This window comes from Microcystis aeruginosa NIES-4325, from assembly GCF_008974145.1.
In the GTDB taxonomy this organism is placed as follows: Bacteria; Cyanobacteriota; Cyanobacteriia; order Cyanobacteriales; family Microcystaceae; genus Microcystis; species Microcystis aeruginosa_G.
On record NZ_BJKP01000015.1, the window covers coordinates 1 to 56494 of the forward strand.

The following is a 56494-nucleotide window of genomic DNA, read 5'->3' on the forward strand; positions in this document are numbered from 1 at the left end:
TCACTCAATTTTGTCCCTCATTGACTTCTGGTACTTGTTCAATTTCTAAGTCTAAAGCTTGGGCAATTTCTCCTAGACTTAATCCTATTAATTTAACCATTGTTGCAAATCTTCTAAATCCGAAAAACCCAACAACGCAAGAGCTAAATTATCCAATTTATTAGGATTTAACTGTTTAATTTTTTGTTCTAGCTTTAAAGGAATAGAACCGAGTTTTAAGTTTAGCTGACGCAAAATTAGGCTTTTTTTAGCGGATAATTCCCCTTCCTCTCTGCCTTCCTCTCTGCCTTCCTCCAAAGCTTCTTGATAGACTTTAGTTTCTCTTAAATCACTTAAACTAAACATTTTTTCAATCTCCTTACGGTTTAATTTGGGCAATTTATAAATGAGAATTGTCTCAATTAATTCTAGAATGTCCTCTCTTTTTAAAGACTCCTGAAATTGTTGTCTAACCTGTTGAATCAGTTCTTTTCCTTGCGCTAAGGTATTTTGTTCCGATTCTACAATTAATTGTAACACTTTTACCCCCAGAGAATCCCCCTCATCTAACTGATTCAGATAATAACAGTTAACCCGGCCTGACTCAAAGAATTCTTGATAACGAGATTTGGGACTATTTTCAATTTCCCGATGGGGATAAATGATCACTCCTTGCCAATTGTTATTCCTCTCACTTTGATGAAAATAGAGAAATATTTCACTAAAAAAGCGTGAGTAAAACCGTTCATCTTTTTGAAATTGTACCTCGACAAAGTAAATCGGATCATTGAGGTTATCGGGAAGAAAAACCCCATCTAAACGAAAAGCCAGTTGTTTAACTTCTAGGGAGGAAAATTGATAATGATTGACGGTTTCTGGGGGAAGATTGAGCAAATCAAAGAAACTTTCGGGAAAAGTCTCAAAGAGACGATAGAAAATACTGTCCGTTTTCACTCAATTTTGTCCCTCATTGACTTCTGGTACTTGTTCAATTTCTAAGTCTAAAGCTTGGGCAATTTCTCCTAGACTTAATCCTATTAATTTAACCATTGTTGCAAATCTTCTAAATCCGAAAAATTCAATAAAGCAAGAGCTAAATTATCCAGTTGATTAGGATTTAACTGTTTAATTTTTTGTTCTAGCTTTAAAGGAATAGAACCGAGTTTTAAGTTTAGCTGACGCAAAATCAGGCTTTTTTTAGCGGATAATTCTCCTTCCTCCAAAGCTTCTTGATAGACTTTAGTTTCTCTTAAATCACTTAAACTAAACATTTTTTCTATCTCCTTACGGTTTAATTTGGGCAATTTATAAATGATAATTGTCTCAATTAATTCGAGAATATCCTGTCTTTTTGAAGACTCCTGAAATTGTTGTCTAACTTGTTGAATCAGTTCTTTGCCTTGGGCTAAGGTCTTTTGTTCCGATTCTACAATTAATTGTAACACTTTTACCCCCAGAGAATCCCCCTCATCTAACTGATTCAGATAATAACAGTTAACCCGTCCTGACTCAAAGAATTCTTGATAACGAGATTTGGGACTATTTTCAATTTCCCGATGGGGATAAATGATCACCCCTTGCCAATTCTGGCTTAACTCGCTTTGATGAAAATAGAGAAATATTTCACTAAAAAAGCGTGAGTAAAACCGTTCATCTTTTTGAAATTGTACCTCAACAAAGTAAATCGGATCATTGAGGTTATCGGGAAGAAAGACCCCATCTAAACGAAAAGCGAGTTGTTTAACTTCTAGGGAGGAAAATTGATAATGATTGACGGTTTCTGGGGGAAGATTGAGCAAATCAAAGAAACTTTGCGGAAAAGTCTGAAAGAGACGATAGAAAATACTGTCCGTTTTCACTCAATTGTGTCCCTCAATGACTTGTGGTACTTGTTCAATCTCTGAGTCTAAAGCTTGGGCAATTTGTTCTATAGTTAATCCTAAGACCGATAAACGGGGAACAGAAAAACCAGCAAAAAGCATTTTTAGGGCAATTTGTCAAGATTTCTCTTCTTTGCCCTTTTCCTCTCCTTGCTCTAAAATGTCTCGATTTAGAGGATTTTTTCTAAACCGTAAACGAGGGATTGCAGCTGAGTAACTTTGCGGATAGAGAGGAGAACCCCTGGCATATAACAAGAGCGATCGCTGGTATCATGACGAAGGGTATAGATTTCCCCGGTGGATCCGAAAATGACTTCCTGGTGGGCAATTAAACCGGGTAAACGCACGCTATGAATACGGATGTTCTCAGCAGTTAAACCGCCTCTAGCGCCGGGGATGGTTTCTTTTTCGGAAACTTGGGCAGGATTAAAGGTTTTACCTAATTCGGCCAGTAATTCGGCGGTTTTAATGGCTGTTCCACTGGGTGCGTCTGCTTTTTGATTGTGATGCAGTTCGATAATTTCCACATGATCAAAGTAGCGAGATGCTTGCATGGCAGCCTGTTGTAGTAAAACCATGCCAATGGAAAAATTGGGGATAACTAAACAGCCAGTGCTGGCTTTTTCGGCAAATTCGGCTAAATCTTGCAGTTGTGCCGCTGATAATCCCGTAGTTCCCACCACGGGACGCACTCCATAGGCGATCGCACTACGGGTATTGTCATAAACACCGTCGGGATGGGTAAAATCCACCATCACCCCTTGCACTTTTTCCTGAGTTGCCAGGACTAAAACACTCTGTAAATCGTCGAGAATCGGCACTTCTAGGGGTTCACAACCGGCCACTTCTCCCACATCCTGACCTCGAAAAGCGGGATTTCGATCCACTGCACCCACTAAGATCATATCGTCGGCACGAGCAACGGCTTTAATGACTTCCCGTCCCATTTTGCCGGCTGCACCGTTGACAACTACGGGAATCGGACCTCTATTTTCGGTCATAGTTAATTATTCTCCTTATATATGGGGTGGACTGTTGGGGTGGAGAGGTATTTCAGGGACAAAGGAAAAACCCCCACACCTAACCGCCTTTTGCCTGATCACTGAATTAATTATCCGTTTTCTCACGCACAACGATCGAGGGGAGGTGGTGAGAAAATCGTGATTATTGAGGGAAAATCTCGCTCGTTAACCCTCCATGTCATGCTTAAACTGTCATTTTCGGGGAATTGAGCACTCGATGGATAAATGTCTCTGTTGCAGTGTCTATCTGCCAGCATTACTAAAGGACTTTGGCTCTCTTATTCTTTGTGTGATAAGTTTAAATTATATAGGAGCGATCAATTTTTGTGTCCTTTGTGTCTTTGTGGTTCCTTCCACTCGGTCTCGCGTAGCGAGCGCGTTGCGACCGTCAGCAGGACTGTATTTTATAATACATTTTACCCACCAAACCCAAGAGAGCCAGACTTTTTACTAAAGGGAACCTTACTGAGATTTCCTATAACCAGTCTAGGAGAGCTCTCTTTGTTTTGATATTATGACAGTAATAGTATAATAAGGACGGGGCTACGTCTAGGCTTTAATTATTTTCTCTATTGCCTCTAAGACTTACACCATAGCTTTTTTCGATTTTAATCAAAACCAGTACCCTACTAACAGCCAAAAGCTATAGCGTTTCCTAAGCTAGTGAGGTACACCTATTTTTCTTCCCTTTTGCCTTTTGCCTAAAACCCAGAACTTTTGTACCTCAGCAGACTGAAAAACGCTATATTTTTAAGCTTGCACAGCCTTAATTCGATGGGAACGACCGCGCCACCAAGCTAGTAGGGTACTAGCGATAAAAATACTCGAATAGGCCCCCGCTACGAAACCGATAATTAAAGCTAGGGCAAAATATTTTAAAGTGCTGCCACCAAAGAGAAAAATCGCCACCAGAGGCAATAAAGTGGTCAGGGTGGTATTAATCGAACGAGTTAGGGTTTGACTCACCGCATTATCGACAATTTCATCCACGGACAATTCGGGGGTATTGACAAAATTTTCCCGCACACGATCATAAATTACCACTGTGTCATTAACAGAAAAGCCCACAATTGTCAAGAGGGAAACCAAAAATAAACTATCCACTTCTACCCCCGCAATTAAGCCTAAAACCGCAAAGACCCCTAAAGTGATCAAAACGTCGTGCAGCAGGGCGACAATGGCAAAAAAAGCGTAATCACGTTGAAAACGGAAGCTTAGATAGGCAGCAATGCCGAAGAATGACACTAATAAAGCTAAAAATCCCGACCTAAATAATTCCTGACCGATGGTCGGCCCGACCGTATCGATTTGACCAGTTTCGGGGTCAAAGGTGCCAATTTTCTGGTTTAAGGTGTCGAGTAATTTCGTTCTCTGTTCTTCTACGAGGGTTTTAGTCCGCACCGATAAAGTATATTTATCCAACACCTGCACACTACTGTTACCCAATCCCTCCTCGTCTAAAATCCCTTGCACTTCGGCAGTAGTTAAGGGTTTCTCACAGTTATTCTTTTTGGCACAGGCTAATTCTATCTGAATTCTCGTGCCACCAACAAAATCTAAACTCGGTCGTAAAGGTGCTTGAATAGTGAACCAAGAAATCACCATGGCCAAAATACTGCCAATCGTCAGCAGGGCCGAGACTGTCCACCAAAAATTACGCTGTTTTGTGACGCTAAATGCCATATTGATTAAGTAAAAAGGAAAAAAGGGATTTGGGGAGTGGGGAGTGGGTTATGACAATCGGTGGGTTACGGCGAATCAGAAATTATTGGTCAACAGCATAACTTATCGTCGCCCAACCCACCCTACACCTGACTCCTGATAACTGATTATTGGTTTACCGGTAAATTGGGGCAGAAAAGTTGCGGTTTTTGACGAACGCTGGGGACGTTTAACACGGTGATTAACAGGAGAGTACGACTACAGGTTAAAGCGGTAAACATACTCACAGCTACCCCAATGGCTAAAGTTAAAGCAAAACCCTTGACTAATCCCGAACCCAACCAAAATAATGCTCCACAGGCGATTAAAGTAGTGACATTACTATCGAGAATACTGGAAAAAGCCCGATAAAATCCCGACTCCACTGCCCGAAATAGGGATTTTCCGGCCCTTAATTCCTCCCGGGTACGCTCAAAAATCAGTACATTTGCATCAACTGCCATACCGATACTGAGGATAAATCCAGCAATACCGGGTAACGTCATGGTGACTCCCACTAGGGCAAAAGCCCCCAGAGAGAGAATAGTATAGATAATCAGGGAAATATCGGCAATAATACCGGGTAAACGGTAATAAACCGCCATGAAGATTAAAACTAACAGTAAACCCACTAAACCAGCGTAGATACTGCGACGGATGCTATCCTGTCCTAAAGTTGCCCCAACGGTGCGAATTTCTTCCACTTTAACGGGGAAAGGTAGGGAACCACCGCGCAATTGAATCGCTAGATCGTTGGCAGTTTCGGCGGTAAAATTACCAGTAATCACGGCCCGGCCTCCCGTGATTCCCGTTTGGGCAAACTCTACACCAACCACAGGAGCACTAATTAATTCATTATCGAGGAAAATGCCAATACTGCGACCCGTACCAGCGATCGCTTTAGTCAGTTCGGCGAATTTATTGCCCCCTTCCGAGTCGAAAGTAATGGCCACTTCCCAGTTAGTGCCTTGGGTGGAACTAATAGTGGCATTTTGCAGATTTTTTCCGGTTAAGTCCACCGATTCAAATAGCTTTAAAATTGCCTCTTTAGATTTTTGCAGAGATTGTTCCAGTTCGGCAATTTTAGCGGCATTTTCGGGTTTATTCTCGGCTTTGAGGGCGGCTAATTCCGCTTTTTTTTGTTGAAAAATCGAGTATTCAGCCCGAAATTCTCCTTCTGTACCTTGTTTTTGCTGACGAAATTCTAATTGGGCCTGAACATTTAGGTTTCTTTCAGCTTCTTTGGGATCTGTGACCCCCGGTAGTTGCACGATTACCTGATTTTTACTGTCCACAGTCTGCACTAATGATTCAGAAACACCGAGGGCATTAACGCGATTTTCAATCACATTTTGTACGGCCTTTAAATCATTAGGTTGAATGGTTGTCACGGTTTCAGTGGGTTTAACCTGAATGGTTAATTGACTACCACCGCGCAGGTCCAAACCTAATTGTAGGGGTAACTTAATCAGGATAAAGATCGAGGCAACAACTAGGCCGATGATCAGTAACAATAACCAATTTTGTCTCTGCATAACTTCAGTATCAAAAGGAGAATTTGTTAAATGCGATCGCCGACCATTTTTTGGACAGCTTCGACAATTTGATTAGGTTGAATAATCGTCAATCTTTCTAGATTACCGTTATAAGGTGTGGGGATATCTTGGGAAGATAATCTTAACACTGGGGCATCCAATTCATCGAATAACTGCTCGTTAATTAAAGCAATTAACTCGGAAGCAATTCCCGCAGTTTTCATACATTCTTCCACGATAATCACCCTGTGAGTCTTGCGAATCGAAGCGGCAATCGTCTCCATATCAAAGGGTTTCAGGGAAATTAAATCGATAATTTCTGGATCATAGCCATCTTTTTCTAACTGTTTTAATGCCTGTAAACAGTGATGACGCATCCGCGAATAGGTGAGAATAGTTATATCTTCTCCCTTGCGAACGATTTCCGCTTTATCGAGGGGTAAAAGATACTCGCTATCAGGTAAATTTTCCTTGAGATTATAGAGAAGAACGTGTTCAAAGAAAAGCACGGGGTTATTATCTCTAATCGCCGATTTTAATAAACCTTTGGCATTATAGGGAGTGGAACAAGCGACAATTTTTAGGCCGGGTACCGCATGAAAATAGGCCTCTAAACGTTGGGAATGTTCCGCACCTAATTGTCTCCCCACACCCCCCGGACCGCGGATAACCATGGGTATCTTAAAATTACCACCGGAGGTATAACGTAACATCCCAGCATTGTTGGCAATTTGGTTAAAGGCAAGCAGAAGAAAACCCATATTCATGCCTTCAATAATCGGACGCAATCCCGTCATGGCTGCCCCCACTGCCATGCCCGTAAAACTATTTTCAGCGATGGGAGTATCTAAAACCCTTAAATCGCCATATTTTTTGTAGAGATCTTTGGTAACTTTGTAGGAACCACCGTAATGACCCACATCTTCACCCAAAACAAATACTGTCTGGTCGCGGCCCATTTCTTCATCGATCGCCTGTCGCAAAGCATTAAATAATAGGGTTTCTGCCATATCAAGTCCCCGCTTACAATTCGGTCATCTTATCACTAAACTTATTATCTTACCCCTTTTCTGGCCCGAAGGAAGTGGGGAATTGGGGAAGTGGGGAGAAGGGAGAATAAATAAAAAGCTGTCCCCTGATCCCTGAATACGTCTGCATCTCACATTTGCAGGAATACCGACAATCAGCAATTGTCAGTGACTCTTAGATGACGACAAATGTATCAGCAGCTGCGTGTAAGCATCCCATCGAAAAACTAATGCGCTCTGGGGTTTGGGGGGTAGAACCCCCCAAAAGCTGGGATTGAGCGATAAAATCGCAAGTAAAGCCCAATTTGGGCAGAGAGTTTCCCTTTAAAAATCCCAACTTAGTAGATTTACAGAAATTGGCTGATGAATAAAAACAATTATGACTATAGATAATAGTCTATTCTGGTTCCCGACAATCGGCCGACAAAGAACTAAGATCAAGATCAAGGAATCCCCTACCGTTAAAGCTGATGAAATTACCCCGTCTTGCCACTTTAATCATTGGTCTGAGCTTTATTTTCGGATTAATGTTGTGGTTAGTCAACTCTATCTATCGTCTTTACATCCAGATCGCCTTTACCGCTCCTATCTTAGCTAATATTCTGCTTTTACTCATTATCGGACTGCTGGGATTGCTGATCTACGTTCTTATGTACTACTTTTATCTGCTGCCCCAGCGCCAAAAAAGTCGCCGCGGGTTGCGTTCTTCCTCCCGTCCACCCCTAAAATTACCAGTAGAAAAAACTGAGGCCGCCGGGGAAACCTTAAAAGCTATCCGGCAACAAGTGGAGCAAATTCAAGATAAAGTAACCCAACAGGTTTTTATTAAGCGTTCCCAAGAAATTGAGCGAAGTTTAGTTAGAAAAGAAGTTAAAATCATTGTTTTCGGCACGGGATCGGCGGGAAAAACCTCCCTAATTAACGCCCTCATCGGTCAAATGGTGGGCAATGTGGAGGCAACCATGGGAACCACGGAAAAAGGGGAAACCTATAGTTTAAAAATGAAAGGTGTGAATCGGGAAATTCAAATTACCGATACTCCCGGCATTCTCGAAATTGGTGCAGCCGGAGGTCAAAGGGAACAGTTAGCGCGACAATTAGCCACGGAAGCAGATTTACTTTTATTTGTCATTGATAACGATATTCGACAATCGGAATACGGCCCTTTATTGCGTTTAATTGATATTGGTAAACGCTCTCTCTTAGTCTTTAATAAAATCGATCTCTATAGCGACGAAGATCGAGATATTATTTTAAAACAATTACGAGAACGTCTAAAAGGAGTGATTCTTTCCGCTGATATTATTGCCGTCGCCGCTAATCCCCAACCAGTACGTTTAACTGGTGGACAAATCATCACACCAGAACCAGATATTTTAGCTTTAATTAAACGTTTAGCTTCAGTTTTACGGGCTGAAGGGGAGGATTTAGTGGCGGATAATATCCTCTTACAATCCCAAAGATTGGGGGAAGAAGCTAGGAAAATTATTGATCGCCAACGTCGTCGCCAAGCTGATAAAATTATCGATCGCTATCAGTGGATCGGCGCGGGAGTGATTGCAGTGACTCCCTTACCAGTGTTCGATCTGTTAGCAACGGCGGCGGTTAATGCTCAAATGGTCAGAGAAATTGGTCAAGTTTATGGCTGTGAAATTAACAGTGATCGAGGCAAAGAATTGGCTCTATCTTTAGGCAAAACTCTAGTTAGTTTGGGAGTGGTGAAAGGAGCAGTAGAATTATTAGCCAGAATCCTACAATTAAATTTTACTACCTATATAGTCGGTAAGGCAATTCAAGGGGTCAGTGCCGCCTATTTAACCCGCATTGCCGGCAAAAGTTTTATTGAATATTTCCGTCAGGATCAAGACTGGGGTGACGGTGGTATGACGGAAGTGGTACAAAGACAATTTCAACTCAGTCGCAAGGAAGAATTTATTAAGTCTTTTGTGGCCGATGCGATCGGTAAAGTGGTACAACCTTTTCAGGATGATTGGCAGCAAGAAGAAGTTTTAGAAGCTAGTTGCGACGATGATTGGTAAAGATCGAACCTCGGAGCGATAGGCAAAATTGTATAGTAATTGTTACAATTGTTTTGGGGTTCCACAAGGGCAAAAAAAAGATGCGACAGCAAGTTATCGACTGGTTAAAAGAAAACGTCAACGAACACCGTCTGCGCCATATTCTCGGTGTCGAGACCATGTGTATTGATTTAGCTCGTCATCACGATCTCGATCCCGTCCAAGCTGGGCAAGCTGGGTTAATGCACGATCTAGCCAAATTTTTCAAGCCCAAAAAACTGCTAAAAATGGCGGAATCGGCGGGAATAGACGTGGATAATATCTGTGCATCCCATCCCCACTTACTCCACGCCGATGTGAGTGCAATTGTCGCCCAAAAAGAATTTAAAGTTACCGATGAGGAAATTCTCGAAGCAATTCGCAATCATACCCTCGGTAAACCCAATATGAGCGATCTTAGCTGTATAGTCTTTATTGCCGATGCCTTGGAACCCAATCGCGGCGATACACCCGAATTAAACGCCCTACGACAACTCAGCTATCAAAATCTCCATAAAAGCGTTCAACAAACCTGCGATTATTCCCTAAAATATCTTTTAAGTAGCCATTGTCCCATTCATCCCCGCACCGTGCTAACCCGCAACTGGGCGTTACAAATTGTTAAAGAACAACTAACAGAAACTAAAACCATTGATTAACATAATCTCAAGACTCTCTTAAAACCACCTCAGCCAAAGGATAACCACAACCTGAATGACCAATCCCACTGGAATTATTACCCCCATCGCCGAAAATCTCAAGACCGAACAATTTCTAGAGACAATTGTTACCGCTGCCGAGGACAAGAAAGCAGGGGACATCGCCATCCTGAAAGTCGCCGATATCTGTTATTTAACCGATTATTTTCTGATTATTACTGGCTATTCTACCACCCAAGTGCGAGCGATCGAGGACGCGATCGAAGCCGCTATGGAACTAGAATGGCAACAATCCCCCCGACAAGTGGAAGGAAAAAGCGAAGGTAGCTGGATCCTGATGGATTATGGCGATATCATTGTCCATATCTTTTTACCAAAAGAGCGGGAATTTTATAATTTAGAAGCATTTTGGGGTCATGCCCAACGGATTCCTCTACCTAGCGACCATTTGGAGGAGTAGAATCCATGAAATCCTCCCTTGATTTCTGTCCCGTTCCGGAAGAACAGCAACCGGTTAACGAGTACGAACAATTAAAAGAATCTTGGTTTTTCCGTTGGGCGACGCTAGATGTAGCCTCTTATACAAAAAAAATTGTCTGGTTATGGTTATGGACATGGTTAATTGTCGGACCGATTGCCGCCGCTAGTTTTCCCCTCAAAAAAGCCCCTTTTCTCTTCTTCTGTGCGGGGATTTTTGGCTCGACAATTTTGGTAGGATTGGTGTTATTGCGCTTGTATCTAGGCTGGATCTACGTTTACGATCGCTTGCAATCAGAGAAAGTATTTTATGAAGAGTCGGGCTGGTATGATGGCCAAATCTGGACCAAAACCGCCGCCATTTTAACCCGCGATCGTTTAATCGTCTCCTATCAAATCCAGCCCATTCTCCAGCGTTTACAAAAAACCGCCCTGATTCTAGGGGCAATTGTCGCTATCAGTGGTCTTTTCTGGCTATTTTTCACTCACTAACTGCAACCAATCTGAATGAATAGGGTAAAACGTACACCAACCCACCGCTTAGAAATTCATCTCCTCCGGGAAGGTATTATTGAATCGGTTCATCATGTCGAGGCCGCTATTTGCGATGACCGCGGCCGGGTATTATCCACCGCCGGCAGCGCCGAAACTAGCGCCTTTATTCGTTCGGCCCTGAAACCTTTTCAAGCACTGGCTGTCATCAGTACCGGCACCCTCGAACGCTACGATCTCAACGATAAGGATCTAGCCATTATCTGTAGTTCTCACCAAGGCACAGTAGAACACGCCCGTCAAGTCTTTAATATTCTCTGGCGCGCCGATATCGATCCCAATGCCCTGCAATGTCCCCTCCCCGAAGGTAAACGCAGTCGTCTCCAGTACAATTGCTCTGGTAAACACGCCGGGATGTTAGCGGTGTGTCAACAGCGCGGCTGGCCGTTAAATACCTATCTCCGGCGTTCTAGTCAGATACAGAAGCTGATTTTAAGCAAAATTGCCGAATTATTGGGAATGCCGGGAGATGAATTAATCAGCGCCCACGATGACTGCGGTGCGCCCACCTATTCAATGCAGTTGGGGCAAATGGCCCATCTCTACGCCCAGTTAGCCTCTGGCAACCGTTTAGACTTAGAAAGAATCGTCCGGGCGATGACCTATCATCCCCGCATGGTAGCAGGAGAAGGGGCTTTTGATACGGAATTAATGCAGGTTAGCCAAGGGGAAATCGTCAGTAAAGCTGGGGCCGAAGGTATTCAATGTATCGGGCGCGTCGGTGAAGGTCTAGGATTAGCAATTAAAGCCCTGGATGGTTCCAAACGGGCTAAATATGCCGCCGCTTTGCAAATTCTCAAACAGTTAGGCTGGATTACTCCCAATGTGGCCGAATCTCTCTCGGAAAAATTCCTCAAAATCGGCAGTTATACCCGCTTGGAAGTGGTGGGAGAAATGGCTTTGTTATAAACAGTGGGTTGGCAAAGCGTAAATTCGATCTTGACGGATCAATGGGTCTATGGTAGAGTGTGAAGGGTGTGTCGCGAAAGGTGCGGCAGTTAACAACAATACCAATAGTAGCCTATGAGTTTGAGCGATAGGAAAACTTGTTTCGTCACCCTAGCTGTCGGGAAGAAATATCGAGATCACGCCCTTACCCTCGCCGAGTATATTCGTACTATAACTGATAATACTCCTTTTGTAGTTCTCACTGATCGCCCTGAAGTTTTTCCCAAATCCGATTCGCTCATCCCAATCCCCCACCGCATCCAATCGGTCGGCGTTTATCACGATAAACTAGACTGTATAGCGGCATCATTCCGATTAGGGTTCGACGATTGTATCTTTCTTGACGCAGACTGTCGGATTCTCCAAAACGCAACAATATCGAGGCAGTGGAAAATCAGACTGACTGCAAAAAGTTGTTACGATCTGCATAAAAATCTTCTGAGAAGAGAATCCAGAGAAACGGGAATCGGCGATTTTTTGGAAAAAATCGCCTGTCGCTACGGTATCCAGATCGAAGGGTGTAAGTTTATTAACGAGTGGATTTTCGTAGTTTGTAGGGATGGGAACGAGGACATATTCCCGCAATCTTGGCGAGAGATTCGCAACATTTTAGAGCGGAAAAGAACTTTCGCTGGGGAAGGAGCAGCTGCGATCAGTATGGCAGTGCGGATCGCGGGTTGGTCGGTTTATCATTACGATACTGGTTATCCGGAGGAGGCGATCCGTCATCGGCAAATCGATATTTACAAAGATAAAATGTTTATTAGACCAGAATCGATACCCGGTTCTTTTCAAGAAAAGTACCAAGAGTTAGAACTACAGAGAAAAGCGATCTAGGAGAGGAGCAGAATCCTTTGCTTCGAAAAATCCACAAAATCACAAATTTGTCCGGCAGAGAAATTCGATACACGGGATTAAAATTCAAAAACTCAATCGATTCGTTGTAGAATGGGGAGTGTCGGGAAGTGCTAGAAAATTATATTACCTCGCTGGTTCAATCAATTTTTCACAGCGAGATGCAATGCTACGGCGAAGATAGATTTCTTTTATCCAAAAAAGAAAATACTGCCTATCACGTGAAACGAGCCTATCAGTTTTTATCAGATACGGAATTGAAACGGGTTCTCAGCCAGTACAAGGTCGATCTCGTTTTAGATGTGGGAGCGAATCGAGGTCAATTCGCCCGCTATGTGCGACAGAATATCGGGTATGAAGGAAAAATCATATCTTTCGAGCCGATCAAGGATGTTTTCGAGCAAACGAGTCAACTTTGTCAGAGCGATCCCCTATGGGATATATATAACTTAGCGTTGGCAGAACAAGATGGAGAACAGGAGATAAATGTTTCTAAAGCTACAGAATTAAGTTCATTTTTAGAGACCAACGACTATTCTGTCCGCTTCAAAGGCTCCGAGTCGATTGATCGTCGGGAAAAGGTGACTAAATGTCGTCTCGATACTTTTCTCAAGAGGGAGGTGCAAAATTACAGCGCACTGAAGATTTTTTTGAAAATGGATACTCAAGGGTACGATTTAAAAGTATTCGCAGGCTTGGGAGATGCCGTTGGCTCGATCGTGGCTTTACAATCGGAAATATCGGTTATTCCTATCTATCGGGAAATGCCCCATCTAACCGAAAGCATCAATTGTTTCGAGAGAGAGGGATTTAGCATCGTGGGACTTTTTCCTGTATCGAGGGAAAAAAGCCTTCGAGTGATCGAATACGATTGTCTGATGGTGAGAATTTAGATGCATTATATTCCCTCGTTCAAAAAATTCCAGATCGCAGCTCCAGATCTACTGGTATTGGCTGTGTGCATTGTCAGCTTTATTTTTAGCGTTATCGAATCAAAACTTAATACGGACGCTCACCATTGGGGGCTTATGTACGGGAACGCCATAGACTTAGTTCGCGGTTCTATACCTTTTAAAGAAATATTTATTCAATACGGAATTCTAACGACGATAATTCAAGGTTTCTCTTTAGTTATCTTCGGCAATAAAGCGATCTCGATCGGTATTATTACCGGATTATTTTACTCTTGTAGCTTGTACATATCGTATTTACTCTGGCAGAAAATCATCAGTAAGAACCTCGCCAGTTTTTCTACAATTTTGATGTTTTTATTGCACGGCTATATTATTTATCCGTGGTCTAATTACTTTTCTTATACTTTTTTGTTAATCTGTTTACTACTTTTGTCTAATGGTCGATCAAAAAATTCACCGATTTTAGTATATTGTGTAGCGGGTATTTTTTTCGCTCTGAATGTACTATCTAGACAAACCGCTTTTAGTCCAACAATAGTACCGATTTACTTGTATTTATTGCTGGAACTTGTCAAGTCTTCAAAGGAAGAAAGGAAAACATTTATCAAAAAAATAGTATTATTTCATTTAGGAGTTATAGCGATATTTGCAATATTTTTTGTTTATCTTTATCACACTTCATCTTTGCAGGATTGGTATCTTCAAAGCTTTACTCTTTTAAATCTTTATAAAGGTTCTTTCGGAGGAGTAAAAAACATAATTATTCGATTCTTACAAGCAGTCTTTATTTCACCAATACTACAATTCGATATTAGAACAATAATCTATCTATTAAATTTCTGCAACTCGATATTCTGGATACAGGCAATACTTGCAAAAGTTTTCAGAAAGAATCTGCTGGTTACAGATCGAGAAAAAGTTATTTTTTTACTTGCCAGTATTTCTCTATTCGGTTACGCGCAAGCCCTGCATATCTACGAAGTTTTTCGCTTACAGAATTCCTCCTCGATTGGTTTGGGATTGCTAACCCTTTCTGGCTTTGAAATTACCTCAAAATTACTCAAATGGCAACGGTATATGATCTTAGGTATTATCTGCGCTATGATCGTATATCTTAGCGGTACCGTGGCTGGAGTCCAGTCTTCTAGTGTTTACTACAACTGGCCGAAAGATCTATTGAGTGGCAGACTTCAGCAACCCGAAAACATAGATATATTTCAAGGAAAACTTTTTAATACTAGAGTTAAAAGTTATTATGAATCCTTAGTAAAAGAGATCGATGCCTATAAATCAAGTGTTCCGTACATTATCAACCTAACCCTTGACTCGTATATTCTTTACCTATCGAATAATTTTGAAAAAGTTCAATCTTCTCCTTTCTACGCTAGAGGACTGAATGATATGATCCTACCAGATGATCAACAAAAAATCGATAATCTCATCGCCAGAGAAGACGCTATTTATATAGCTCACTTACGGAAAATTGAAGACTTTCGATCGATTCCAAGTAACTACTGTATTGTTTATCAGGCTCAAAAACCGAGAGAAGTTCGATTTATTCCCAAAGATATTTTTCTCGTAGTTCCCCGAAAAATCGCCAAGGAGTGCTTGACAATTAATATCAAATCGTGAAGAGATAAGGGAGTATAATTGAATTTATAGTAAAAGCTCACTGCTGAAAGCCAGTCGCCATAGGTGCGAGAGCTAACAATTCGGGGGCAGCGGAGGGAAAAAAGCCGCTTCGGTGAGACACAAAGCTACCTGGCAACCGCCGCACAACTTCACCGTTAGAGTGAGATGACAAAGTAAAAGCTTTTGTATCAATTTGTAAAAGATGGTTGACGTTTGTGCCAATCGGTGGCTTGTTCGTAGGCGTGGGCGACGTGGAATAATTGATCTTCGCGCAGCACATTACCCACTAATTGTAAACCGATCGGCAAACCTTGCCCATCAAAACCGCAGGGAAGACTTAACCCGGGTAAACCAGCTAAATTGACGGGAATAGTCATTAAATCCGATAAATACATACTCAGAGGATCCGCCGTTTTTTCCCCGGCTTTAAAAGCTGTGGTCGGTGAAGTGGGAGAAACTAACACATCTACCGATTGAAAAGCTCGATCGAAATCCTCTTTGATCAAAGTCCTCACCTTTTGTGCTTTCAGGTAATAAGCATCATAATAACCCGCCGAGAGGGTATAGGTTCCCAACATAATCCGGCGCTTAACTTCCGCACCAAAACCTTGAGCGCGAGTCTTGGTGTACATATCAATTAAACTGTCGGCATCTTCCCGAACACCGTATTTAACCCCATCGTAACGGGCTAAATTAGCCGATGCTTCCGAGGGGGCGATAATGTAGTAGGTGGGCAATCCGTAACGGAAACGGGGACAGGAAATCTCTTTAATTGTGGCACCGAGGGCCTTTAACTGCTCTAAAGCTTGATTAACTGCCTCAGCAACCACCTGATCTAAACCTTCCCCAAAAGTTTCCTTAATTACGCCAATTTTTAGCCCTTTTAAACTGGTTTTCAGGAATTGGCTATAGTCAGGAATCGGCAGATTGAGACTGGTAGAATCTTGGGGATCGTAACCTGCAATCGATTGTAATAAAATCGCCGCATCTTCTACGGTACGACCAAAGGGACCAATCTGATCGAGAGAAGAAGCGTAAGCCACCAAACCAAAGCGAGAGACTAAGCCATAGGTCGGTTTTAGCCCAACAACGCCACAAAACGAAGCCGGTTGACGAATTGAGCCACCAGTATCCGATCCTAGGGCTACCACGCATTCTTGAGCGGCCACAGCCGCAGCCGAACCTCCCGAAGATCCCCCCGGCACCCGGGATAAGTCCCAAGGATTAGCAGTAACATGATAACCAGAGTTTTCGGTGGAACTACCCATGGCAAACTCGTCTAAATTGGTTTTACCGACGATAACTGCCCCTAAATCTCGTAATTTTTGGGTAACGGTGGACTCGTAGGGAGGGACAAAATTTTCTAAAATCCGAGAAGCGCAGGTGGTGGGGATACCCTTGGTGCAGAGATTATCTTTTAATGCGATGGGAATACCTGCCAACAGATGCAGAGATTCACCTCTAGCTATTTTCTCGTCCACTTTTTGGGCTTGTGCGAGGGCTAAATCCGGGGTTAAATGGAGAAAACTTTTTACTTGTGGTTCGATCGCTTCAATACGAGCGATAAATTCTGTGGCGATTTCGACGGCTGTTTTTTCTTTATTAACGAGTTGTCGATGCAGTTGACGAATCGAAGTCATGTTCAGTTACCGGTTACAACCACCGTCAGGAGCAAGCAACAACCCCAGACAGCAAAGACTATTTTAGCGTCAGTTTGGCTGTCGGTCAGCTAATCCCCCTAAAATTAAAGGAAAGCCTCGGAGAGCAACTAGAGTTATGACTTTTAATATCCGACAATTAGATAATTTAGACTACACACCTTGAGCGAGTTGGCTATCTCTATCAAGGTTATGCCCTTAGTACCATGACTAAGGCAGATGTGCAAATCTTAATGGAAAAGATTTTACCGCTCTCGATCGCTCGTGCCGACTAGACTCTAGTGACCTCTCCAGTTAAACTATAGTAGTCAATAGTTATAAAGTTTTAAACGATCACCTATTGTCAGCCTTTTTAACTGGTCACTTTATTACCCACCTATGTTAGACAGTTTCTCCCCCCAAACCTCTAGCGTCGTCCTCGCTTCGGTGGCGGACTATTTCAAAGTCCTGTCAGAAGTCAGTCGCCTACAGATTCTCAGTTGCTTGCAATTAGGCGCGATGAATGGTAAAGAAATCGCTGAAGCTACTGGACTAGGCCAGGCCAATCTCTCCAAACACCTGAAAGCTTTAACCCAAGCGGGAATTATCTCGCGGCAACCCCAAGGAGTCAGCGTTTACTATCAAATTACCGACCCCGTGATCTATGATCTCTGTCAGGTGGTTTGCGATCGCATTAGTCAGCAAATGCGTCAACGGGCCAGGGAATTCGAGAGTCTGCCGGCTTTCCATCTCCCTAAATAAAAATTACCAAACCCTTGACATTTTGCGTCAATTATGATATGGAAAAAATTTCCATGCTTCTAGAAGAACTTTGTCAACGCTATCGGGAGGGAGAAAGAGATTTTCAGGGGATTAATTTGCGGGAAGGCGACTTAACTAATATTGTCCTACCGGGAGTCAATTTTTGCCGTGCTGATCTGCGACAGGCGCGGTTGGGAAAAATACGCCTCGCGCGATCGCTGCTGAGAGAAGCGGATTTAAGTGAGGCGATTCTCTGGGGAGCAGATTTAAGTCAAGTGGACTTTTATCGAGCTTGTTTACGCGATGCGGACCTAAGCGGAGCTAATCTGATCGAAGCCAATTTAGAAGCCACTTATTTAACCAAAGCCGTCTTAAACGGTGTTAATCTCAACAGTGCTAATCTCCAGCAGGCCATATTAATCGATACGGATTTTCGCTCCACTTCCGACCAACGCACGGACTTAGGCAAAACTAACTTTCGCAGAGCCGATCTCAACTATGCTAATCTGAGCGGATCCCTGTTATATCGAGCTAATTTCGCCGATTGCCGACTTTGCCGGGTTAATTTTCGTGCTAGTCCCGAAAGAGACGGATTTATTACCGATCTCACCGGGGCCAGTTTCCGGGGTGCGGATCTCAGTTATGCCGATTTGCGTGGGGCAATTTTAGAAGATGTGGACTTGACTGATGCGGATTTAACCGGGACTTTGTTTTAACTTAGGCAATGAATAACGGGAAAAAGTTCTCATTTTCCACCTCAGGAAAATATCTTAATCGATCGGAGATTCAATTATTCCCAAAAACTTGCTGGTTGGGTTTGATAACTCAATCAGCCAGAGCTTTTGGCTGTAAATTAAATGGTGCTATAATTCAATTGTACTGATTTTTGCCTCTGTCAGGCACAATTAAACCTTTGCTAGTCGGCTTTTCAGAATCGAGAATTTGACTTATGTTAACGGAAAACTCTAGACTGTCACCAAAGATTAAACAAAAATGCTCACCAAAGAAAGTATCCAGGAATTAAAAATAACTAATCCCGACTTTCTCGGCGAAATATTATCCCAAACGGAGGATAGTAAAAATCTGGTATTTATCTTAGAAAATCTCGGACAAATCCCCGATAATTTTAATCAAAATATCCTCATGAATCTCGCTCAACACTCCCAAGAGCAGATCAGATTTTTGGCAATTAAAAATCTGGCTAAACTAGCGGATATAAATTTACTTAATTTTTTCTTTGAGCTTGCGGTTAATGATCCAGAATCTTTAGTAAGAAGAGAAGCGGTATCGGCAATCGGTCGTCTGAGGAATGGGGAAACTATTCCCTTTTTATTTCAATTTTTAACGGACAAAGACCCGAAAATTATCTTACAGGCAATTCGAGGTTTATTGGTTTTTAAAAGCAATGATATAGTCAAACAATCTCTAATTAAATTAGCAGATCATCCCAATGAAATTATTCAATCAGTTATCAGAAAAGCTTTCACCAATAAAAAATCTTCTCCCGATCAACTACCCCATCCCTTATCCCCAGAATTTATGAAAAATGTCGTAGTTAATAGCGATGTGCGAGAAGTATTTCCCTATATTCCTGATCAATCTATTCATCTAACTTTTACTTCCCCACCCTACTACAACGCTCGCGACTACTCCATTTATACCAGTTATCAAGCTTACCTAGATTTTCTCTGTCAAGTCTTCCAAGAAACCCATCGAATTACTAAAGAAGGTCGCTTTTTAGTTGTCAATACTTCCCCGATTATTATCCCTCGTACCAGTCGCGCCCATGCTAGTAAACGGTATCCAATATCTTTTGATCTACACTATTATTTAGTTAATCATGGTTGGGAATTTATCGATGATATTATCTGGTTAAAGCCAGAAAGTAGTGTCAAAAACCGCAATGGATGCTTTGTACAACACCGTAAACCATTAGCTTATAAACCTAATGCTGTCACCGAATATTTAATGGTTTATCGGAAAGAAACAGATAAACTGCTTGATTGGAATATGAAACAATACGATCAAGATATTATAGAGGAAAGCAAGGTTTGTGGAGATTATGAAAGTTCTAACGTTTGGCGAATTGATCCGACTTTTGATAAAATTCATACAGCAGTATTTCCCATAGAATTGTGTAATCGGGTGATTAAATTCTATTCCTATAAAGGCGATTTAGTCTTCGATCCCTTTGGTGGTAGCGGCACTGTGGGAAGGGCTGCTAGAAATTTAGGTAGATATTTTTTCTTAACAGAACAGGAATCTACCTATGTGGATAGAATGAAGATAGATTTGGGGCAGCCGATGCTTTTTAAACCCAAAGTAACCAAATTTTTATCTTTAGCAGAATTCTCACAATTGAGTCAGGAACAAGAATAGGATAACAATCACTGATAGTGTAATTCAGCGAATTATTCGTAAGTTCATTTTGTTAAGGATTATTAAGATGCGCTTACCCTGCGAAAATTCCTTGACTATCGCCACCCATCTAAAGTACGATACCAGAGTCTTATGGTTGGACAATAAATCGAGATGATCAACTTCAAATACTCATTAACTCTAATAACAGCTACTGCCATTGGTTTAAGCTTGGGAGTTGTTGAAACTGCACAAGCGAGTTTGCTCGTCAATGTAACGGGAACTGCCGGCAGTGGACAGACGGTTTGGGTGTTTTCTGGATCTTCTACAGCTTCTTCTGATGGTGTATTTGGCCTTACTCCAGGCGATTCACCCGAGGAGTGGCGTAATGTTGGCGACTACGTTGCCGACACTTTACTTAATGGAATATTCATCTCCCCTAGTTCTGGAAGTGCCAGCATCACCAATAGTCAGGAGACTCGATCTATCAGTTTGATCGGGATAGATTATGATGGCAATAGTAGTAGTAGTAATAATGATGATTTTGGAATCGGGGTTGCTAACCAGCCCCTTAATATCATTACTGGAGATCTGGTTAGTTGGACAGGGACTTTGCTCCTTCCTCTCGACATTACCCAATTTAAGTTGGGGACCTATGGTCCAGCACAAGGTGGTGCGATCGGTGGTTTGACTGATATACAGCTAACCTTCAAATCTGTTCCTGAATCGACCAGTATTATTGGGTTATTGGTTGCAGGTACATTTGGTCTGGCTTTGTGTCGCCGTAAAGTTTAATCGGGTGTTGCCTCTTTTTGATGGCAGTTGCAATTGAAAAAGAGACGCTCTAAAAAACGTCTCTTTTTAATCAGATAATTGAGAGTCGATTTATTTAAAACCGACGGATGCTTGCCAAACAAAGGCCAGCAAGAGGAAAAATAGGGGAATCAGGGGCAAGACATCGACTAAAGGGTCGAAAATTTGGTATGCTTCCGGCAATTTGGCGAACAAAAGTGCAGTTTCCATCTCTCTATCTACCTTGACAAGAAAATTTTTCAACGTTTCCTGAAATTTTATCACGTTGGGGTAACATCTAGGGCATCCTCAAGCCAAGGGGCAAAATCTTGGGCAAAAGTCCCCCCTAGGATAGATTGACGAATTTCGCGGGTAAATCTGATTAATTCGGCGATATTGTGCAGAGATAAGAGAATATAACCCAACATTTCCCCCGATTTAATTAAATGATTCAGATAGGCACGGCTAAAGTGTTGACAGGTGTAACAGGGACAAGTCTCGTCTAAAGGGGCGAAATCCTCCTTAAAACGGGCATTTTTTAGGTTCCAACGCTCCCCCCGCACCAAAGCCGTGCCATGGCGACCAAAACGGGTGGGAATGACGCAATCAAACAGATCTATGCCACTAGCGATCGCCTTGGCCATTTCTCCATAGGTTCCCACTCCCATCAGGTAACGGGGTTTATTTTCGGGGAGTAAAGGGGCAGTTATCTGGACAATGCGATGAATTAAGCTCGTTTCTTCCCCCACACTCACGCCACCGATAGCATAACCGGGTAAATCGAGTTTTACTAAAGATTCCGCCGCTGCTGCCCGTAAATCCTCATAAATTCCCCCTTGTACTATGGCGAATAAAGCCTGTTCTTGGGGTCGTTGATGGGCTTCCAGACAGCGCTCTAACCAGCGATAGGTGCGTTCTATGGATGCTTTCATGGTCTCATAACTGACTCCCGTGGGGGGACATTCATCGAAGGCCATAATCACATCGGCACCGAGGGCATTTTGAATCTGAATCGATTTTTCCGGCGTGATTTCGATTATTCTACCGTCCCGGGGCGATCGAAAGGTGACTCCCGACTCTTTAATTTGCCGGAGTTGACTGAGGCTAAATACCTGAAATCCACCCGAATCAGTTAATATTGGCTGATTCCATGCCATAAACTCGTGTAAACCTCCTGCTTTCTCGATAATACTTTCTCCCGGCTGCAGATGCAGGTGGTAGGTATTAGCGAGAATCATTTGCGCCCCCGTGCTGGCGATTTGATCGGGGGTCAAACCTTTCACCGTGGCCAAAGTTCCCACGGGCATAAAACGGGGTGTTTCTACTGGTCCGTGGGGAGTATGCCAAACCCCAACCCGCGCACCAGTCTGGGGACACCGGGCGATTAATTCAAAGGAAAATCCCACTGTTTCAGTTATCAGTTATCAGTATTTTTGCTCGCTGCCTAAAAGGGGCAATCGTTGTCGTCTTCGTCTTCAAACTGCACATCCCACTTAGCGGAAAGTACCTGAGTAACCATGGCTTCGAGGGTATCAGCATTGAGACGGGCTTTCATATCGGGGTCTTGCAGTGGATTACTCAGGGGAATCAGCCGTAATTGCCGATTGTCTTGGATCAGATCAAAATAGGTTTCACCGTCGGGAGAGCGAGTTAAACGCAGATAATCGAAGCTACAGGTATTGAGATAAAGACTGTAGTTAGCAACTAGGGTGCTTTGCTGATAATCGGCGAAAACTTCCACTATCCATCCCTCCCCTTCACTCTGAATCACCCCTTCGAGACTATGGATGTAGCGAACTCGTCCGATATCATTGAGGAGACGACGCATATCTTCTTTAGCGATGACCACGCCAGAATCAATAATACAGGGGGCGGGCAGGGGCTGTGAGGGCGGATGATAGTTCATAGGGATTGCCAGTAAAAAAATTTCTTTTAATAACCCACGGGGGGTTTCCACCGATTCCTGTTGCAATTTTTTTTCGGGTTACGTCTCGATCTTAACCCAATCCGCTAGAACTTTTCACTGTTACTTAAGATTAATAACGATGATCGATGATTAATTTCTGCTTACTAAATATTTACAAAAATTTGGGTAGACAGGGCCTACCCGATCATAATTATTTACTGGGGAGGGTTGGAAGTGGAAGGACTGCGATCGATCACTTGATCGATTAAACCATAGTCTAGAGCTTCTTCGGCGGACATAAAGAAATCCCTTTCCGTATCCTCGGCGATGAGGTCGAGAGGTTTACCCGTATGACTAGCTAGGTGTTCATTGAGTAATTGTTTGAGATAGAGAATTTCTTTGGCCTGAATTTCGATATCGGTGGCCTGACCTTGGGCGCCGCCGAGGGGTTGGTGAATCATGATCCGCGAGTTGGGCAGGCTCATTCTTTTGCCCGGTTTGCCGGCACTGAGGAGAAAAGCCCCCATACTGGCAGCTAAACCAATACAAATGGTGCTGACATCGGGCCGGATTTGATTCATGGTGTCAAAAATCCCTAATCCAGCCGAAACGGAACCCCCAGGGGAGTTGATATACAAGTAAATATCTTTTTCGGGGTCTTCTGCTTCTAGAAAGAGTAATTGGGCGACGATTAGGTTAGCTAGGTCGCTGGTTACTTCTTGTCCCAAAAAGACGATTCTTTCCCGGAGTAGTCGGGAGTAGATATCGAAGGCACGTTCGCCCCGGCCTGTGGTTTCAATAACGGTAGGAATCATTGCGCTTTCTTGTCTTGCTGCTGCGGTTGGTTTTTTGATTGTAACTTAGGGAATGGAAGATAGGGATTAGGGGATAGGGTAATGGGGAGATAGGGTAATGGAGAAATTTCAACTAACGGCTAACAGCTAAAAATAATCTTCTCGATGGCATCTAGGGCGGTTTCTAGGTCATCATTGACGATTTGATCGGGGAATTCCCCGCTGGCGGCCAATTCTTCTCGGGCGCGCTCTAGGCGACGGGCGATCGCTGTTTCGGCATCTTTGCCCCGACTGCGCAAACGACGTTCTAATTCCTCGAAACTGGGGGGTAGGATAAAGATTCTCCTCGCTTCGGGGAAGCTTTGACAGACCTGTCTTGCCCCCTCTAATTCGATTTCTAGAATTACGGTCTGGCCTGCCGCTAACTGAGCGGCGATCGCCGATTGGGGTGTCCCATAGTAGTTGCCCGCGTATTCGGCCGATTCGAGAAATTCTCCGGCTGCCATTTTCTCCTCGAAACTGGGACGGTCAAGAAAGTAGTAATCTTCCCCCTCAATTTCACCCGGTCGAGGTGGGCGCGTAGTAGCGGATACGGACAGGTAAAGGTTAGGGAAACGAGTTAGTAAATGCCGGACTAGGGTACCCTTGCCCACACCGCTAGGGCCGGTAATGACAATTAATTGACCGGGTTGCATGGGGTTAATAACTTAGTTGCTACTATTAACAGGGGCTTCCTTGTTGACCACAAAACGGTGAGCCACGGTTTCTGGTTGAATGGCCGACAGCACCACATGACTAGAATCGGTGATGATCACCGCACGAGTCCGTCTTCCATAGGTAGCATCGATTAAACAGCCTTTATCCCGAGCATCACTGATGATGCGTTTGATAGGAGCCGATTCTGGGCTAACGATGGCGATAACCCGATTAGCGGAAACAATATTACCGAAGCCGATGTTGATCAGTTGTATATCCATAAGTTAACAAAGGTGTAGTCCTTTGTACAAAAGAGTGTGGGGGTATGATTACAATGTTATCGAGAAAGATTTAGCCTTACAACGCTAAAAATAACATTCTTAATCACATTTTAGTATTTTTTCAGGTTTTTTGCGATTTTAATTAAATTTGTTTACACGAGTCTCTATCTTGAGGAGTAAATAGTCCAAAAGTCGGTAAAATTAGGGGATTTTAGGGGTGTGGGGTGTGGGGTGATGGGGAAGTGGGGAGATGGGCGAAGGGGAGAAGGGAGAACAAATAAACATAATCTCCTGACGACTGGCTACTGATCACTGATCACTGTTAAGAATGTCCCCAGCAATGGCATGATAATTATGGTAACTAATAAGTATTCTCTATCCTTGGTGGGTGCGTTAGACTATGGGTTTTGCTGATCTATCGATCGCTGATATTGCGGCAGAGTACGATCTGGCCGATGAATCTGTGTTGTCACTTTGCGACCAATTAGGCATCTCCTATAAAGATCGGCAGACTAATCTCGCCCTAGAAGATGCTAAAGCAATTATCTCACTGATTTTATCCCAACGCTCAGGAGTAACCGCCTCGAAAACGGAAACGTCCCCTTGACTTTATTCCCAACTGCGATCTTCTCGGTGTCCGTGATCACTTAGAATCGATCGACACCCCCCCAGAGGAGAAAATTTTTTAGTCACCTTAAAATCCCCTTTCTTGGAACAATTGCGAGTAGGAGAACAATGATCAAACGTTTGATTGTGGCAGCGATCGCTGTAGTCTTTTTTGTATTACAATTCAATCTTAACGGCGCTAGTGCCTTAGAACTCGATGAAAAAACCCTCACCATCACCCTCAATGATGCAGGGGAATCGGTGACTTTGACTTCTGAACAAGCGACGGAAGGACAGAAACTTTTTGTCGCCAATTGTACTAAGTGTCACCTGCAAGGTAAAACCAAAACTAATAATAATGTCAGTTTGGGTCTGGGTGATCTGGCCAAAGCGGAACCCCCCAGAGATAATCTGTTAGCATTGATTGATTATCTAGAACATCCCACCAGTTACGATGGTGAAGATGATCTCAGCGAATTTCATCCCAATGTTAGCCGTCCCGATATCTTCCCAGAATTACGCAATCTGACCGAAGATGATGTGTATAACGTCGCCGCTTATATGTTGGTTGCTCCCCGTCTAGACGAGCGCTGGGGTGGTACAATTTACTTCTAAATTGCCCTCCATATATCCCTCGATCCCTCTAGATTTCTAGGGGGATTTTTGATTAGACAGCAAATAGTTGTAAAAATTCTTTGAGTTCATTTAATACCTCATGCTCAAAGTTCCAAATATGAGGTTTATGTTTCATAACATAATCAAATCCCTTCATGCTACATTTACTGTCAGCTTGTTTTTTGTCTTCTCTGGAACAGGTATCAAATCGTAAATATTTACTAATCCAAAACTTATCAAAATCTTTGTCTATAATCGATTTTTCTTGGTTGTTTAAACAATTTCTCCAGTCTTCTAAACAATCCGCATAGGTGGAATCTTGACTTTTAATCTTCTTGAGAACTGTTTCTAGTTATCCTTGTCCGTCCACATTGGTAAAATAACAAGCAAATTCTGTGATTTGATCTTCTATTGTTGTCAATCTATAAAGCTGACTGGTTTCCCTAATATCTTCCGCTTCTGGATACACCTTTTTTAGACAATCGTTAAGCCAATTTAGTCGCTCTGTCTTAGTATCAGAATCTTGATCGATAATAATACCAACTTAGGGATAGCTTTTTTAGGAATAGTCGCCTTAATTTCATCGAAAGTGCTGGTTAATTTAGCTTGATCTAAACCCTGTAAACATTTATAGTCATCTTCCTCAAAGCAAATCGGTTTATCTAACTGAATTTTGTTAAAATTTAAGTATTGCACTAGGGCTTCGATAAAAATTTTATCATTCTTGCTCTCGACGATTAATAAGTTACTCACCTCTCACCTCATTGCCATGTTTTAATGCGTACTCTAAAGTGCTTAATTGTCTTTTAATACCGATAATTTTATCAGTTCTGGGACTTCTGGCTAGTTCAAAATAGGCCCCCTGTTCTGGATAATATTCTAACCCCACATCGGCAAAAGCTTGGATCATCTCTAAACTGTGCGTTGTGGCAAAAATTTGGCTATCTAGTTCAATAGCTAATCGGAATAAAGTTTTCCAAATATCTGGGTAAGCAGTATAGTAAATACCATTTTCTATTTCATCGATAAAAATGATTTTGTTAGGATTGATAAGTAGAGCAAAAATCATCTCTATCAGACGATTAATAGCTTCACAAAACAGAGATATAGGTAAGCGTTTTGTTTCTTTTATTTTCAGATATAAATTTGGTTCGCCCAGAAAAAACTTTCTATTTTCTCAATGGACGGATCGAGAATTTGTAGAGCTTTTAGCACTTCTTCTTCCTGTTCATTAAAAACTATTTTAGTATAGGACTCGCTCAATTCTTCTAAAGATTTATTGACAGATGCGGCAATGATTACTGGTTCCTCATCACCCCGATCAGGCAAAGCTAGTATTCCCTCAGAACTAGCAATTAAAAAATAGTTCAGTTGACTATCTTTTGGGTCTTTATCATGGTCAAAACTTGTGTGAATATTTAAGATAGAAATACCCGATTGATTTTTAGCGATAAAATCGTATAATTTTTGCAAGTCTTCAGAGATGCCTAAAACGCTATCTTTAAGAGAATCGGAAATCGATATTTTTACCAATTTATCTACTTGGTTAGATTGGGAGCCTTTTAAATCAATAATATTTTTTCTATCAAGATTGAATAATAAATTATCCCAGGCATTTTTGGGAACAGCCTGAACAACTGCTAAAGATTCGTTGCGAATAGCTTCTCTGACTTCATGAATAGTATTTGGATAGAGGTAACTATACAAAAATATTGCCTCTAACAAGACAGTTTTCCCTGAATTGTTTTTACCACCAATTAAATTAACTCGCTCAAAGCCTTTAATTTTGGGATGCTCAAAACACCTAAAATTACTAATTTAAATATCCTTAATCATATTGACCTCCGGGCTGGATAAGCATAAATTTAGGGGTGGGAATGAAGCTGGCAAGATGGGGATTTTTTTACTTAATTCTAGACGAGAATCGCCCCAAACTCTCAAAACGGTGACTATCTCCCACCGAAACTGCCGCACTAAGAGATAATAGAGACAGGGATTTATTTACATTTCTTCATCATGGCTAGAGACTTACGAGGATTTATTAAGCTTTTAGAAGATCGTGGCCAATTACGCCGCATTAGTGCATCGGTCTCTGCCGACTTAGAAATTGCCGAGATCGCTAATCGGATGCTACAGGTGGGGGGACCTGCCCTACTGTTTGAAAACGTGCAAGGGGCCGAGTTTCCCGTCGCTATTAACCTCATGGGAACGGTAGAACGCATCTGTTGGGCGATGAACCTGAATAAACCCGAAGAATTGGAAGATTTAGGCAAAAAACTCGCCCTCTTGCAACAACCGAAACCGCCGAAAAAACTCTCCCAAGCGATCGATTTTGGTAAAGTGTTGTTTGATGTCCTGAAAGCGAAACCCAACCGTAACTTTTTCCCTGCCTGTCAACAGGTGATTTTAGAGGGGGATGAAGTAGATTTAAAGAAAATTCCGATGATTCGCCCCTATCGGGGGGATGCAGGCCAGATTATCACGCTAGGGCTAGTAATTACTAAAGATTGCGAAACGGGAACCCCTAACGTCGGTGTCTATCGCTTACAGCTACAGTCTCACAATACCATGACCGTCCACTGGTTATCCGTGCGCGGTGGGGCGCGTCACCTGCGAAAAGCGGCGCAAATGGGCAAAAAATTAGAAATAGCCATCGCTTTAGGGGTCGATCCTCTGATTATCATGGCCGCTGCCACTCCTATCCCCGTAGATCTCTCAGAATGGCTGTTTGCGGGATTGTACGGCGGTTCTGGGGTACAGTTAGCCAAATGTAAAACCCTCGATTTGGAAGTGCCGGCCGACTCAGAAATCGTCCTCGAAGGAACAATTACCCCCGGAGAAGTATTGCCAGATGGACCCTTTGGTGATCACATGGGTTACTATGGCGGTGTGGAAGATTCACCCCTGATTCATTTCCACTGCATGACCCATCGTCGCGACCCCATTTATTTAACCACTTTTAGCGGTCGTCCTCCCAAGGAAGAAGCGATGATGGCGATCGCTCTTAATCGTATTTATACGCCGATTTTACGGCAACAGGTGTCGGAAATCAGGGATTTTTTCCTACCGATGGAAGCTTTAAGCTATAAAGCGGCGATTATCTCCATTGATAAGTCCTATCCCGGACAAGCGCGGCGAGCGGCCTTAGCTTTTTGGAGTGCCTTACCCCAGTTCACCTATACTAAATTTGTCATTGTCGTCGATAAGGAGATTAATATTCGCGACCCCCGGCAAGTGGTTTGGGCAATTAGTTCTAAAGTGGATCCGGTTCGTGATGTGTTTATTCTCCCGGAAACCCCCTTTGATAGCCTCGATTTTGCCAGCGAAAAGGTCGGTTTGGGGGGAAGAATGGGAATTGATGCCACCACTAAAATGTATCCCGAAACTGACCACCAGTGGGGGGAACCTTTGGAGTCGGATCCGTCCATGGCGGTCAAGGTTTCCCAACGCTGGTTAGAATACGGTTTAATCGATATTAATTTACAAGAAGTAGATGCCAATAAGTTTGGCTACGAAATGTAGATTTAACCGACTAAATAGTCAATAGCTTATGTTGTCCCTAAATCTCAAAAAAATCGGGCTAGAAATATCTTCTAACCCGATGGGAGCCATAACATAATTAGTGATTAGTTTCTCGACTTAGTAAGCGTCCTGTAGTTCGTAGAATTCGGGAGAAACATAATCTTTGCGTAGAGGCCAACCGACCCAATCTTCCGGCATTAAAATCCGTTTCAGGTTGGGATGTCCTTCATAAATAATGCCGAACATATCATAACTTTCTCGTTCTTGCCAGTCAGCGGCTTTCCAAATCCAGTAAACCGAAGCAACCCGGGGATTATCTCTAGGAAGAAAGACTTTTAAGCGTACTTCCACGGGACCATCGACATTATCGGTTACTTTGACCAGATGATAGAAACTAACTAATTCTTTACCCGGTCCCAAATCGTAAGCACCCTGACATTGGAGATAATTAAAGCCATAAGCGTATAAAGCAGTGGCCAGAGGAATTAAAAAGTCTGGTTCTACTTTAATCAATTCCACACCAATATGGTCAGCTTCTAAAGCTTGATGCTCAAAACCATTTTCGCTTAACCAAATCGAAGTGGGGCCAGCTTGTACAATAGCTGTCGTTTCTTCAGTCATTTAGATTTCTTCCTTTTGTTTCGTGGTCAAAAGAGCGGGGGGAACAGGCATACCAGTGGCTTCTAGTAACTCTTTCGGAGGCGCTTGACGGGTGGCCGATTGGAGATATTTACCCGTAAGAATCGGTTCCGTGGCCTGCATTTTGTGGGTAGTGCTGTAATAACGATTGGTTTGCTGAAGGACAGTACCACGTTCTTGAATAGATTCGTTAGCGACTTTTTTCCGCAGTTTAATAATCGCATCGATAATCGCTTCCGGACGGGGGGGACAACCGGGTATATAGACATCCACGGGGATAAGTTTATCTACCCCTCTAACTGCGGTGGTGGAGTCACTGCTGAACATTCCCCCCGTAATCGTACAGGCCCCCATGGCGATAACGTATTTAGGTTCTGGCATTTCTTCATACAGACGCACCAAAGCGGGGGCCATTTTCATGGTGATTGTACCGGCAGTGATGATTAAATCGGCTTGCCGGGGACTAGAACGGGGAACTAAACCAAAGCGATCGAAATCAAAACGGGAACCAATCAAGGCTGCAAACTCGATAAAACAGCAAGCTGTACCGTATAGCATTGGCCAAAGACTTGACAAACGCGCCCAGTTATACAGGTCATCAACGGTAGTGAGGATGACATTTTCCGATAAATACTGGGTAACTTTCGTGCGTTCGATGGGATTAAGGATTTTTTCGCTTTGTTGTTCGATAATTTGCTTAAATTCGCTGGTAGGGTTGGGACTCATCGGGTTATCCTCTCATGAAAAGTCAAAAACAAGGAAAATTATGGCCGCTATGACCATTCTAAGGCTCCTTTCCGCCAAGCATAGACGAGAGCAACCACAAGGATAGTAATAAAGATCAGTGCTTCTACAAAAGCTAATAGGCCCAATTGATTGAAAGCTACTGCCCAAGGGTAGAGAAAGACGGTTTCCACGTCAAAAACCACGAAAACGAGGGCAAACATATAATAACGAATGTTAAACTGAATCCAAGCACCGCCGATCGGTTCCATCCCCGATTCATAGGTGGTGCGTCTTTCTGGACCCCCACCACTAGGCCGCAGGACTTTGGAGGCCGTTAGGGATAGGATTGGTACTAAACTGCAAGCGAGCAGAAATCCTAGAAAATACTCGTAACCTTTGAGGACAAACACTGGGTTTTTTTCTCCTTATTCGCTATCGACAGGGGAAGTTGTCGGCATCTCTATGGCTACCTATTATAGAGGCTTTAGCAACCCGTCTCCTTCTCAAAAGCAGCATTGACGGTCAAGCTTCGCTTCTGTCTGTGCTTTGCTCTTGCTCTGAGGGGGTGACAAAGAAGCCTAAAATCCTAATCAGAAGCGAAGTGTAGCCAAATCTTTACTGAACTCTGGAAATATTACCCGCTTTGATCCAACCTTCGCGACCATCGGACAGACGCACCCGCTGCCACTGGCCATCGCTGCTGGTTCCCACCACGCTGACTTTAGTATTATAATCCAGACCGCCGAGACGAGTCGATTCACTGGTAGGTTCAGAGCGCAGACTTAAACCGCTTTGCCATGTCACCCGCGCTTGATAACCCTCGGATGTGGTTTCTTTTTTTCTTGCTTCGGGACTGGGTTTCGGGGCTGCTTTTGCTGCTGGTGCAGCCTTGGGAGACTCTTTCACCTCAGCTTGGGGTTGTTCTTGGACGGGATTAGTAGGGATGGGTTTAGCAGCTTTTTCCTCCTTAGTTTCCTCTTTTTTCTCCTCGGTAAAGACGGGTTTAGGAGGATTAGAATTCATACCTGAGAGAAGCATATAGGCGACAGCAGTAGCCCCACCGACCAAAATCGCCACTCCCATGACAAAACCGACCATAAATTGCAATAAACCAGATAAACGCTTCATATTGGTGCTAAATTAACTGTTAGGATTAACATTAAAACGATCATCGCGAGAGGCTAAACGAGCTTTACCAGACTTTGCCCAATCCTGTAGAAACTGGATCTGTTCTTGAGCAGTGCGAGCCAGGGGTATAATCTGACTAGCGGCCTCAAGAACGTCATCGGTGCTAAAGTCGCGATTTTGACTAAACCCGATGTGCATCGCTTCCACGATGGTTTGTTCGATTTCTGCCCCCGAAAAATCGGGAGTTTCGTAGGCTAATCGCTTTATATCATAACTTTTCAGATTATGAGGCCGGACTTTCCCCAGATGAACGCTAAAAATCTCCTCGCGGGACTTTTGGCTAGGTAGTCCGACAAAAAATATCTCATCGAAGCGTCCTTTTCGCAACATTTCCGGGGGCAGAGATTGGATGTTATTAGCTGTAGCGACGACAAAAACCGGCGATTGTTTCTCCGCTAACCAAGTGATAAAAGTACCGAAAACCCGCCCGGTGGTTCCTCCGTCGCCTTTCCCATCCACTCCGGCGAAAGCTTTATCGATTTCGTCTATCCACAGCACACAGGGAGCTAAAGCTTCAGCGAGATTAATCATCTGACGGGTGCGTGATTCCGATTCTCCCACCAATCCGCCAAATAAACGCCCCACGTCTAGACGTAGTAGGGGTAAGTGCCAATGATGGGAAATAGCTTTCGCTGTCAGGGATTTACCCGTCCCTTGAATCCCCACCAATAGTAAACCCCGGGGATTGGGTAAACCGTAGGCGCGGGCGCGTTCACTAAAAGCACCACCGCGACGAATCAGCCAATCTTTGAGATTATCTAGGCCGCCGATGTCAGAAATCTGCTCTGTGGCGGGATAAAAGTCTAATATCTGGGTTTGACGAATCGATTGGCGTTTTTCTGCCAAAATTAATTCCACGTCCTCTGGCTCAATTTTGCCGTGACTGGCTAAACATTTGGCTAAAACCCGACGAATTCTCTCTAGAGATAATCCTTGGGCAGAAAGCACTAATTCATCCAGGAGTGGTTCTTTGAGGGGTTGTCCGGTGGCAGCGATTAATCGCTGGATTTCCCGTTTAATTTCTTCGCCACTGGGGAGGGGAAAATCGACGACGGTGATTACTTCGGTTAGATCCGAGGGGATAGACAGTTCAGGAGCGACGATAATTAGGTTTTTAGGCTGAGATTTCAGGGAACGGGCCAGATTTCGCAATTTTCTGGCGATGGCAATATCTTCTAAAAAGCGCTGGAAATCGCGTAAAATTATGATGGCGGCGATGTTAGCTGGCAGCTTTTCGACGAATTCAAGAGCTTGCAGGGGATTGCGCCGAGCAAAGTTCTCATTATTGGGATTATCTTGATAACCATCCACGAAATCCCAGACATAGACAGCACGGTTATGGCTCTGTTTGGCAATATCGGCGATCGCTTTTTCGAGACGTTCTTCTTCTAGGGTGCTAACATAGATGAGAGGATAGCGCGCCCGCAGCAGTAATTCAAATTCTTCACCAAAGCTCATAGCTATTCGTCTATAGTTTTTGCTATTTATATCGTCACCAGAAAATATAGCAGTTAGCCGTCTCTTGGATATTTTAGTACAAATGCTCGAACTGCCTCGCCCCCCTCTTAACCAGTAATTGACCGCATTTCTCCTAAAGATGAAGTGTAACCTAATTTTGATATCGACGACGAGCGACCGACTCCTCAAAACGAAAACTTTCTACCTTACCATTAGGATAACTGCTATGTATGAATAATGTTATTGACCATGATCGTTTATTTAAGGAATTAATCGCGACTTTTTTTGTTGAATTTATTCAGTTGTTTTTTTCTGAGATTATTAATTATTTAGAGCCTAATCAGATCACATTTTTAGACAAAGAAGTTTTTACCGATGTCACGGAAGGAGAAAAGTATGAAAGTGATTTAGTCGCCCAAGTTCAATTTCGAGGACAATCATCATTTTTCTTAATTCATCTAGAAGCACAGTCTAGCTCTCAACCAGAATTTAATCGGCGAATGTTTACTTATTTTACTCGTCTGCATCAAAAATTTGCCTTACCAGTTTATCCCATTGTCATATTCTCCTATGATCGTCCGCAAAAAGAAGCAATTCGTCAATACAAAATTGAGTTTCCTGACTTAAAAGTGTTAGAATTTAACTATCAAGTTGTCCAGTTAAATCGCTTGAATTGGCGAGATTTTATCAATCAAGCTAATCCCGTCGCCGCCGCTTTGATGGCTAAGATGAAAATTGCCCCTCGGGATAGAGCAAAAGTTAAGGCACAATGTCTAAGATTATTGGTAACATTAAGATTAGATGCCGCTAGAATGCAATTGATTTCAGGCTTTGTCGATACCTATCTCAATCTCAACTCGTCCGAGGAGATAGAATTTCAACAGGAGATTAGCACATTTATTCAACCCGAACAGGAGGGAGTTATGCAGATTACCACCAGTTGGATGCGCCGCGGTTTAGAACAGGGTTTAGAACAGGGTTTAGAACAGGGTTTAGAACAGGGTTTAGCAAGAGAAAGAAATCTAATTGTCCGTCTGATTAAACGTAAGTTAGGAGATATTGATGTGCATATAGAGAGTCGGATTATGACCTTGAATATTGATAATCTGGAACGAGCGGGGGAAGCTTTATTGGATTTTTCGACATTGGAGGATTTAACTAATTGGTTAAATGCTTTAGATGCTTAGTATTTTTATCTTAAACTTCACATAAGGCTATTTATGTTTATGGGTATAACTTTTGAAACTGCCATCCAACACACTCAAGATTTACTAAGTCAAATTGAGTTTTTAGATGCCAATATAATCACTCAGAGACTTATTGAGTTAGTCTCAACAGAAAATGGAGCCAGAGGATTTTTTGTTACTTACTTAACCAGCGATTTATCCTATACAGGATATCCTAGTTTAGAAGTAATCACTGCGTTAAAAACTTCCCCGATATTGGTGAATGAATTATTAGTTAAAAATCTGGCCATGTCCACGGCAATGGTCATATATCATCGCAGTCAAGGAGACGAAGAAAACGCCCGATGTTCTGAGAAAGTCCAAGAAAAAACTGGTCAACTAATTAAGCAGTTATTATCGCCAGCCTTGGGGGAAAAATTACAACAATTAGCCAGCAGTTTAAACAGCGGACAAGGAGAATATCAAGCCTTTCTAGAACGCTGGGGATATGACGATTGCCAACGTCAAGCGATCGCCGAAATTATTCAACCTTTTCTTATTATTTGGGGCTAAAATGGCTTGTTGAAGCAAATCTGCGGCAAAGGCCTGAACCTGGGAGAGTTTTGGCATAGCTGGAACAAAATCAAGGCGTTTAACCACTGCATGAAGGATATCTTAGTCAACTTTTAGGAGGAAAACCCAAGCCGATGATGGGATTTGAACCCACGACCAATTGATTACGAATCAACTACTCTACCACTGAGCTACATCGGCACCTTGCCAGCCTCCGATTATATCACGGACAATAGATACAGAGCTAGAAAAATTTTTTTATGAGCAAATCCCCTCGACTTGATCCCCAAAAATACGCCCGCTTGAAAGCGGAGGCAGCCCATCCCTACCGAGGGCTGCGGCAGTTTCTCTATCTCGGTTTGGGGGCTTCTGGTTTTATCGGTGCGGTGGTTTTTCTGGCCCAATTAGCGGCAGCAAGGGACGTAGCCACCGCTTTACCCAATTTTGCCCTACAAATCGGTGTGGTGGCTCTGATGATTTGGTTATTTCGTCGGGAGAAAAAAGCTGGCGGTTGAGGGAGTAGCCACCGATAGCCAAAACAGTCTCTTCCCCTGGAGCATAAAAGTTAACATTAACTCCAGTCTTTTCGTGTTATGATCGAGGCGAGAGTCAAGATTGGTGTTCAAGTTCGTTTTCAGTATTAACTCGGTAAGTCTTTTACTTTAGTATTGTTCGGCTTCTCCCTGAATTTTGTGTCTCCACACCGTTTCGAGTATTGTTCGAGGATTCAAGTATTATGTCTATTTTTGTTGGTAATCTCTCTTACGAGATTTCCCAAGAGGATCTGGTCGATGTCTTTAGAGAGTACGGCGAGGTTAAAAGGGTTCATATTCCCGTGGATCGCGAGACACAGCGCAAACGCGGTTTCGCCTTCGTGGAAATGGAAAGTAAAGCCCAAGAAGCCGCCGCAATTGAGGCACTAGATGGTGCTGACTGGATGGGGCGGTCAATTAAAGTTAACCAGGCCCGCGATCGTGAAGAGCGTGCGCCCTTCAATGGTGGTGGTGGTGACAGAAAAAAACGCTATTAAGCTTTTTTTGTGAATAATTGTGGAAGGGTGGACAGGGTTCACCCTTTTTTTGTCGGCAATAGCGATCGCCGTTTCGCTCAAAACCAATAGAAATCTAAATGTCTGAGTCTCTCGAAAAGGTAACAAGTAAACTATAAAGGAATCGTCATCAGATCTGATCGGCGATCGACTCCCGAATATATGGACAACAAAAACCCATGGAGACAACCTATACCCTAGCTGATGGGCGTGAAGTGCTTCAATGCCCCACTTTAGTTGAAGACGATCGCACGGGCATGAGTCCCGAAACCCTAAAAAGGGCTTTTCTGGACAATCTATTTTATTTGCAAGGGGTTAACCGCACTAATGCTAGTCCCTACAATTACTATGTCGCCCTTGCCTACACCGTTCGCGATCGCCTGCTGCGTCGTTTTCTGAAATCCACCGACACCTACAAACAAGAAAAAGTTAAACTTGTCTGCTATTTCTCCGCCGAATTTCTCATGGGGCGGTATTTAGGTAATAATCTCGCTAATTTGGGTATTTATGACCTAATCAAAGAGACGATCGAGGAATTAGGTCTTGATTTTGAGGAAATTATCGAACAGGAACCAGATCCCGGCCTCGGCAACGGCGGTTTAGGACGTTTAGCGGCTTGTTTCCTCGATTCCCTCGCTTCCCTGGAAATTCCCGCCATCGGTTACGGTATCCGCTACGAATTTGGCATTTTCCATCAAATCATCCAAGACGGTTGGCAGGTGGAAATCCCCGATAACTGGCTACGCTTCGGCAATCCTTGGGAACTACCCCGTCCCGATGAAAGTGTGGAAGTAAAACTGGGGGGCCGGACGGAAATCTATCACGATGATAAGGGACAGGAACGGGTACAATGGCTGCCGGAACGTCGGGTTTTAGCCATTCCCCACGATACCCCCGTCCCAGGGTACAAAACCAACACGGTGAACGCTTTGCGTCTCTGGAAAGCAGAAGCGAGTGAATCGTTTAATTTTGAGGCTTTTAACGCCGGGTTATACGATCAATCCGTGGCTGAAAAAATGGACGCGGAAACCATTTCTAAAGTTCTTTATCCCAACGATAACACCCCCGCCGGTCGCGAATTACGTCTGGCCCAACAATACTTTTTTGTGGCAGCTTCCCTGCAAGATTTAATTCGCATTCACCTAAAAAACCACAAAAATCTGCAAAACTTCCACGAAACCGCCGCTATTCAACTGAACGACACTCACCCCGCCATTGCGATCGCTGAGTTAATGCGTTTGTTAGTGGATGAAAACGGCTTAGAATGGTCAAAAGCTTGGACAATTACCCAAAAAACCTTCGCTTATACCAATCATACCCTATTGCCGGAAGCCCTAGAACGTTGGTCGGCGGATTTACTCGGCAAACTGCTGCCCCGACATCTAGAAATTATCTACCTGATCAATCACTTTTTCCTCGAGGATGTGCGGACTTGGTTTCCCGATAACGAGGAATTATTGGGCAAATTGTCGATAGTTGAAGAAGCTGGTTGGGGTAATAAACAAATTCGCATGGCCAATTTAGCCTGTGTGGGTAGTCACTCAATTAACGGAGTCGCCGCTTTACACACGGAGTTACTGCAAAAAGACACCCTGAAAGAGTTTGCCATGCTCTGGCCGGAAAAATTCTACAATAAAACCAATGGTGTCACCCCGCGCCGGTGGATTTTATTGAGCAATCCCCAATTATCAGCACTATTTACCGAAAAAATCGGCGATGATTGGTTAAAAGACCTGAAGGAATTGCGAAAACTGGAACAATACCTTGATGATCCCGAATTCCGTCAGCGTTGGTATGAAATTAAACAGGCGAATAAGGCCGATTTAGCGGCTTATATTCTTAAAACCCGCAATATCGAGGTGGATGTTAATTCGATTTTCGATGTGCAGGTAAAACGGATTCACGAATACAAACGCCAACATCTGGCAGTTCTGCACATTATCGCCCTTTATAATCGCATTAAACAGAACCCCCACGTCGATATCGTGCCGCGCACTTTTATCTTTGGTGGTAAGGCAGCCCCCGGTTACTTTATGGCGAAGTTAATTATTAAGTTAACTAATGCTGTAGCTGAAATTGTTAATAAGGATCCCGATGTCAGAGGTCGTTTAAAAGTGGTTTTCCTGCCTAACTTTAACGTTTCTTTGGGGCAGCGCATCTATCCTTCGGCGGATCTTTCCGAACAGATTTCTACGGCGGGGAAGGAAGCTTCCGGAACCGGTAACATGAAGTTTGCCATGAATGGCTCCCTCACCATCGGGACTCTGGACGGTGCTAATATCGAAATTCGCGAGGAAGCAGGGGCAGAAAATTTCTTCCTTTTTGGCTTGACAGCAGAAGAAGTTTATGCTAAGAAAGCCCACGGTTATGAACCGATGAGCTATTACAAAAATAATCGCGAATTGAAGGGAGTGATCGATCGAATCAAGAGTGGTTATTTTAGCCATGGTGACACGCAATTATTCAGGCCGATCGTCGATTCTCTCCTCTACGATGACCAGTATATGCTTTTAGCTGATTATCAATCCTACGCTGATTGTCAGGAACAGGTAAGTCAAGCTTATCGCGATCGGGACAAGTGGACGCGGATGTCGATTCTCAACTCGGTTCGCATGGCCAAATTCTCTAGCGATCGCACAATCTGGGAATATTGTCAAGAGATTTGGAAAGTTAATCCAGTCAAGATTAGCTTAGAAGACTAAGAAGACATTTCGGGGTGGGTTAATCTCCGCCCCAAATTTTTTTGGGTGAGAATTTACTTTTGTCAAAAATAATTAAATATTCGCAATAAAATACACTTTTTTGAGCAAATTCATGTACTCTACTTAGACAAGGCGATCAATTATTTTGTACCAGGAATTACGAGCTAAACTCATCTCCTGTTATCCCCAAAGTCAGGAAAAAGAGGAAGTATTCATGAAGATGATTTCTCAAAATTAATCAATTGAGGATAGGGAGAGGTTACTAACAGTCAATATTGCCACTTGAATCGCTTTTTCGATGGCTTGTTGTTTGCTTTCTAAACTAATCCCTTCCTCTTCGCTTCTTTGGGCAATCACAGCACAAATACAAGCGGCAGTAAATCCATAAACTCCCGCCATTTTAAATAAAGTTCCCGCTTCCATTTCATAATTGAGAATATTTAAACGTCGATATTCTTCCGTAATTCCCTCTAAATGCCGCTGAAGATAAGGGTTAGCAGAAGACAAGATTCTTTCCTGTCCTTCATAAAAACTATCTACAGAAGCGGTAATACCTACATGATAATTTACTCCCAAAAATTGAGCCGATTTGACTAGAGCAACTGTCAAAAAAGGATCCGCCGCAGCGGGATATTCCAGAGGCGCAATATCATTAGCCGCACCTTGCCTACATAAAGCCGCTTGTGAGATAATAATATCACCGATTTTTATTCTATTTTGAATTGCGCCACAAGTACCGATACGAATAATAGTTTTAATTCCCACCTGTATTAATTCATTAACCACAATACTCAAAGATGGCGCACCCATACCACTGGTAGCCAGAAGGATTGGGGTAGAATTATCTAGGTAGCCAAGATAACTATTTAATCCGCGATAATCCGATAGTAAACGTGCATTTTGTAAATAATTTTCAGCAATATAGCGCGAGCGTTCTGGTTCCCCCGATAATAGGGTGATAGTCGGTTTTGCCGTGCCTAAATCCTCACTGCTAAAGTTGAGATGATAGGGTTTTTGGTGAGATAAGTTATTGGACATTTAAATCAAATCAAGAGCAGTTACTTTGGTTAAATAGGCTTTTGGTTATTATAACAACTTTAGGTTTAAATTAAAATTAAATATTTAATTAATTGAGAAAAGAGAATCAAGCTTAAGGACGACTATTGATGTTAAGTTCTTGCACTAATTCGTGTACTGTGGTTGAGGGATTGGCATCAAAAGAATGTTTTTTTTCTTTATCTCTATCTTGAATAAGTTTTGCTGCATTAGTGATTGCTGTTGTCTGGTATGGCTTTAATTTTTCGTACATATCTTCTCGATTTTTTGCATATTGTTCTTTCTCGTTTAATAATTCACACTTTTTCATCTGGGTAGTTAAAATTTTTGGGTATTTACTTCGGGATGTGGCAATATCCAGATATTGAAAGTGTAAAATAAACCAAATTTCAAAAGCTTCATTAGAATAGGCAATCTTGATGTTTTTTTGTTTAGCCAGTCTTTCCGCTTGATTAAATTGCTCTTTAGAACAGTTATCTTTATCAAAAACACACCAGATTTGATCGAATGAGTCATCTTGTTTTAGATTATCTATAATCTGAATAGCTTTGTTGACTAAACTCAAGCTATTTTTACCTTCACCTCGCACCGTAACTTCAATTTTCTTAGGAACATCAAAAGCCTTAAAATAGTTAACTTCAGTTTTTTCTCCCTCGCAAATAATTAAAAATCTGTTCCTTATTTCTCTAGTCTTAGTTTGGCGACACAAATAATCGTAAGTATTCCTGTTTTTACCCATACTAATTACCAATAATTGTACTTAAATCACCAATAAAAGGTATTGCGCCATAACGACCTTGAATATAATCTTTTTCAAAGGTATTATGATTAATATCAGCAAATTCCACCAAAGAATATAAATCTGTTGCTCCTTGATGATTTTTTTCGGTAAACCAAATTTGATCCCTCCTTAAAAATTTATACCTAAGTAAATTAATATCGTGAGTAGTAAAAATAAGTTGAGCATTTTTGGGATTAGTTTTCTGAGAATTAAATAATTCGATTATATTTCTAGTCATTAGAGGATGAAGTCTGGCATCCAATTCATCAATTACTAAAACTTCCCCTCTTTGCAAAGTGTCTAAAATCGGTGCTGACAGAGCAAAAATCTTTTTAGTTCCATCAGATTCATGTTTGTCCATATCAAAAATTTCTAACTCAATCATTTTACCTGTTGAGTCATACTTTGGATGATAGGTTTTTATGGTAGCGGACTTTATTTCACCGCTAGAGTCACTGATGATATTTCTGACAACATCTGGTAAATCTTGCGGGAGACTATCTAAGGAAATTTTTCTGGTTTCTGTTTCTAGGTTGAGATTGTCAATACTTAAATCTAATTTTTTAATTAACTTAGTTACATCATCAATCAAATCTTGTCTATCAGAAAGATACTCAAGCGTAATCGCTTTTAATAATTCCACATTTAACCCAGACACAACACCTAAGTGACTAAACCAAGAGACAATTTCCACCGCTAGAGAATCATTAAATTGAGCCGCTAGTGATAAAAAGAGAGTATTTTTTTTTGTCAATCCTCTTAGTATATTACCTTGTTCAATATTTTTGCTATATTCTATTTTATCGCCTTGCCGATTAAAGATTTTAGTTTCACGACTTCTTGGCGTACAAAATAACCATTCGGAAACTACTCGCTTTTGAGTTGCTTCAAATCCATATCTATAAGTTTTGTTTTTTAGCTGAAAAACTATTTCAAAAAAGGATGGTTTATCAACAGTTTCGGTACTTAATCTAAAGTCTTCCACATCTATTTTGTCAGTGATTTGTAATTTTGCAGAATTCATGACAAACCGTCGCATAAAATTGAATGCCAGAATTAAATTACTCTTACCACTGGCATTTGCTCCATAAATAGCGGCACTTTTCAGTAAACTAAATTGTTGATTAACCTTAAAAACATTATTTTTATCAAGCTCATCATTACCGTAGGCCTCCTCTGCAGCTACCATACTGAGAGTGACTACATCTTTAAAAGAGCGATAATTGCCGACACTAAATCCGATGAGCATTGCATATTAACCCTAACAGTCTCTAAGGAATAAAGGAGACGATACTTTTATTTTATGCACTTGTTGAGCATTTGAACAAGAATTGTCCTCAGAATCAGCAAACAATCACTGGAAAAAAGGCAAGGAAAATCAATTCCTTACCTGATGACTGTACACTTTTGACAACAAAATTACACTTTTGCTGACTCTTTAACTAACTTATCCCAACCCAATTCCTTGAGGTTATTGTTACGACGCAGGGGACGAGTAGCTAACTCTAAAATATCTCGCGCATTGGTAAAACCATGAATTTGAGCAAAAGTAAATTCTACCGACCATTTAGTGTTAATTCCCCGCGCTTCTAAGGGATTTGCATGGGCCATTCCTGTAATCACTAAATCGGGTTTTAACTCGTAAATGCGCTGAATCTGATTGTAGTTATCAGGTTTTTCGATAATTTTCGGGATGGGAACACCCATATCATTACAGGTTTTTTCTAGTAATGCTAATTCGGCCGCTTGGTAGCGTTTATCCATGTAGGGAATACCGATTTCATCACAAGTCATCCCACAGCGAATTAGGAAACGTGCCAGAGAAATTTCTAGTAAATTATCCCCCATAAAGAAGACTGATTTACCGCGCACAAGTTGCAGATAATCCTCTAAACTTTCCCAAATTTTTGCCTCTCTTTCTTCTAATCCCTGTGGTTGTACTCCCAAAACTGAACAGATTTTTTCTATCCAAGCGCGGGTTCCATCCGGACCGATGGGAAAGGGTGCGCCAATTAATTTACACTTACGACGACGCATTAAAGTGGTGGCAGTTCGTGATAGAAAAGGATTGACACCAGCCACATAATAACCTTCTTCAATTACTGGTAATTCAGTAAACCGTTTGGCCGGCAACCAACCATCAATTTTAACTCCTTGTTTTTTCAATTCTAGGGTTAAATTGGTCACAATTGGGTCGGGAACAGAACCAAATAAAACTAAAGGAGGATGGTCTTTATATTCCGATTCTTCCTGTTTAATTTCTTCTTTTTTACGTCCAAAAGTTAGGAGTTTCTGGATGGCATTCCGTTCTTCTTTTTCCTCTTCGTGCTTAACTTTTTCGGGACATTTATGCACCATGGAAGCGAGGACGGTATCTTCCCCTTGAGTAAAGGCATAATCTAAACCATTAGCGCGTGCTGTCACAATAGGAATACCGATTTCTGACTCTAGTTTCGGTGCTAATCCTTCTAAGTCCATTTTGATGATTTCGGTGGTACAAGTACCGATAAAAACGATAACGCTAGGGTTTCTATCTCGTTTAATTTGTAAGCAGAGGCGTTTTAGTTCTTCGTAGTCTTTTAGTTGAGCGGAAATATCCCCTTCTTCTAATTCAGCCATAGCATAACGTGGTTCGGCGAAAATCATCACCCCCATAGCATTTTGCAGGAAGTAACCACAGGTTTTTGTGCCGATAACAAGGAAGAAACTATCTTCGATTTTTTGGTATAACCAAGCAACACAGCTAATCGGACAAAAAGTGTGATAGTTGCCGGTTTCACAATCAAATTGTAAAGCGCTCGGTTCTTGAGTGGCGGTCATGTTTTTTGGTTCTCCTTAATTGCGAAATTGGTTTAGGTATTCAGTATGTGGATTGGTTTCAGGCAGTAAAGAAATGGCTTCAGCTTCTTGGATTTTTGCTCTTTCTTCTTCTCGTTTTTCGAGTTCTATCTCAGGGCCAAAATTTAAACCTAAAGCATCGACAAGTTTATTACTATCGTTGCTGAGAACACAAAAAGGACTCATCCACATAAATAATTGTGTTTCTAAAGCAGTAGCTACTCCCAGAATTAGATGAGAAGAAGGACGTTTTCCCCCATCAGGAGTGTTTATCCAAGAATTAGTAGCAGTCGTAAAAACCTTAATCCAAGCTTGATTAATTTGGTAGTAATCCAACCATTTATCTTTAAGTGCTGCTTTTAATTCCTCAAAGTTGCTCATTTTGTCCCCTTGACTGAATAATAATGTTCTCTCTATTAGAGTTCCCAATAAGAGGGAAAAATGATCATTATCAAGTCCTTGATAAAATTCGTGGGTAGGGTGGGTTAGGCGACGATAAGTTAGGCTATTAACTAATAAGTTAATTATTCGCCGTAACCCACCCAGAAAAAGAGTTTATTGGTGGTTATTGGTGGGTTACGCTGTCCCTAACCCACCCGAAAAAATAATCTAAACCATCATCAGGTCTAATTCTTCCTCGGCGTTAACTTTCGGTTTATCGGCATTAAGATAGAAATCCGATAATAAAGTGAATAACTCCCGGTCGGCAGATTCTTTGGGAATAACTCCTTCTGGTTTGGCTAAAATCTGATCGGCAATGTTGAGATAATAGTCACAAACATAACTTAACATCGGGTCTTTGTCGGCCATTTCAAAGAGAGTTTGACCTTTAACTCTGGAGACGCGAATATCTTCAATTAAGGGTAAAACTTCTAACACGGGCATGGGAACATGGTCCACATATTTATTAATTAAATCCCGTTTTGAGGTGCGATTGCCAATTAATCCGGCTAGTCGCAGGGGATGGGTGCGCGCTTTTTCGCGGACGGAAGCAGCGATGCGATTGGCGGCAAAAAGAGCATCAAAGCCGTTATCTGTGACAATTATGCAGTAATCGGCGTAATTTAAGGGTGCGGCAAATCCTCCACAGACCACATCCCCCAAAACATCGAACAAAATCACGTCAAATTCATCAAAAGCGTTCAATTCTTTTAATAATTTTACCGTTTCCCCGACGACGTAACCGCCACAACCGGCACCGGCCGGAGGGCCACCTGCTTCCACACATTTGACACCACCGTAACCCTCATAGATAACGTCTTCGGGCCAGATGTCTTCGTAGTGAAAATCTTTTTCTTGCAGGGTATCGATGATTGTGGGAATCAGAAAGCCTGTCAGGGTGAAAGTGCTATCATGCTTGGGGTCACAGCCTATTTGTAGGACTTTTTTGCCTCTTTTGGCTAAAGCGGCTGAAATATTACAGCTTGTTGTCGATTTACCGATGCCACCTTTTCCGTAGACTGCGAGTGTTAAAGGCATGGAAGTTCTCCTAAATTTGCGCTTGAATGGTGAGTTTGTTTATCAGTGCTTTGATCGCCATTATTGACCATCTCCCCACCCCTTGGGAAGAGGCTCAATTTTTATATGCTATAGCTAGAGCGAGATTAAAAGAGTAAAAATTAGATAAATAATCTTTTAGAGCTTATAAAGTCTCTGAAATCTGCAAAAATTTATAAAAACAGCTTTGTTTATATATTTAATTTAAATAAAAACAATAAACAAAAAACGCCAAAGCTTTACAAAAACTCGATAAACAGGGTTTTACCGTGCCAAACCCAGACAAAAAAGGTCAAGATAGAGGCAGTCTAGAGAATGATGTAAGATTTTCGTGAATAATCATTACAATTTTCGCAGACTAAATAAATCGATCCTGAGAAGGATGCCGAAAGGCTGTAGTAGAATTGGGGGAAAGTACCTGTAGGGTTTCCCGTGGGAGTTATTATTAGATAATGCAATTAAAGATATAGCGGTTCTCGTATCTGTGCGACACACTTAAACCTTTGCTGATTAAGTTGTTCAGGATCGGGAATGTACCTCTTGTAAATCAGAAACGCTATAAGTTGGCAAAATCAGCCGCTTTTGCGCTACTGATATGATAATCTCTAAACATAATGATTGCCAGTTCTAGTCGCAACAGTTGCTCGTTTTTTCCTGTTGCTCGTATAATTTCTTTGGGAATCACAATAGTTATTTAATTTTACGATATTTGTCTAAGACCCCTCATTATATCACAAAAACTACTTGTGAGCAATTAATTAATAAAAATTAATGATTGGAAACACGGGCAAAAAAATAAACCCACTCAAGATTGAATCAAGGGGCATTGATGGTATTTTTAGAGACAATTTAGCCTACTTTTGTGGTTTCTTTTTCTGATGGTTTGGATGATTTTATTTGGCGCTTGAGGGTTGCACCAGCGCCGAGGGTGCCGAGGGCTGCAAGACCAATAATAGAACTGGGTTCAGGAACATTAACACTGATACGTGCGCCGAAGATAGTACCGCTATACGCGCCGCCAGCATCTCTTTGGTAAACATAAAGCCAGTTTAGTCCTGGGTTTAACAAACCCTCAATTCCAGATTGGGAAGCAGAATATTCTGGAAAACGACCCGCACCGCTGAAACTACTACTAAGAGGAGTACCGTTAATATATACTCCAATGGGGTTGGGATCAGGAAATCCTGGAATAAATTCTCCCAAAATATCATCTACTGCCCAATACATCTCGATCGCAGCGTTGTTGATGGTTGGTTCAGGTATGGTAAAAGGATAGGCATACAGCACCGAAGCTGCTGGAGAACCATAAAAAGTCGGTGACGGGTCGACCTCCCAGTTAATCCATCGCGCATTGGGAGCGCTTGGGAGAGAAGGAATCCAAGGAGGGGAAGCAAAGGGAAAATCTGCAACTACCTTGGCAGAACCGCATATATCAGTACCGGAACATGTCCCTGTCCCATTAGCTTTGGCAAAATCGGCCGGGGTGAAGGGCGGCGACAGTGGATTTACAGGTACTCCCAATGTCCAGTAGGTAATGTTGCTATCTGTGGCGCCTGGGGTTCCGGGATTTCCACTCACTTGGCCACTGTTTAGATATATTGTAAAAGCTTGAACTTGATTTGGTAAAACTGCCGTTCCTAGGGTAGCGATGGCGAAGATCCCCAAGAAACTATGGGTAAATTTGCTATTCATCAAACAACTCTCCAATTCGGTTTATATAATTCTGGTTCTAATTTCCTGCCCACAGCTGTATGCTCAGCTAAAATTTATAAATCTTTATATTCTCCTCCCTTCAGATTTTGGGGTTTTTGGGGAGTTCAAGAGCTTGAAATTGTACAATAAAGTTGTACAAGTCTCCCCTAAAAATCATGTTAAGCAAAGAAACCACCTACTCTCAAGCAAGAATGAATTTAGCCAGTATCTTAGATCAGGTGTGTGACGAATCTCAAATTATCGTCATTAAGCGTCGCAATCAGAAAAATGTGGCCTTAATTGCTGAAGATGAGCTTTCCAGTTTATTAGAGTGTGTTTATTTATTGCGATCGCCAGAAAATGCCAAACGCTTATTTCGGGCTTTAGAATGGGCAGACACAGAAGATGCAACTCCTCAAACATTAGCTGAATTAAAAGAGGAGTTAGGAATTGAGTCCTAAACGAAAAAATAAGCCAGATAAATCTAAAAACAATCCTATTCATGGTTATTTGCCAGTTTTTAGTCCTGATTTCAAAGCAGATTTAGCTTGGTGGTATCGGAACGAACCGAAAAAAGGCGATAAAATCTTAGACTTGGTGGCAGATATTTTGGATGGCGATCCGTTTACAGGATTGGGTAAACCCGAACCTCTTAAGTATATTGCTGCCGACACTTGGTCACGACGGATCGATTTAGAGCATCGTTTGGTTTATAAAGTCACAGGAAATAAGGTTTATTTTTTACAAGCTCGCTATCATTATCAATCAGGCTAAACTCAGACAACCCCATCAAGAACTGTTACAGGAGAAAGGAGACAAAGAACGTAGTACGTTCGCCCTCGCAGCTTGGGTTAAGCGATAGCCCAACCCAAGACAGAAGAAGGACAGTGAAACAAAAAACATTTTCTACTCCAAGTCTGTAGCCTAAGCTACAATTTAATAAATCTTTACATTCCTCTCCCTAACCAGCGATCGAGATTTTGGGATTTTTGGGGACTTCAAGAGCTTGAATATGTACAATAAGGTTGTACAAGTCTCCAAAGACCAAGCAAATTAGCGCTGAAAGCTTGAGGATTACAACCTTTCTCCTGTCGATACTAGACATCATCCTAAAAGTCGGCACTTAAAGGGGTGCGGGGGAAAGGAATTACATCGCGAATATTGGTCATTCCCGTCATGAATTGTACCAGACGCTCGAATCCTAAACCAAAACCGGCGTGGGGAACGGAACCGTAGCGACGCAGCTCCAAATACCACCACAAATCATCGGGATTCATTCCCTGTTCCTGCATTCTTTGGATTAATACATCTAATCGTTCTCCCCGTTGGGAACCGCCGATAATTTCGCCGATCTTGGGTGCTAAAATATCCATAGCAGAAACGGTTTTGTTATTGTCATCTAGACGCATATAAAAAGCTTTGATTGTCTTGGGATAATTGGTGACAATCACGGGTTTTTTAAATAGTTCTTCCGCTAGATAACGTTCGTGTTCTGACTGTAAATCTACGCCCCATTCTACCGGAAACTCGAACTGACGATCGGCTTTTTCTAATAACTTGATCGCTTCGCTGTAGGTAATCCGGCCAAACTCACTATTAACGATATTCTCGGCCGTACTTAACACTGTCTTATCGATACGTTCGTTAAAAAACTGCAAATCTTCGGGACAATTTTCCAAGACAAATTTAAAGATATATTTGAGAAAAGCTTCCGCTAAATCCTGATCTCCTTCCAGATCACAAAAAGCCATTTCCGGTTCCACCATCCAAAACTCGGCCAGATGACGGGAAGTATTAGAATTTTCGGCGCGAAAAGTCGGGCCAAAAGTGTAAACATTAGATAAAGCCATGGCCATTACTTCCGCTTGTAATTGTCCACTCACGGTTAAATAGGCCCGTTTACCAAAGAAATCCGCGGCAAAATTGGCGGGTTTTTTTAAATCTAAACTGGTGACAGTAAATAATTCTCCCGCACCTTCGCAGTCGTTAGCGGTAATAATGGGAGTATGTACCCAAATAAAGCCCTTTTCTTGGAAAAAACTGTGGATAGCGGTAGCGCAAGCGTTTCTAACCCGCATTACTGCTCCTAGGGTGTTGGTTCTTGCTCGCAGATGGGCAATGGTTCTCAGAAATTCAAAGGAATGACGTTTCTTTTGTAGGGGATAATCCGGGGGACAGTCACCATAAAGGGTGATTTCGGCCGCTTTTAACTCGATATTTTGCCCTTTACCCGGGGAAGGAACCAAATTTCCCGAAACAGCGATCGCTGCTCCTGTACTAATTGCTTTTAGTACATTTTCATAATCGGGTAAAGTCGGTTCGAGGATAACTTGTAAGTTGGCTAGGGATGAGCCATCATTAACTTCCAGGAAAGTAAATTCTTTTAATTCTCGTTTTGTTCTCACCCAACCCTGCACGGTGACGGATTGATCCGGTTGTCCTGTCTGAAAGATTTCCTTGATTCTGCTAGTCATCGCGTATCCCTATGTTAGAACCAAAGAGTATTTTAGAATAGAAAGTTCAGATCAGGGTAAAATCAATCTCGAACAGGTGTCATGCTTCTGGTGGAAAAATTATTAAGTAAGCCCAAAAGCCGTAAATTAGCGATTTTTTTGGCTTTTATCGGCAGCATTCTCGCTTTACCATTTCCTATCGCCGGTATTCATAAATTCTATCTCGGTCAACCTCTCTGGGGAATTATTTATCTTCTCCTTTGGCAAACTCCGATTCCCCGGGTGGCTTGCGCGATCGATGCAGTGTGGTATTTAATCCAAGATAACCAATTTTTGGCTAACTATTTTCCCACTGCCACCGCTGCTGCCACTGTCCCCAGTTTAGAGCCTAAACAAGTAGAGGCGATCGGGGCAGCTTTAAGGGAATTAGAGCGCCTCCGGCAAGAAGGATTGATTTCTGAGTACGAATTTGAAGAAAAACGGCGACAATTACTACAATGACACCGCAAAACTGGTTAGGGCGCACTTTTAACCCTTTAAAAGCCAAAATTAGCAATGATCCCTATTATCGCTTTCGTTCCCTCGATGAGATCGCTATGGCGGCACAATTGGGCATTAAAATTAATGTCAGTCAAGCGGGTGTGGATGATTGGCTGCGATTGCCAGGGATATCCATCCATCAAGCGCGGATGTTGGTGGAATTGCTGGGTATGGGGGTAGAATTGCTTTGTCTCGAAGATCTAGCGGCTGCTTTGAGTGTTCCTGTGGCTAGATTGAAAGCTTGGGAACCGATTCTAGAATTTGCCTATTATAGCCCCGAAAGTCACCTCGCACCCCCTAAAATCAATCCTAACACCGCTTCGATCGAGCAGTTAACCACCCTACCCCTGATCAGCGATAATTTGGCGGCTGCCATTATTAAAAATAGAGAAGAACAGGGATTATTTAAGAATATTGTGGATTTTAAAGGGCGTTTATCCCTAGACGCTCAGGAAATCTCCCAATTAATGCACTTTTTTCAGTTTTAACCCCAAATTTTAACGAAGGGAGCAGGAAGGTTTTAGGTGTTGGGGGTTGGGGTTTTGGGGTTTTGGGGTTTTGGGGTTTTAGTTCAATTTCCCCACTTCCCCACTTCCCCACTTCCCCACTTCCCCATTTCCCCACTTCCCCATTTCCCCACTTCCCAGCAAATCTAACTATCTTCAGATTCCTCCGCGTCACTAGGGGGAACTAGGGCGACAGCAGCGATCGCATCGTCCTCATCGAGTTTTTGTACCCGGATGCCTCCGGCCGATCGCGATTGGGGAGTAATAGCATCGACGGATTGACGGATGATAATACCCCGTTCGGTGATAATCATAAATTCCTCGTTGGGGTTAACAACGTGCAGAGCCGCTAATTTATCGTTCTTTTTGCGGAATTTAATCACTCTGACTCCTAATCCCGCCCGATTTTGCAGACGTAGGAGGGTAACGGGAACCCGTTTTCCCAGTCCTGCCATGGTAATTGCTAACACCCAGGGGCCATTATTAGCCACTTCGGGGTTAATTTCTTCGCTTTCGTCCTCGGTTTCTTCTTGGTTAGATTCAGCGATTTGGGCGACAATTTGACTAGGCAGGATGTCCATACTGATTAATTCGTCACCTGAGCGCAATTTCATCGATTTTACGCCTTTAGTTGCCCTTCCCAAGGAGCGCAATTGTTGACTATCGGCCTTAAAATGAATTGCCATCCCCTGACGAGAACCGATAATGACGCTATCTTCCTCTTTGGCCAAGCGAACCCAACGGAGTTGATCACCGTCTTCGAGAGAAATGGCGATTAAACCGTTCGATCGAATATTACTAAAGGCAGCGAGGGCGGTTTTCTTGATAAAGCCCTTTTGTGTGAGCATAATCAGGTAATTATCCTCGCTGAACTCGCTGACTGCCACCACCGAGGTGATTTTCTCCCCTTTGGGAATCTCTAACAGTTGCACAATGGGAACCCCGCGAGCGGTACGGGAACCGGTGGGGATATGATAGGCATTGAGACTATAGACAACCCCGCGATCGGTGAAAAAGAGGACGCTATCGTGATCGCGGCAGGTGATAAAGTGATCGATGCCGTCGTCTTCTTTCATTTTCGCCCCAGCTTTGCCCCTTGTCGCCCGATTTTGGGACTCAAAGGTATTAACGGGCATTCTTTTGATGTAACCCTGTTCGGTGACGAGAATTAAGGCCTGTTCGTTGGCAATCAGGTCAGTTTCGGCGATTTCTCCTTCCCGTTGTTCAATATGACTGCGACGGGGGGTAGCGTGAATCGTTTTGATCTGTTGCAGTTCTTCCTCGATAATGCTGTCGATCCGTTCTTTTCTGGCCAAAATATCCTGAAGATCACCGATTTTTGTCAGTAATTCCCCGTGTTCTTGCTGAATTTTCTCCGATTCTAGGGCAGTTAACCGTCGCAGCTGCATTTGTAGGATTGCGTCCGCTTGCACCTCTGAAAGACCAAAATTCTGCACTAATCCCTCTTTTGCACTAGCTGTGTCGGCAGCACTGCGAATCAGGGCAATGACTGCATCGAGACTAGCGAGGGCAATTAGTAAACCCTGAAGGAGATGATCTCTTTCCTCGGCCTTGCGGAGTTCATAACGGGTACGACGGGTGATAACTTCTAGGCGAAAATCGAGGAAAACCCGGAGAAACTCCCTTAAAGTCAGTAATCTCGGTTCGTTATCGACTAATGCCAACATATTCGCCCCAAAATTCGATTGGAGGGGCGTTTGTTTATAAAGATTATTGAGGACGACGCGGGGATAGGCATCTCGTTTCAGTTCGATCACCACCCGGATGCCGTCGCGATCGCTTTCGTCCCGCACATCGGAAATACCGTCTATTTTGCGATCATTGACCAAATCGGCGATTTTTTCGATTAATGCCGCTTTATTGGTTTGATAGGGCAGTTCGGTGATGATAATAGCATCTCGATCGGGTCTTCCCCTTTGTTCGATGGTTTCAATGGTGGCCACTCCCCGCAGGGTAATGGAACCGCGGCCGGTGGTGTAAGCTTCCTGAATGCCGTCTCTACCAAGGATATGCCCCCCGGTGGGAAAGTCCGGCCCCGGGATATAACGCTGTAATTCCGTATCGGTGAGATCGGGGTTATGGATGAGGGCAACGGTTCCATCGATAATCTCGGCCAGGTTGTGGGGGGGGATATTGGTGGCCATACCGACGGCGATACCCGATGAGCCATTAATTAGCAGTTGCGGGACTCTAGAGGGTAAAACCACGGGTTCCTGTTGGGAACCATCGAAGTTATCGGCAAAATCGACGGTTTCTGACTCGATATCCTGTAGTAGGGCGTTGGTGGCCAGGGTGTGCAGACGACACTCGGTATAACGCATGGCTGCCGGGGGATCGTTATCGATCGATCCGAAGTTACCATGACCGTTAATCAGGGGATCGCGCATGGAGAAATCCTGGGCCATGCGGACGAGAGCATCGTAAACGGCAGTATCCCCGTGGGGGTGGTATTTTCCTAATACTTCCCCGACGACTCTAGCGCATTTGCGGAAGGGACGATCGGGGGTTAATCCTAGTTCGTACATCGCATAAAGAATGCGCCGGTGTACGGGTTTCAGTCCGTCCCTAGCGTCGGGCAAGGCGCGCCCGACGATGACGCTCATGGCGTATTCTAGGTAGGAACGGGACATTTCATTGCTTAAGTCTGTGGGGACGACATGATCCTGGGCGGCGGTCATAGGGGGGTTAACTCCAATAACAAGGCAAAAAAAGCGTTTTTGTGAGTAAATTCGCTAAAAATCGGGTTTTTACCGTTTTGATGTGCAGAATATGCCCATTTGTACGACTATTTTACCATAAAATCCCTCTTTTTTGTCGGTTTTGAGGCGGCACTCAAACGTTTGCCGAAGGTCTGTTCCCTCATTCCAGTCCCATCTTGACACTCTGTGGACTATCTGTCACAATATTATCATGTAGGCCATTTGTTCTTAAAGTAATGGATTTGCAATTGTCATTATTTCCAGATAATCAACCAAGTCAGGCGGTAAGCAAACAGAAAAAAGCCAAGTTAGGTCGTTACGAAAGAATTCAGCGCGAACTGGCCACGGTAAAGCGTGATCCCTATCAAGTCCTAGTCGATGTTAACGTTCCGCTTAAGCCTCTCAATAGCTATAATTTTATCGATCTATTCTCCGGTGCGGGCGGTATAACCCAAGGTTTATTGCAAGCACGTTTTAACCCTGTAGCCAGTGCAGAAATTAGCCCGATCGCCTCAGCAACCCATCAAAAGAATTTTCCCAATTGTCATCATTTTTGTGGTGATATACATGATTTTAATACTCAAGAATGGTTGGGCAAAATTGGCAATCCATTCATTCATCTTGTGGTGGGCGGACCACCATGTCAAGGATTTTCCGTTGCTGGAAAACGAGATGCTAATGATCCACGGAATCATCTCTTTCAAGAATTTATCCGCCTTGTTTATGAAATACAGCCTTGGTACGTTGTCATGGAGAATGTACCCGGTATTCTAACAATCAAAAAAGGAGAAATTAAGCAAAATATTCTGGAAGCTTTTCAAAGTATTGGCTATAGAAATATTTCAATAGCAATTCTTGAATCTGCCGCCTATGGCGTTCCTCAAATAAGACCAAGAGCTATTTTTATAGCTAATAGATTTGGGATGCCAAATCCTTATCCAAGTCCTCAATTAGTACCGGAGAAATACCAACCGATTGAAGCCGCTATCTGCGATTTACCTGCTTATGAACCTCTTCCCAGTATCAATCACGAATGGACTCGTCACTCCCCCGAATATATGGCCAGAATAGCTCAAGTTCCTCCCGGGGGTTCCTTATATGAAACTTATGTTGATGCCTTCAAACGACAGTATCGGGGTAAGCCAAGTATGACAATTAAAGAAAATCATGGCGGTACTCATATCCATCCCTATTTAAATCGGGTTATTTCAGCCAGAGAAATGGCTAGATTACAAACTTTTCCCGATTCCTTTATTTTTGAAGGAACAATGAAAAAAGCGATGTGGCAAATTGGAAATGCCGTACCTCCACGTTTGGCAGAGTGTATTGGCTATGCTCTTATTCCCTACTTAAATCTCATAGCTACAGGTAATAAAAATATTGGAGAGGTGGCAAGATAAATCACGGAGCTTCAGTCAATTTGATATTAATAGAATTACGCCATGTTTCAAAATCATACCAACCGCAACCTACACAGCCCTGTTCTGCTTCTGCTCCAGATTGAGGAATATTTTCCGGCCAGTTCTCTCCACCGGAATACCAAAATCTGATATCCATTGGTGTTCCTCGCTTACCAGTTTTAATACATTTTTCACAACTTCTTGACTTTAATAAATTATGATTTCCCGCACTATCTTTTTTGAGAAGTTGAAACTTGTTTCTCATCTCAGCTACACTCATATTGACATCATGACTTGGTTCACTTATCCCCCAACGTTCCATAGGAAAACGATGGTCAATAACCAGTTCATGTGACTGTCTGATTCTGTTTTCAATCACATCTTTATATCGATAAAACTCCAAAATTCTAGCTACTAATTGAGGCGGTATGTTGGCGGAGGCATTCGCCGCTCGCATCTCTCCAGTCCATCGATCCCAAGTTGTTGTTTTCTGACAAATTGGACAGTATTCCCGTTTTGTTTCTATTACTAGCCCGTGGCGACCGCTCCTATTTCCACGCTCTAATCCTTGGATACCACCGCCGCCAGCATATTGCTCCGATGCTATTTTTTTCCCTTCACAGGTACGACAATGCCAAGCTCGATCTGATAATAACTCGAAGACTTTGTACTGTGATGAACCCTTTTTAAACTTTGCTTTTAGAGCTTCTACTAAATCATAACTCATTCCGGTTTCTCTATTTCTATCTCTAAATTTTCCAGTAATTGGGATACAGTTATGTTTAATCCCTTCGCCAGAGTGACAAGAGCGGTAAGGGAAGGATTTCTTACTCCTCGCTCTAGTCCAGATATATAGGTACGATCAAGATGGCAACGTAGCCCTAGTTCTTCTTGTGATATGCCTAAAGCTGCTCTATGCTCTCGGATCATTAACCCCAATGCCCTTAAAATTACTGCTTTTGATTTTTCCATAAAGTCTATAATCGTTCTTAGTGGACGATAAGTCTACGGACTATATGTCACAGGAATAATTTTCCTCTCCTCCCGTCAACCAAACAGCAAGGCAGCTCACAGGGGGGACAAAATCGCATTTTTTAGTAGTTTTTCCCCCGATAATTTAGGATAAAATAAAAATGCGATCGAGAGTTAATATTATGGACTGATCGGCAGCTCGATAATCGATGATAATTGAGATTAATGATCCCTTAACTCCAGCGAAGACTATTACCCTAATTTTCCCAGCGCAAAAATTTTCCCAAAATGCTTACTCCTCTCCTCTGGCAAAGTACCAATCCCCACCCCGATAATCTGGAGAATTTCCAAATTATTAGCCAATGGTGGCAAGATTTAAATCTTAAGGAAGTCTTCTGGCAACAGCGTTTAATTCCCGATACTGGCTCTCTGGAAGATATTAATTGGGAGCAGCAAGGTTTTGATGAAAAGTTTAGCATCCAAATGCCCCAAATTCGCGGGATTACCCTCTATTGGCATAAATCTACTTTTGCTGACGAAAGAAGCATAACACCTAAACAATTAATTTTAGATCGGGAACAGGAGCAATTAGACATTTATCCCCAATCCCAACCTAGTTTAGTTATTCGGGTGACAAAACCCCATCTGGTTTATCAAAAATTCGAGCTAAAAAATCCTCTCCTAGTCGGCAAAAAAGCGGCAAGTGAATATATTTTACTGATCAGGGATAAAGAACAGCAAATAGAAGTTAAAATTAATCTCAGTCCTGAAAATTATCGGCAATTTCTAGAAACCATGACTGAGGAACAATAATGTGGCAGGGGAACCTAGAACTAATTTACAAGCAAAAAAATCTCGCAACTGAGATTAATCACGTCTATGCTACCGCCCCTTTAAAAGTACAAAGACCCTTTTATCCCGAGGGAAAAAACCTTTGTCATACGGTGATTTTACACACGGCGGGGGGAATAGTTGGCGGTGATGTTCTTCAACAAAAAATTCATCTCCAAGCCGCTACTAATGCCCTGATTACCACTGCTTCTGCTGGGAAAGTTTACCAGAGTAACGGTAAGATGGCACAGCAATTAATCGAGATTAAAATCGATGACAATGCCAGTTTAGAATGGCTACCCCAAGAAACAATTATCTTTAATGGTGCGGTATTTCGCCAACATTTACGAGTGGATTTAGGGGAAAATAGCAGTTGGCTGGGATGGGAAATTACCCGTTTTGGTCGCAGTGCGCGGGGCGAGAAATTTTTAGCGGGAGAATGGCATTCTAATTGGGAAATTTGGCGATCAGGACAACCTTTATGGCTCGATCGCTCCTTC

Annotated in this window: 60 protein-coding genes, 1 tRNA gene and 2 pseudogenes (1 of these 63 cut by a window edge); 28 read left to right on the forward strand and 35 right to left on the reverse strand. The window is 42.7% G+C overall.

The genetic code is table 11. The features are described from left to right. Window positions 1-4: 4 nt before the first annotated feature. The 9 genes from MiAbW_RS10125 to MiAbW_RS10165 all read right to left on the reverse strand — a co-directional run bounded on the left by MiAbW_RS10125 (window position 5) and on the right by MiAbW_RS10165 (window position 7127). A complete protein-coding gene (locus tag MiAbW_RS10125; RefSeq protein ID WP_151696024.1) occupies window positions 5-100 on the reverse strand; it encodes a plasmid maintenance system killer protein in 96 nt (31 codons plus the stop codon). After that, window positions 88-933, reverse strand: a complete 846-nt coding sequence (locus MiAbW_RS10130; RefSeq protein WP_151696025.1) for an Rpn family recombination-promoting nuclease/putative transposase — start codon at window positions 931-933, stop codon at window positions 88-90. The genes MiAbW_RS10125 and MiAbW_RS10130 overlap by 13 nt, the downstream gene beginning before the upstream one ends. After that, window positions 934-1029, reverse strand: coding sequence for a plasmid maintenance system killer protein (locus MiAbW_RS10135; RefSeq protein WP_151696024.1), 96 nt, complete (start codon window positions 1027-1029; stop codon window positions 934-936). Continuing rightward, complete coding sequence (locus MiAbW_RS10140; RefSeq protein ID WP_151696026.1) at window positions 1017-1838, reverse strand: Rpn family recombination-promoting nuclease/putative transposase; 822 nt, start codon at window positions 1836-1838, stop codon at window positions 1017-1019. The genes MiAbW_RS10135 and MiAbW_RS10140 overlap by 13 nt, the downstream gene beginning before the upstream one ends. Then, on the reverse strand, window positions 1839-1961 hold the full coding sequence (locus MiAbW_RS20450) for a hypothetical protein (RefSeq protein WP_274596524.1): 123 nt from the start codon (window positions 1959-1961) through the stop codon (window positions 1839-1841). Between the two features lie 68 nt (window positions 1962-2029). Further along, on the reverse strand, window positions 2030-2860 hold the full coding sequence (gene dapB, locus MiAbW_RS10145; RefSeq protein WP_151696027.1) for a 4-hydroxy-tetrahydrodipicolinate reductase: 831 nt from the start codon (window positions 2858-2860) through the stop codon (window positions 2030-2032). 771 nt (window positions 2861-3631) lie between these two features. Next, the gene (secF, locus tag MiAbW_RS10155; protein ID WP_151696029.1) at window positions 3632-4564 is read right to left on the reverse strand and encodes a protein translocase subunit SecF; all 933 of its coding nucleotides are present in this window, start codon (window positions 4562-4564) and stop codon (window positions 3632-3634) included. A 146-nt stretch (window positions 4565-4710) separates the two neighbouring features. Next, window positions 4711-6117: a protein translocase subunit SecD gene (secD, locus tag MiAbW_RS10160; protein ID WP_151696030.1), complete on the reverse strand. Its 1407-nt coding sequence runs from the start codon at window positions 6115-6117 to the stop codon at window positions 4711-4713. A 26-nt stretch (window positions 6118-6143) separates the two neighbouring features. Next, window positions 6144-7127 (reverse strand): alpha-ketoacid dehydrogenase subunit beta, encoded by a 984-nt coding sequence (locus tag MiAbW_RS10165; RefSeq protein WP_002742584.1) that lies wholly within the window; start codon window positions 7125-7127, stop codon window positions 6144-6146. Between the two features lie 488 nt (window positions 7128-7615). Between MiAbW_RS10165 and MiAbW_RS10170 the strand changes: the two genes are divergently transcribed. The 8 genes from MiAbW_RS10170 to MiAbW_RS10205 all read left to right on the forward strand — a co-directional run bounded on the left by MiAbW_RS10170 (window position 7616) and on the right by MiAbW_RS10205 (window position 15239). Further along, complete coding sequence (locus MiAbW_RS10170; RefSeq protein ID WP_151696031.1) at window positions 7616-9184, forward strand: YcjF family protein; 1569 nt, start codon at window positions 7616-7618, stop codon at window positions 9182-9184. Between the two features lie 80 nt (window positions 9185-9264). Continuing rightward, a complete protein-coding gene (gene yqeK / locus MiAbW_RS10175; RefSeq protein ID WP_151696032.1) occupies window positions 9265-9861 on the forward strand; it encodes a bis(5'-nucleosyl)-tetraphosphatase (symmetrical) YqeK in 597 nt (198 codons plus the stop codon). 55 nt (window positions 9862-9916) lie between these two features. Further along, window positions 9917-10321, forward strand: a complete 405-nt coding sequence (rsfS, locus tag MiAbW_RS10180; RefSeq protein WP_151696033.1) for a ribosome silencing factor — start codon at window positions 9917-9919, stop codon at window positions 10319-10321. A gap of 5 nt (window positions 10322-10326) precedes the next feature. Further along, window positions 10327-10830, forward strand: a complete 504-nt coding sequence (locus MiAbW_RS10185) for a CGLD27 family protein (protein ID WP_002763155.1) — start codon at window positions 10327-10329, stop codon at window positions 10828-10830. 15 nt (window positions 10831-10845) lie between these two features. Continuing rightward, window positions 10846-11799, forward strand: a complete 954-nt coding sequence (locus tag MiAbW_RS10190; RefSeq protein WP_151696034.1) for an asparaginase — start codon at window positions 10846-10848, stop codon at window positions 11797-11799. A gap of 114 nt (window positions 11800-11913) precedes the next feature. Next, window positions 11914-12675 (forward strand): hypothetical protein, encoded by a 762-nt coding sequence (locus MiAbW_RS10195; protein ID WP_151696035.1) that lies wholly within the window; start codon window positions 11914-11916, stop codon window positions 12673-12675. 128 nt (window positions 12676-12803) lie between these two features. Continuing rightward, complete coding sequence (locus MiAbW_RS10200) at window positions 12804-13586, forward strand: FkbM family methyltransferase (protein ID WP_151696036.1); 783 nt, start codon at window positions 12804-12806, stop codon at window positions 13584-13586. Window positions 13587-14036: 450 nt separating this feature from the next. After that, window positions 14037-15239, forward strand: coding sequence for a hypothetical protein (locus MiAbW_RS10205; protein ID WP_373996347.1), 1203 nt, complete (start codon window positions 14037-14039; stop codon window positions 15237-15239). Window positions 15240-15427: 188 nt separating this feature from the next. Here the strand turns inward: MiAbW_RS10205 and gatA are convergent, their stop codons facing one another. After that, window positions 15428-16879 (reverse strand): Asp-tRNA(Asn)/Glu-tRNA(Gln) amidotransferase subunit GatA, encoded by a 1452-nt coding sequence (gene gatA, locus MiAbW_RS10210; RefSeq protein ID WP_151696038.1) that lies wholly within the window; start codon window positions 16877-16879, stop codon window positions 15428-15430. 136 nt (window positions 16880-17015) lie between these two features. On the opposite strand from gatA, the pseudogene MiAbW_RS20770 reads away from it, so the two are divergent. The 5 genes and pseudogenes from MiAbW_RS20770 to MiAbW_RS10230 all read left to right on the forward strand — a co-directional run. Beyond that, a pseudogene (locus MiAbW_RS20770) lies at window positions 17016-17169 on the forward strand (DUF6398 domain-containing protein); the annotation flags it as partial. 106 nt (window positions 17170-17275) lie between these two features. Continuing rightward, window positions 17276-17638: an ArsR/SmtB family transcription factor gene (locus MiAbW_RS10215; protein WP_002738764.1), complete on the forward strand. Its 363-nt coding sequence runs from the start codon at window positions 17276-17278 to the stop codon at window positions 17636-17638. A 53-nt stretch (window positions 17639-17691) separates the two neighbouring features. Continuing rightward, window positions 17692-18354: a heterocyst differentiation pentapeptide repeat protein HetL gene (gene hetL / locus MiAbW_RS10220; protein WP_151696039.1), complete on the forward strand. Its 663-nt coding sequence runs from the start codon at window positions 17692-17694 to the stop codon at window positions 18352-18354. 277 nt (window positions 18355-18631) lie between these two features. Further along, window positions 18632-20017 (forward strand): DNA methyltransferase, encoded by a 1386-nt coding sequence (locus MiAbW_RS10225; RefSeq protein WP_151696040.1) that lies wholly within the window; start codon window positions 18632-18634, stop codon window positions 20015-20017. A gap of 153 nt (window positions 20018-20170) precedes the next feature. Next, window positions 20171-20791: a PEP-CTERM sorting domain-containing protein gene (locus MiAbW_RS10230; RefSeq protein ID WP_151696041.1), complete on the forward strand. Its 621-nt coding sequence runs from the start codon at window positions 20171-20173 to the stop codon at window positions 20789-20791. Window positions 20792-20881: 90 nt separating this feature from the next. Here the strand turns inward: MiAbW_RS10230 and MiAbW_RS10235 are convergent, their stop codons facing one another. From MiAbW_RS10235 to remA, 6 genes are all read right to left on the reverse strand, one after another. Continuing rightward, a complete protein-coding gene (locus tag MiAbW_RS10235; RefSeq protein WP_002739211.1) occupies window positions 20882-21019 on the reverse strand; it encodes a photosystem II reaction center protein K in 138 nt (45 codons plus the stop codon). A 50-nt stretch (window positions 21020-21069) separates the two neighbouring features. Then, entirely contained in the window at window positions 21070-22194 is a 1125-nt protein-coding gene (gene tgt, locus MiAbW_RS10240) for a tRNA guanosine(34) transglycosylase Tgt (RefSeq protein WP_151696042.1), read from the reverse strand. Between the two features lie 38 nt (window positions 22195-22232). Beyond that, the gene (locus MiAbW_RS10245; protein ID WP_151696043.1) at window positions 22233-22694 is read right to left on the reverse strand and encodes a hypothetical protein; all 462 of its coding nucleotides are present in this window, start codon (window positions 22692-22694) and stop codon (window positions 22233-22235) included. A gap of 215 nt (window positions 22695-22909) precedes the next feature. Further along, window positions 22910-23548 (reverse strand): ATP-dependent Clp endopeptidase proteolytic subunit ClpP, encoded by a 639-nt coding sequence (gene clpP, locus MiAbW_RS10250; RefSeq protein WP_274596526.1) that lies wholly within the window; start codon window positions 23546-23548, stop codon window positions 22910-22912. A gap of 80 nt (window positions 23549-23628) precedes the next feature. Further along, entirely contained in the window at window positions 23629-24183 is a 555-nt protein-coding gene (gmk, locus tag MiAbW_RS10255; protein ID WP_151696045.1) for a guanylate kinase, read from the reverse strand. A gap of 12 nt (window positions 24184-24195) precedes the next feature. Further along, window positions 24196-24465 carry an extracellular matrix/biofilm regulator RemA gene (gene remA, locus MiAbW_RS10260; RefSeq protein ID WP_002737924.1) on the reverse strand — a complete coding sequence of 90 codons (270 nt, stop codon included), beginning with the start codon at window positions 24463-24465 and terminating at the stop codon, window positions 24196-24198. Window positions 24466-24865: 400 nt separating this feature from the next. On the opposite strand from remA, the gene MiAbW_RS10265 reads away from it, so the two are divergent. Together MiAbW_RS10265 and psbV are read left to right on the forward strand one after the other, a co-directional pair. Then, window positions 24866-25072, forward strand: a complete 207-nt coding sequence (locus MiAbW_RS10265; protein ID WP_002735525.1) for a hypothetical protein — start codon at window positions 24866-24868, stop codon at window positions 25070-25072. A gap of 128 nt (window positions 25073-25200) precedes the next feature. After that, window positions 25201-25686 carry a photosystem II cytochrome c-550 gene (gene psbV, locus MiAbW_RS10270; RefSeq protein ID WP_151696046.1) on the forward strand — a complete coding sequence of 162 codons (486 nt, stop codon included), beginning with the start codon at window positions 25201-25203 and terminating at the stop codon, window positions 25684-25686. Window positions 25687-26181: 495 nt separating this feature from the next. Here the strand turns inward: psbV and MiAbW_RS20040 are convergent, their stop codons facing one another. Beyond that, a complete protein-coding gene (locus MiAbW_RS20040) occupies window positions 26182-26439 on the reverse strand; it encodes a DUF3226 domain-containing protein (RefSeq protein WP_238707239.1) in 258 nt (85 codons plus the stop codon). After that, window positions 26432-27504, reverse strand: a pseudogene (locus tag MiAbW_RS20560) (AAA family ATPase). Before MiAbW_RS20560 ends, MiAbW_RS20040 begins: the two are co-directional and overlap by 8 nt. Window positions 27505-27702: 198 nt before the next feature. On the opposite strand from MiAbW_RS20560, the gene MiAbW_RS10285 reads away from it, so the two are divergent. Next, the gene (locus tag MiAbW_RS10285; RefSeq protein ID WP_151696047.1) at window positions 27703-29208 is read left to right on the forward strand and encodes a UbiD family decarboxylase; all 1506 of its coding nucleotides are present in this window, start codon (window positions 27703-27705) and stop codon (window positions 29206-29208) included. Window positions 29209-29325: 117 nt separating this feature from the next. Here the strand turns inward: MiAbW_RS10285 and MiAbW_RS10290 are convergent, their stop codons facing one another. The 5 genes from MiAbW_RS10290 to MiAbW_RS10310 all read right to left on the reverse strand — a co-directional run bounded on the left by MiAbW_RS10290 (window position 29326) and on the right by MiAbW_RS10310 (window position 33219). Further along, window positions 29326-29829: an NAD(P)H-quinone oxidoreductase subunit J gene (locus MiAbW_RS10290; protein ID WP_151696048.1), complete on the reverse strand. Its 504-nt coding sequence runs from the start codon at window positions 29827-29829 to the stop codon at window positions 29326-29328. After that, on the reverse strand, window positions 29830-30573 hold the full coding sequence (gene ndhK, locus MiAbW_RS10295; protein ID WP_151696049.1) for a photosynthetic/respiratory NAD(P)H-quinone oxidoreductase subunit K: 744 nt from the start codon (window positions 30571-30573) through the stop codon (window positions 29830-29832). It lies immediately after the preceding gene. A gap of 47 nt (window positions 30574-30620) precedes the next feature. Continuing rightward, window positions 30621-30983, reverse strand: a complete 363-nt coding sequence (gene ndhC / locus MiAbW_RS10300) for a photosynthetic/respiratory NAD(P)H-quinone oxidoreductase subunit C (RefSeq protein ID WP_151696050.1) — start codon at window positions 30981-30983, stop codon at window positions 30621-30623. 205 nt (window positions 30984-31188) lie between these two features. Continuing rightward, window positions 31189-31701 carry an SH3 domain-containing protein gene (locus tag MiAbW_RS10305; protein ID WP_151696051.1) on the reverse strand — a complete coding sequence of 171 codons (513 nt, stop codon included), beginning with the start codon at window positions 31699-31701 and terminating at the stop codon, window positions 31189-31191. A 12-nt stretch (window positions 31702-31713) separates the two neighbouring features. Beyond that, the gene (locus MiAbW_RS10310; RefSeq protein WP_151696052.1) at window positions 31714-33219 is read right to left on the reverse strand and encodes an AAA family ATPase; all 1506 of its coding nucleotides are present in this window, start codon (window positions 33217-33219) and stop codon (window positions 31714-31716) included. Window positions 33220-33449: 230 nt separating this feature from the next. On the opposite strand from MiAbW_RS10310, the gene MiAbW_RS10315 reads away from it, so the two are divergent. Together MiAbW_RS10315 and MiAbW_RS10320 are read left to right on the forward strand one after the other, a co-directional pair. Continuing rightward, complete coding sequence (locus tag MiAbW_RS10315; RefSeq protein ID WP_151696053.1) at window positions 33450-34406, forward strand: DUF4351 domain-containing protein; 957 nt, start codon at window positions 33450-33452, stop codon at window positions 34404-34406. Window positions 34407-34445: 39 nt separating this feature from the next. Further along, the gene (locus MiAbW_RS10320) at window positions 34446-34958 is read left to right on the forward strand and encodes a hypothetical protein (RefSeq protein ID WP_151696054.1); all 513 of its coding nucleotides are present in this window, start codon (window positions 34446-34448) and stop codon (window positions 34956-34958) included. A gap of 129 nt (window positions 34959-35087) precedes the next feature. Here MiAbW_RS10320 and MiAbW_RS10325 read toward each other — a convergent pair. Then, window positions 35088-35159, reverse strand: a tRNA-Thr gene (locus MiAbW_RS10325). Between the two features lie 59 nt (window positions 35160-35218). Here MiAbW_RS10325 and MiAbW_RS10330 point away from each other — a divergent pair. The 3 genes from MiAbW_RS10330 to MiAbW_RS10340 all read left to right on the forward strand — a co-directional run bounded on the left by MiAbW_RS10330 (window position 35219) and on the right by MiAbW_RS10340 (window position 38708). After that, window positions 35219-35473: a DUF3493 domain-containing protein gene (locus MiAbW_RS10330; protein ID WP_151696055.1), complete on the forward strand. Its 255-nt coding sequence runs from the start codon at window positions 35219-35221 to the stop codon at window positions 35471-35473. A gap of 221 nt (window positions 35474-35694) precedes the next feature. Continuing rightward, the gene (locus tag MiAbW_RS10335; protein ID WP_151696056.1) at window positions 35695-35988 is read left to right on the forward strand and encodes an RNA recognition motif domain-containing protein; all 294 of its coding nucleotides are present in this window, start codon (window positions 35695-35697) and stop codon (window positions 35986-35988) included. A gap of 197 nt (window positions 35989-36185) precedes the next feature. Further along, a complete protein-coding gene (locus MiAbW_RS10340) occupies window positions 36186-38708 on the forward strand; it encodes a glycogen/starch/alpha-glucan phosphorylase (RefSeq protein ID WP_151696057.1) in 2523 nt (840 codons plus the stop codon). A 234-nt stretch (window positions 38709-38942) separates the two neighbouring features. On the opposite strand, the gene MiAbW_RS10345 is transcribed toward MiAbW_RS10340, so the two are convergent. The 7 genes from MiAbW_RS10345 to MiAbW_RS20055 all read right to left on the reverse strand — a co-directional run bounded on the left by MiAbW_RS10345 (window position 38943) and on the right by MiAbW_RS20055 (window position 46572). Then, entirely contained in the window at window positions 38943-39746 is an 804-nt protein-coding gene (locus MiAbW_RS10345) for a nucleoside phosphorylase (RefSeq protein WP_151696058.1), read from the reverse strand. A gap of 112 nt (window positions 39747-39858) precedes the next feature. Next, window positions 39859-40503 carry an RloB family protein gene (locus MiAbW_RS10350; protein WP_151696059.1) on the reverse strand — a complete coding sequence of 215 codons (645 nt, stop codon included), beginning with the start codon at window positions 40501-40503 and terminating at the stop codon, window positions 39859-39861. Window position 40504: 1 nt separating this feature from the next. Then, complete coding sequence (locus MiAbW_RS10355) at window positions 40505-41794, reverse strand: AAA family ATPase (protein ID WP_151696060.1); 1290 nt, start codon at window positions 41792-41794, stop codon at window positions 40505-40507. 170 nt (window positions 41795-41964) lie between these two features. After that, on the reverse strand, window positions 41965-43365 hold the full coding sequence (locus tag MiAbW_RS10360) for a ferredoxin:protochlorophyllide reductase (ATP-dependent) subunit N (protein WP_046662684.1): 1401 nt from the start codon (window positions 43363-43365) through the stop codon (window positions 41965-41967). A gap of 15 nt (window positions 43366-43380) precedes the next feature. Then, entirely contained in the window at window positions 43381-43764 is a 384-nt protein-coding gene (locus tag MiAbW_RS10365) for a DUF5331 domain-containing protein (RefSeq protein WP_151696061.1), read from the reverse strand. Window positions 43765-43992: 228 nt separating this feature from the next. Then, a complete protein-coding gene (gene bchL, locus MiAbW_RS10370) occupies window positions 43993-44862 on the reverse strand; it encodes a ferredoxin:protochlorophyllide reductase (ATP-dependent) iron-sulfur ATP-binding protein (RefSeq protein ID WP_108936572.1) in 870 nt (289 codons plus the stop codon). An 867-nt stretch (window positions 44863-45729) separates the two neighbouring features. After that, window positions 45730-46572, reverse strand: coding sequence for a PEP-CTERM sorting domain-containing protein (locus tag MiAbW_RS20055; RefSeq protein ID WP_238707242.1), 843 nt, complete (start codon window positions 46570-46572; stop codon window positions 45730-45732). 176 nt (window positions 46573-46748) lie between these two features. Between MiAbW_RS20055 and MiAbW_RS10385 the strand changes: the two genes are divergently transcribed. Together MiAbW_RS10385 and MiAbW_RS10390 are read left to right on the forward strand one after the other, a co-directional pair. Then, window positions 46749-47033 (forward strand): type II toxin-antitoxin system Phd/YefM family antitoxin, encoded by a 285-nt coding sequence (locus MiAbW_RS10385; protein WP_004268831.1) that lies wholly within the window; start codon window positions 46749-46751, stop codon window positions 47031-47033. Next, window positions 47023-47346 carry a Txe/YoeB family addiction module toxin gene (locus MiAbW_RS10390; protein ID WP_004268832.1) on the forward strand — a complete coding sequence of 108 codons (324 nt, stop codon included), beginning with the start codon at window positions 47023-47025 and terminating at the stop codon, window positions 47344-47346. Before MiAbW_RS10385 ends, MiAbW_RS10390 begins: the two co-directional genes overlap by 11 nt. A gap of 335 nt (window positions 47347-47681) precedes the next feature. On the opposite strand, the gene asnS is transcribed toward MiAbW_RS10390, so the two are convergent. Further along, window positions 47682-49046 (reverse strand): asparagine--tRNA ligase, encoded by a 1365-nt coding sequence (asnS, locus tag MiAbW_RS10395; RefSeq protein WP_151696062.1) that lies wholly within the window; start codon window positions 49044-49046, stop codon window positions 47682-47684. Window positions 49047-49127: 81 nt separating this feature from the next. Between asnS and MiAbW_RS10400 the strand changes: the two genes are divergently transcribed. Both MiAbW_RS10400 and MiAbW_RS10405 read left to right on the forward strand, forming a co-directional pair. Further along, window positions 49128-49526, forward strand: coding sequence for an NINE protein (locus MiAbW_RS10400; RefSeq protein WP_002788179.1), 399 nt, complete (start codon window positions 49128-49130; stop codon window positions 49524-49526). Next, window positions 49523-50053 (forward strand): ComEA family DNA-binding protein, encoded by a 531-nt coding sequence (locus MiAbW_RS10405; RefSeq protein WP_046663126.1) that lies wholly within the window; start codon window positions 49523-49525, stop codon window positions 50051-50053. The genes MiAbW_RS10400 and MiAbW_RS10405 overlap by 4 nt, the downstream gene beginning before the upstream one ends. 164 nt (window positions 50054-50217) lie before the next feature. On the opposite strand, the gene gyrA is transcribed toward MiAbW_RS10405, so the two are convergent. Further along, on the reverse strand, window positions 50218-52770 hold the full coding sequence (gene gyrA / locus MiAbW_RS10415; RefSeq protein ID WP_151696064.1) for a DNA gyrase subunit A: 2553 nt from the start codon (window positions 52768-52770) through the stop codon (window positions 50218-50220). A gap of 269 nt (window positions 52771-53039) precedes the next feature. Here gyrA and MiAbW_RS10420 point away from each other — a divergent pair, with 269 nt between their 5' ends. Beyond that, on the forward strand, window positions 53040-54191 hold the full coding sequence (locus tag MiAbW_RS10420) for a DNA cytosine methyltransferase (protein ID WP_238707243.1): 1152 nt from the start codon (window positions 53040-53042) through the stop codon (window positions 54189-54191). A 1-nt stretch (window position 54192) separates the two neighbouring features. Here MiAbW_RS10420 and MiAbW_RS10425 read toward each other — a convergent pair whose 3' ends face one another. Both MiAbW_RS10425 and MiAbW_RS10430 read right to left on the reverse strand, forming a co-directional pair. After that, window positions 54193-54918 (reverse strand): restriction endonuclease, encoded by a 726-nt coding sequence (locus MiAbW_RS10425; protein WP_151696066.1) that lies wholly within the window; start codon window positions 54916-54918, stop codon window positions 54193-54195. Next, window positions 54915-55163: a helix-turn-helix domain-containing protein gene (locus MiAbW_RS10430; RefSeq protein WP_002759092.1), complete on the reverse strand. Its 249-nt coding sequence runs from the start codon at window positions 55161-55163 to the stop codon at window positions 54915-54917. The genes MiAbW_RS10425 and MiAbW_RS10430 overlap by 4 nt, the downstream gene beginning before the upstream one ends. 288 nt (window positions 55164-55451) lie before the next feature. Between MiAbW_RS10430 and MiAbW_RS10435 the strand changes: the two genes are divergently transcribed. Both MiAbW_RS10435 and MiAbW_RS10440 read left to right on the forward strand, forming a co-directional pair. Next, window positions 55452-55976 carry a hypothetical protein gene (locus MiAbW_RS10435; RefSeq protein ID WP_151696067.1) on the forward strand — a complete coding sequence of 175 codons (525 nt, stop codon included), beginning with the start codon at window positions 55452-55454 and terminating at the stop codon, window positions 55974-55976. Next, window positions 55976-56494, forward strand: partial view of an urease accessory protein UreD gene (locus tag MiAbW_RS10440; protein WP_151696068.1) — the 5' portion only. It continues 294 nt past the right edge of the window; 519 of the gene's 813 nt are visible here — the first part of the coding sequence; its start codon is at window positions 55976-55978; its stop codon lies off the right edge, out of view. Before MiAbW_RS10435 ends, MiAbW_RS10440 begins: the two co-directional genes overlap by 1 nt.

Excerpts from the sequence above, each read along its gene's own strand:
- hetL (WP_151696039.1), top strand. The coding sequence starts at position 17,692 with ATGCTTCTAGAAGAACTTTGTCAACGCTATCGGGAGGGAGAAAGAGAT.
- MiAbW_RS10170 (WP_151696031.1), top strand. The coding sequence starts at position 7,616 with ATGAAATTACCCCGTCTTGCCACTTTAATCATTGGTCTGAGCTTTATT.
- gmk (WP_151696045.1), bottom strand. The coding sequence starts at position 24,183 with ATGCAACCCGGTCAATTAATTGTCATTACCGGCCCTAGCGGTGTGGGC.
- ndhK (WP_151696049.1), bottom strand. The coding sequence starts at position 30,573 with ATGAGTCCCAACCCTACCAGCGAATTTAAGCAAATTATCGAACAACAA.
- MiAbW_RS20055 (WP_238707242.1), bottom strand. The coding sequence starts at position 46,572 with ATGAATAGCAAATTTACCCATAGTTTCTTGGGGATCTTCGCCATCGCT.
- bchL (WP_108936572.1), bottom strand. The coding sequence starts at position 44,862 with ATGCCTTTAACACTCGCAGTCTACGGAAAAGGTGGCATCGGTAAATCG.
- MiAbW_RS10340 (WP_151696057.1), top strand. The coding sequence starts at position 36,186 with ATGGAGACAACCTATACCCTAGCTGATGGGCGTGAAGTGCTTCAATGC.
- MiAbW_RS10235 (WP_002739211.1), bottom strand. The coding sequence starts at position 21,019 with ATGGAAACTGCACTTTTGTTCGCCAAATTGCCGGAAGCATACCAAATT.
- MiAbW_RS10135 (WP_151696024.1), bottom strand. The coding sequence starts at position 1,029 with ATGGTTAAATTAATAGGATTAAGTCTAGGAGAAATTGCCCAAGCTTTA.
- MiAbW_RS10345 (WP_151696058.1), bottom strand. The coding sequence starts at position 39,746 with ATGTCCAATAACTTATCTCACCAAAAACCCTATCATCTCAACTTTAGC.
- MiAbW_RS10335 (WP_151696056.1), top strand. The coding sequence starts at position 35,695 with ATGTCTATTTTTGTTGGTAATCTCTCTTACGAGATTTCCCAAGAGGAT.
- gyrA (WP_151696064.1), bottom strand. The coding sequence starts at position 52,770 with ATGACCGCCGCCCAGGATCATGTCGTCCCCACAGACTTAAGCAATGAA.
- MiAbW_RS10355 (WP_151696060.1), bottom strand. The coding sequence starts at position 41,794 with ATGCTCATCGGATTTAGTGTCGGCAATTATCGCTCTTTTAAAGATGTA.
- MiAbW_RS10215 (WP_002738764.1), top strand. The coding sequence starts at position 17,276 with ATGTTAGACAGTTTCTCCCCCCAAACCTCTAGCGTCGTCCTCGCTTCG.
- MiAbW_RS10405 (WP_046663126.1), top strand. The coding sequence starts at position 49,523 with ATGACACCGCAAAACTGGTTAGGGCGCACTTTTAACCCTTTAAAAGCC.
- MiAbW_RS10385 (WP_004268831.1), top strand. The coding sequence starts at position 46,749 with ATGTTAAGCAAAGAAACCACCTACTCTCAAGCAAGAATGAATTTAGCC.
- secF (WP_151696029.1), bottom strand. The coding sequence starts at position 4,564 with ATGGCATTTAGCGTCACAAAACAGCGTAATTTTTGGTGGACAGTCTCG.
- asnS (WP_151696062.1), bottom strand. The coding sequence starts at position 49,046 with ATGACTAGCAGAATCAAGGAAATCTTTCAGACAGGACAACCGGATCAA.
- MiAbW_RS10400 (WP_002788179.1), top strand. The coding sequence starts at position 49,128 with ATGCTTCTGGTGGAAAAATTATTAAGTAAGCCCAAAAGCCGTAAATTA.
- MiAbW_RS10315 (WP_151696053.1), top strand. The coding sequence starts at position 33,450 with ATGAATAATGTTATTGACCATGATCGTTTATTTAAGGAATTAATCGCG.
- MiAbW_RS10350 (WP_151696059.1), bottom strand. The coding sequence starts at position 40,503 with ATGGGTAAAAACAGGAATACTTACGATTATTTGTGTCGCCAAACTAAG.
- MiAbW_RS10190 (WP_151696034.1), top strand. The coding sequence starts at position 10,846 with ATGAATAGGGTAAAACGTACACCAACCCACCGCTTAGAAATTCATCTC.
- MiAbW_RS10305 (WP_151696051.1), bottom strand. The coding sequence starts at position 31,701 with ATGAAGCGTTTATCTGGTTTATTGCAATTTATGGTCGGTTTTGTCATG.
- MiAbW_RS10245 (WP_151696043.1), bottom strand. The coding sequence starts at position 22,694 with ATGAACTATCATCCGCCCTCACAGCCCCTGCCCGCCCCCTGTATTATT.
- MiAbW_RS10320 (WP_151696054.1), top strand. The coding sequence starts at position 34,446 with ATGGGTATAACTTTTGAAACTGCCATCCAACACACTCAAGATTTACTA.
- MiAbW_RS10185 (WP_002763155.1), top strand. The coding sequence starts at position 10,327 with ATGAAATCCTCCCTTGATTTCTGTCCCGTTCCGGAAGAACAGCAACCG.
- MiAbW_RS10425 (WP_151696066.1), bottom strand. The coding sequence starts at position 54,918 with ATGAGTTATGATTTAGTAGAAGCTCTAAAAGCAAAGTTTAAAAAGGGT.
- MiAbW_RS10365 (WP_151696061.1), bottom strand. The coding sequence starts at position 43,764 with ATGAGCAACTTTGAGGAATTAAAAGCAGCACTTAAAGATAAATGGTTG.
- yqeK (WP_151696032.1), top strand. The coding sequence starts at position 9,265 with ATGCGACAGCAAGTTATCGACTGGTTAAAAGAAAACGTCAACGAACAC.
- secD (WP_151696030.1), bottom strand. The coding sequence starts at position 6,117 with ATGCAGAGACAAAATTGGTTATTGTTACTGATCATCGGCCTAGTTGTT.
- MiAbW_RS10125 (WP_151696024.1), bottom strand. The coding sequence starts at position 100 with ATGGTTAAATTAATAGGATTAAGTCTAGGAGAAATTGCCCAAGCTTTA.
- MiAbW_RS10290 (WP_151696048.1), bottom strand. The coding sequence starts at position 29,829 with ATGACTGAAGAAACGACAGCTATTGTACAAGCTGGCCCCACTTCGATT.
- gatA (WP_151696038.1), bottom strand. The coding sequence starts at position 16,879 with ATGACTTCGATTCGTCAACTGCATCGACAACTCGTTAATAAAGAAAAA.
- MiAbW_RS10195 (WP_151696035.1), top strand. The coding sequence starts at position 11,914 with ATGAGTTTGAGCGATAGGAAAACTTGTTTCGTCACCCTAGCTGTCGGG.
- MiAbW_RS20450 (WP_274596524.1), bottom strand. The coding sequence starts at position 1,961 with ATGCTTTTTGCTGGTTTTTCTGTTCCCCGTTTATCGGTCTTAGGATTA.
- MiAbW_RS10430 (WP_002759092.1), bottom strand. The coding sequence starts at position 55,163 with ATGGAAAAATCAAAAGCAGTAATTTTAAGGGCATTGGGGTTAATGATC.
- MiAbW_RS10330 (WP_151696055.1), top strand. The coding sequence starts at position 35,219 with ATGAGCAAATCCCCTCGACTTGATCCCCAAAAATACGCCCGCTTGAAA.
- MiAbW_RS10230 (WP_151696041.1), top strand. The coding sequence starts at position 20,171 with ATGATCAACTTCAAATACTCATTAACTCTAATAACAGCTACTGCCATT.
- MiAbW_RS10360 (WP_046662684.1), bottom strand. The coding sequence starts at position 43,365 with ATGACCGCCACTCAAGAACCGAGCGCTTTACAATTTGATTGTGAAACC.
- dapB (WP_151696027.1), bottom strand. The coding sequence starts at position 2,860 with ATGACCGAAAATAGAGGTCCGATTCCCGTAGTTGTCAACGGTGCAGCC.
- MiAbW_RS10310 (WP_151696052.1), bottom strand. The coding sequence starts at position 33,219 with ATGAGCTTTGGTGAAGAATTTGAATTACTGCTGCGGGCGCGCTATCCT.
- MiAbW_RS10285 (WP_151696047.1), top strand. The coding sequence starts at position 27,703 with ATGGCTAGAGACTTACGAGGATTTATTAAGCTTTTAGAAGATCGTGGC.
- MiAbW_RS10265 (WP_002735525.1), top strand. The coding sequence starts at position 24,866 with ATGGGTTTTGCTGATCTATCGATCGCTGATATTGCGGCAGAGTACGAT.
- psbV (WP_151696046.1), top strand. The coding sequence starts at position 25,201 with ATGATCAAACGTTTGATTGTGGCAGCGATCGCTGTAGTCTTTTTTGTA.
- remA (WP_002737924.1), bottom strand. The coding sequence starts at position 24,465 with ATGGATATACAACTGATCAACATCGGCTTCGGTAATATTGTTTCCGCT.
- MiAbW_RS10435 (WP_151696067.1), top strand. The coding sequence starts at position 55,452 with ATGCTTACTCCTCTCCTCTGGCAAAGTACCAATCCCCACCCCGATAAT.
- MiAbW_RS10225 (WP_151696040.1), top strand. The coding sequence starts at position 18,632 with ATGCTCACCAAAGAAAGTATCCAGGAATTAAAAATAACTAATCCCGAC.
- rsfS (WP_151696033.1), top strand. The coding sequence starts at position 9,917 with ATGACCAATCCCACTGGAATTATTACCCCCATCGCCGAAAATCTCAAG.
- MiAbW_RS10165 (WP_002742584.1), bottom strand. The coding sequence starts at position 7,127 with ATGGCAGAAACCCTATTATTTAATGCTTTGCGACAGGCGATCGATGAA.